The following is a 52,133-nucleotide window of genomic DNA, read 5'->3' on the forward strand; positions in this document are numbered from 1 at the left end:
TATAATCACTATATTGTTATTTTTATCAATATTTAATATATTATTTGTTTATTGGAATATTTTAAACAATAGAAAGAGAAGATATTTTATATATAATTTTTTAGGTATTAAAAAGAGACAGTTTTATAAAATGCTTTTATCAGAAGTTGTTATAATTTATATTTTATCATTTATTGCAGCATGCTTAATATTTGTATGTATTGATAGTATAATATTAAAAAACATTTTTAATTTATATAGATATTCATTAAAGATAGAATTTATAATATTTATATTTGTGTTGTTTTTAATTCTTTTAGTTATATTTACATATTTTGCAATTAGAAAATACTTTAATAAATCAGTTATAGAAATTTATAAGGAGAATGTATGATGATTGAGATAAAAAAAATAAATAAGTATTATAACAAAGGTAAGGAAAACGAATTACATGTTTTAAAAGATTTAGATTTTGAACTTGGATTAAATGAATATGTATCTATAATGGGAACTAGTGGAGTAGGAAAATCTACATTATTAAACATAATCGGCTGTTTAGAAACTTTTCAAAGTGGGAGTTATCTATTTAATGGAAGGGATGTATCTAAATTAAAATTAAAAGAAATTGAAGATATTAGAGGAAAAAAGATAAGTTATGTTTTTCAAGATTATATGTTAATTGAAGAAGATACGGTTATTGAAAATGTAAAAACTCCATTATATTTTAATAACAAAATTTCATTAAAAGAAATTAATAAAATGGCTCATTCAGCATTAAAAAAAGTTGGATTTGGTAAAGATTATTATAATAAAAAAGTATCGAAATTAAGTGGTGGACAAAAACAAAGAGTAAGTATTGCCAGGGCTTTAGTGAGTTCTCCAAAATTAATTTTAGCAGATGAGCCTACGGGAGCTTTGGATGAAGCAACATCAGAAGAAATTATGAAATTGTTTAGGAGTTTAATTTCTGAAAATATTTCAATAATTGTGGTAACACATGATATTAATGTAGCTAAAAAAACTGATAAGATATATGAAATTATAGATGGAAAGATATTTTTGAAAGAATAATATAATAAAAAACTTGCTTAGATAATCAAAGTAAAATTTGAAAATCTAAGCAAATTTTTTTAACTTACAAAATGGAATCCTTTACCAACTATTTGACTAGTATTTAATATTGTAATAAAGCAATTAGGGTCATGTTTTCTTGCAAAGTCTCTTAATAAAACTCCTTCATAATTACTTACTGCAACATTTATCATTGTTTTTTCCTTATTCATGTAAATTCCAACACCATTAAAACGAGTACCGCCTCTATGTAAATCATTTTTTATAAATTCTATGATTTCATCAGGATATTCTGTAACTATTGAAAATAATTTTACTCTATTTATGTTTTCTATAGTAATGTCAATTAAAAATGCTTTTGCAATCAAACCTAACATTGCAAGCAATCCTGTTAATGCCCCAAATATCTTAAATGATAAAGCGGTAATCAAAATATCACTTACAAGTAAGGCTCTACCAATATCCAATGATGTATACTTTTTTAATATCATTGCAACTATATCAGTACCACCTGATGAAGCTTTGCAATTAAACAATAAACCACCACCAACTCCCGGCAATAGAACTGCATAAATTAGCTCTAAAAGAGGTTGATTTGTAAATGGTTTAGTTATAGGGTAACAAATTGAGAAAAACTGAACTAACAATGAAATTACTATTGTTGCGTATGCTGTTTTAATACCGAAATTTTTACCGAAGAAAAATATACCTATTAATAATAAAATCATATTAAATATCAAGTTAAATGTAGCCGCATTCATACTAGGAAATACTGCGTGTAAAATAACAGATATTCCGGAAACTCCACCAATTGCAAAATGGTTTGGAAACTTAAAATAGTATACACCAATTGCTGTAAGTAAAATACCAATGTTCAATAATATAAACTCTTTTGTCTTAGACATTGGTTTATGTTCTTGACCTAATTTTGGTCGAAGAGATATTTTTTTCATTATAATTGCTCCTAATAAATTAATAATATTGATTATACCACTAAACAAAAATAAAGTGCAAACTTTCACGTCCTCGGACTAAGTTCTGCGGATTGTTCAAGTTTGCACTTTATTTTTGTAAGTTTATGTAAAAGTTTAGTAAGATAATGAAAAAGAAAGTTTCGGTTTTTGGACGATGTTTTGAGTCTTTTTAAACTACTACCCATGTCAAGGACATTATGTCATTTTTGACAGTTAATTTAATTCTCCAGGATTTATTCCGGTTTTTGAATAAGTATAGAATTCTTTTTGGGGGTAGCTTTTCTAGCCCCATTTGAAATCTATCGTTGTTGTAATAATCTATCCAATCATCAATTCTTGATTTAATTTCTTCAAAACATGTCCACTGTTGTGCATAAGGAGCCAATTCTTGTTTCAAATGTCCAAAAAAGCTTTCTTGAGGAGCATTATCCCAACAATTTCCTCTTCTAGACATTGATTGTCTAAGTTCATAACTGTTTAATAATTCTCTAAAAGATGTGCTAGTGTAGTGACTTCCTTGATTACTGTGTATCATTGCTTTTGAATTTATCTCAATCTCATGATTTTTGATTAAGTTTTCTACTGTTTCAAGAACAAAGTCAACTTCTTGGTTTTCACTTAATACATTATCCAGCCTTAGCAAATATTTTGGGATAACTTAATTTTGCTGACTCTAATTCTTTAATAAAAAATTTCTTGAAATCCAAAGTGAACTTTACAGTTATATTTGTAACTCTAAAAGTATATGGATTACTCAGTAATTCAGCTTTCTCTTCATCGGTATAATATCTTCTCTTTGACATGATAATTTTCCTTTCCTATAAATTTAATATATCACTAGAGAATTAATTAGTCTATAAAAAGGTATTACCAATAATTTCTTATAAAATTTATTACATATGACTGTATAATTTTTGGTATGGCCATTTAATATATATTGTCAAAATGTAATTTTATGTGACCAGCTTATAGGTAGTAGTTTAACATGTGTATTACATGTAAATTAAGAGTATTGATTATTTACAGGTAAAAAAGTTTTTGAAAGGTCATGTAAATTAATAATATTTGCTATTTACAGGTAAAAACTTTTTGGGAGTCAAGTATATTACATGTAAATTAATAATATTCGCTATTTACATGTAAATTTTTTAGGACAACTACCTGTAAATTTTAATAATGTAAGAATTACATGTATTCAAAACAGTGATTTGTAAAATTTTTCATGTAAATTATTAAAATATTTGTAATACATGATAATTTTTAATCTTTTTTACCTGTAATATAAAAAAATCATTGTAATACATGATTTTCAAAAGAATTTACCTGAAATATAAAAAAAATTCCATAATACATGATTATTAAAAAAGATTAACCTGTGTGGTATTAATTACATTAAATAAAATAAAAAATCCTTGCAAGCTATCTACATAAAGTTCGTAAAAGTTGTAGAGCAATCGGGTTGCAAGGATTTATATTTTTTGTGAATTTCTTTAGAAGTCTGGATTAGTGGCGTTAATGGTGGATTTATTTTTTAAAGTAATATTACATCATTTTCTTCACATTCTTTTATAACTTCTTCCGGCCATATGGAAACTTGTACTTCTCCGATATGTGCTTTTTGTAAGAAAAACATACAGATTCTTGATTGGCCGATACCACCACCAATTGTAAGAGGTAGTTTTCCTTCTATAAGATTTTTGTGGTATTCCTTATTTAATCTATCTAATGTATTAGTTTTTTCTAATTGGGATTTTAGGGATTTTGGTGTTACTCTAATTCCCATGCTGCTTAGTTCTAAGGCGTTTTCTAAAATTGGATTCCAGACAATTAGATCGCCATTTAATTCCCAGTCATCATAATCAGGAGATCTATCTCCATGTTTTACACCGGATTTTAATAATCCTCCAATTTGCATAACAAAGATTGCTCCATGTTTTTTAGCAAATTCTTTTTCTCTATCTTCCGGAGTTAGTGATGGATATAGGTCTTCTAAATCTTGAGATTTGATGAATGTAATTTTTTCGGGTAATAGCTTTTTATATCCGTCAATTTTTAATTGAAGATAACTTTCTAAATCTTTCATAGTTTGGAATATTGTATTGACTGTTTCTTGTAAATATTCAAAAGTTCTATCTGAACTATCTATTACTTTTTCCCAATCCCATTGATCAACATAAATAGAATGTGTATTATCAAATTCTTCAAATGATCTGATAGCATTCATATCTGCATAGATACCTTTGTGCATAGGAATTTTGTATCTTGCTAAAGCAGCCCTTTTCCATTTAGCTAAAGAGTGTACTATTTCTAATTTAGTTTCACCACCATTTTCTTTAATATTAAATGATACAGGTGATTCATGTCCGGATAAATTATCATTTACACCAGTTGCTGATCTGACAAATAATGGAGCTGATACTCTAAGTAAATCAAGATTTTTTGCTAAGGTTTGTTGGAAAAAATCCTTAATTTCTTTAATAAAATATTGTGTTTGAGCCAAGTTTAGGCTTGATTTATAATCTTTTGGTATATAAATTTTTGTCATAATTATCTCCGTTTCTCTTGATTTTATTATTTTAACATATCAAATTAATTAATTCTATCAAATTTTTAAAAATATAGGAAATTCACAGATTTTTAGTATGATAGCATAAAAATTTATTGTAAAACAATAAAGGATATGTTAATATATACATATAAAATTTAAGGAATAAACCGTTATTTATATTAAATAGACAATATTAAATATGTATAAGATATAACTATGAGTTAAGATTTATGTAGATTTGTGCAGCACTGCGGCTAATAGTTTATATTGTAGGACAAATATATGGAAAATAGAATATTATCAAAAATTTTTAGTAAAATTATTTTAATAGGAGAACATTCAGTTATTTATGGCAAACCTGCCATAGCAATTCCATTTCATGGGACAAGCCTTGAAGTTTCTATTAAAAAATGTAAAAAAAATCATTTAACTTGTAAATTTTTTGATGGAAATTTAGATGAAACCTCAGAAGATTTGTTCGGAGTTAAAACATTAATTGAAAAGTTTTTAAGTTTTTACAAAATTAAAGAAAAAATATGTGTTAAAATAGATTCGAACATTCCAAATGAAAGAGGGATGGGCTCAAGTGCGGCATCTTCTGTAGGTGTTGCAAGAGCTTTATTTAAATATTTTGAAATAAATCACAACAATAGTGATATAATGTATTGGGCGAATGTTTCAGAAAAAATTATACACGGAAATCCAAGCGGAATAGATGTAAATGTAGTTTTACATGATAAAAGTATTTATTATATTAAAGACCAAGAGATTCGGTTATTTCCAATTAATTTAGATGCGTATTTAATTATTGCTGACACAGGCATAAAGGGAAAAACTAAAGAAGCTTTATCCGATGTTAGAAAATTAGTTGAATCTGATAAAGTTTATGAAAAATATATTGCAAGACTGGGAGTTTTATCAGAAAAAGCTAAAGGTTTAATTGAAAATAATAATCCTAAAGAATTGGGAAAAGTAATGAATAAAGCACATCAATTATTATCAAAGTTGTCTGTTTCTGATGAGGAATTAGATAAAATGATAGATATTTCAAGGGCAAATGGTGCTTTGGGAGCTAAACTTACAGGTGGAGGAAGAGGTGGCTGTATGATTGCTCTTGCTGAAAATATAGAAATTGCTAATAAAATCAAATATAATTTAGAAAAAATTAAGAAAAATGTTTGGATTTCCAGTTTGAAAAATGAGGAATAAAAATGAAATTTAAATCAAAAGCACATGCTAACATAGCTTTAATAAAGTATTGGGGAAAAGAAGATGAAGAATTGATAATTCCTAAAAATAATTCACTTTCACTTACACTGGATGCTTTGTATACAGAAACAGAGGTAGAGTTTATAGATAGTAAAGATGATATATTTTATCTTGATGATGAATTACAAGATGAAAAACATACATTAAAGATTTCAAAATTTATTGATTTATTTAGAAAAAAATCAAATAACCATGATAGAGTTTTAGTTAAGAGCTATAATCATGTGCCTACTGCAGCCGGACTGGCATCATCAGCCTCCGGATTTTCAGCGTTAGCAGTAGCATTGAATAAATTATTTAGATTAAATTTAGATAAAACAGAGCTAACAAGATATGCGAGAAAAGGTTCAGGTTCTGCTTCTAGAAGTATTTTTGGTGGATTTGTTGAATGGGAAAAAGGCTATGATGATTACACATCTCATGCGAAAAAAATAGATGACGCTGATTGGGATATTGCAATGATAATTTTGGTTTTAAATGACAGCAAAAAAGATATTTCATCACGAGAAGCTATGAAAAAGACTATTGAAACTTCACCTTTATATAGGGGATTTACAGAAAGTTCAGCAGAAGATATTAAAAATATAAAAGAAGCTATAAAAAACAAAGATTTTAAGAAAATGGGAGAAATAGCAGAACACAATGCTATGAAGATGCATGCAACTATGCTTTCATCTAATCCTCCTATTATGTATTTTAAACCGGATAGTATAAGAGCAATTGAAAAAATAAAACAACTAAGAAAAGATGGATTTGAGGTTTATTATACAATGGATGCAGGACCAAATGTAAAGATACTTTGTAGAGATTCTCAAATTGAAAATATAGTTAAAAAATTGAAAAAAGATTTCGATTCAAAACAAATTATTATTTCTAAAGTTGGAAATGATGCGAATGTAAGGGAGATATAATGATAGAAGTTAAAGTTCCGGGGAAATTGTATATTGCAGGAGAATATGCAGTTGTATCACCCGGTCATAAAGCGATAGTAATGTCCGTAGATAAATTTATTACTATCAGATTAAAAAAATCAAATAATTCAGGGTCTATTAAATCATATTCAAATATAAAAATGATATGGTCTAGAGAAGGCGATGAAATTATTGTAGAACAAAAAAATGATAGATTTGAATATATTTTGTCAGCAATGAATATAACTGAAAGATTTTTACTTGAGAAAGGTTATATGCTTGATTTTTATGATATTGAAGTAATGAGTGATTTAGAATCTAAAGATGGCCTAAAATATGGACTTGGTTCAAGTGCTTCGATAGTAGTAGCTGTGATTAAAGCTTTGCTTGATTTTTATGGGGAAAATTACACAAAATTAGAATTATTTAAATTAGCTGTTTTATCAACACTTAGTTTAAATATAAGTGGATCATGTGGAGATTTAGCAGCAGTTGTATTTAATGGATTAATTAAATATACATCATTTGATAGAAAAGCTATTTTTGAAAGACTTAATAATGAAAAAATAAATAATATAGTTAATTCAGAATGGGAACTTTTAGATATAAAAAAAATTAAGTTAAATGACAAATTTAAATTTATTATTGGTTGGACTAAGTCTCCTGCATCAAGTTATAATTTAGTCAAACATTCAAGAAAAAACTTAAAAAAACACATGGATTTTTATAATTCATTCTTACTTGAAAGTGAAGAATGTGTAGAATTATTTGAAAAAGCATATATTGATTCCGATTTTAATAAAATTAGGGAAAGTATTGAAAAAAACAGAAAATTATTAAATTTATATGCTGAAAATTTTAATATAGAAATTGAAAAAAACAATCTATCAAGTTTAATAGAAATATCAAAGAGTTTAGGACTTGCTTCAAAATCATCAGGAGCAGGAGGAGGAGACTGTGGACTGGCAATTTGTGAATATAATTTTGATATTAATAAATTAAAGTTTGAATGGCAAATGAAAGATATAGATTTGCTAGATTTAAATGTTTATGAGGGGTTAGATGAATAGAAAAGACGAACACTTAAATCTAGCATTAGATTTTCATAAAGAAGAGAAACAATCAGATTTTGATAATATTGATTTTATTCATAATGTTTTTTCAGAAATAAATATGGATAGTGTTGATTTAAAAACAAATATTGCAGGATATGATTTAAGTCATCCATTTCATATTAATGGTATGACCGGTGGCTCTGAATTAACTAAAAAGTTTAATCAAAAGTTGGCTATATTAGCTAGAGAAACAAACACTCTTATGGGACTGGGTTCGTTGTCAATTGCTTTAAGGGATGAATCCACACAAGACTCATTTAAAATCGCAAGAAAAGAAAATCCTAATGGTATAATTTTTGCTAATCTGGGTGCGGATAAAACTTTAGAAGATGCAAAAAAAGCCTGTGAAATTATAGATGCTGATGGCATACAGATTCATGTAAATGTATGTCAAGAAATAGTTATGCCTGAGGGAGAAAGACAATTTTCAGGATGGCTGGATAATATTTCTAAAATCGTAGATGGATTAGGATTGCCGGTTTTAATTAAAGAAGTGGGATTCGGTATGTCAAAATCTGCAATCAAAAGTCTTAAAGAAATAGGAGTAACGACAATTGACGTGTCCGGAAAAGGCGGAACAAATTTCGCTAAGATAGAAAATTCAAGACGAACAAATTATAAATATAACTTCTTAGAAAATTATGGAAATTCAACAGTTGTCTCACTTTTAGAAGCTCAAGAATATGTTAAAAACACAGATATCATAGCATCTGGAGGAATTAGAAATAGCATGGATATTGTAAAATCGCTTTCTTTGGGCGCTAAATCTGTAGCTATGGCAGGTAGATTTTTAAGGCTTGTAAACGAATTAGAAATGGAAGCAGCTATAGAAGAAGTTAATAACTGGAAGTATCAAATTAAATCAATTATGACCCTTTTAGGAGCTAAAAACATATCAGAACTTCAAAATACTGATATTATACTTATAAATAACGTTAGAGAATGGGCAGAACTTAGAAATATTGATGTGAAAAAGTTAGCTAATAGAAAAAAGTGATAATAAGAAATTTTATTTATAGTGTAATAAAAATATTTATATTAATTTGATAACACACTTGCGTAGAATATAAAGTAGCATTAGTTTTACCTAATAATGATTACCATGGGTACAGACAAGATTCTGCTCTATTAGTAACATAAACCCGGTTCATCAAATGTTACAAAATTAGCCGCTTTAGGTAAGCTTATTATTAATTCTAGAACTACAAATAGGAATTATTCATTCTAACTATTATGATTTTGCAGGTTATTATTTTGTAAAGTATTGAAGAAATAGGGTACACAATATGAAAAAATCAATAATTATATTAATTTTTCCTTATTAATATTTTTTGTAGGTTGCAATAAAAAAATATACAAAAAATATGTATTAAATATTATTGACGAAAAAGGTGTTTATAATATAGATTGGAAAGATTTTGAACATATTCAACATAAAGATGTAGGTTTTGGAAGAATAGTTAGTGTTTATAATTTAGATGAAAATGTAAATTTAATTTTATCAGGAGTTAGTTATAATAAAAAAACATAAAATAACTATACAGAAAAACTATAAATATCTAAATATCAAATAAATATAGAAGTTAAAAAACTCAGATTTTAAAATCTGAGTTTTTTAATATTCTTTTTAAAATTATCTAATATAAACATCGATATGATTTCCGTATGTGCCACGGTCATATACCTTTCCTTTATATTAGAAAGGTGTATCTATTATGCTGGCTTTTACAGGTAAAAAAGTTTTTGAAAAGTTATGTAAATTAATAATATTTGCTATTTACAGGTAAAAACTTTTTGGGAGTCATGTATATTACATGTAAATTAAAAGTATTGATTATTTACAGGTAAAATTTAAAAAATAATTAAAAATTCACCTGTAAAATTTAAAAAATACAATATACTTGATTTTTCATAAAATATTTACTAGTAATTTTTTATTATTAATAATTTAATTTTTGTAGGGAATTTGTTTCTATTTTTTTGGGAAAAAATTATAAATTTATCATTAAAAATTATTAAAATAAAATTTATTAAAACTCATATTTATATTTTTTAACATGATAATAGTAAAGTTGTTAATGAGATATTAAAGAATAAAAATATTTTAAACAAATTAGAGGAAGATATTTAATTTTGTTAATTTTTTAAATCTTTTTTTTAGTAATTAATACTATTCTAAAGTGAAAGTATGATTTGTTGTCGGAAAATTTATAAAACCATTTTGTTTTTTATAAAACCATTCTATTTTTTATAAAAGAAAAAGTTTGCAAAAAATAAATTAAATGATAAAATAATTTTAATAAAATATTTAAATAACAATAAATATTTTAGAAATTTAATTAGGCTGTAAAAAATGAGGAGAAGTTGAGATAAAAATATTTATAATTTTTAATTAAATTCTTATGTTTTTGTAAGAAATATCGTAGAATTTTGAAATTTTAGAGTAGCATATAGCTGGAAGAGATAATTAAGATTATAATATAAATTTTACAGCCTATTTAAATTTACAAAGGAGAGTTTATAAATTATGAAATTTTTACATTTATTAACAAAAAAGAAATATATTTTTATATTAATGATAGCGTTTATTTTTTTAATATTTAAGGATTTTCTTAATACATTAGTATTTTTTGATATGAATTCACCGGATTTATCTAAATTTGCTCATAGTACACTTTTTAAAATGAAAAAAGAGATTATGTTATCTAACATTAATTTAACTGTTTTAAAATTTAATTTTATGTTTTATGCCTCGTTTATTATACCAATTTTTTTAGTTATAGTAAGTTATGATTACAGTAAGATAAGATCCAATAACCTTAGATTTAATATAGGAAAAAATAATAAATATAATGATTTACTTTTAAATTTGAAATTAAAATTAGCGGGATTTAATACCATTGTAATTTTTTCAGTTTTCTTTTTTGTAATTTTAATAGGGAAGATTTTAGGAGGAGCTGTTCCGGTATTAGATGAATTTGTTTTTGATAAAGGTAGCATATTATTAAATATTTTTAATGACGGATATAAATATTTGTTTTTTGTTGCATTTACTATTATGATAGCTGTATTTATTAACAGTATGTTTTTATTTACATTATTAGACTATACAAATTATATCTATGGAGTCTTATTGTATTTAGGCGTTATGTGGATTGGATCTCTTATTATTTATCCAATACTTCCTAAGTACATTGTACCTATGTCTACAATAATGATATCAGCTTATGGAAAACTTACATTCTTAAAAGTTATTTTACCTTATTCTTCAATTATTTTAATCTTAATGTATTTTGTTTTGTTTAAGAAATATGAGGTAAAATAGTGAAAAAGATTTTTTATAGTATTTTTAGAATTATTTTAATTTATTTATTACTAAATATGTTATTTAATATTTTGATTCATCAGGAAAATATGAAAATGAATATGTCGGAGTTTATAAATTATGGATTTAATTCAATATATGCTTTTGATATGTTTGGAAATCATAGATTAGATTTTATAAAATTTTTAATCAGTTTATCATTATTTATTTTAGTAGAATTTGATTTAATTGTATTTATTTCTGATTGTAGTCAAGGATTTAAGGAAATAATAAAATATCATTCAAAAAATAAATTTAACTATATATTGAAATTATTTTTGTTATTTAAGAGATATATATTGAATATATTAATTTATTGGATAATATTATTTGCTTTTTCAGTATTACTTATAAACAAAGTTGCTTTTTATAATTTTAATGATGTAATTAATTTAATTGTTTTTATATTTATTAATGTTTTTTTGAGTTACGTTTTTACAATTTATAGTAAAAATAGTTTGACTGCTATACTACTTTTTGTTTCTAAAATATTTATATTTAATATATTTTTTGGGAATATTATAATTTTAGGTTTGGTATTAGTTTTATTAATTTTTGCTTATTTATTTGTGGGCAGGATTGGAGAAAGTATATGAAAATTGAAGTAAAATCAGCAAAAAAATCTTTTGGTGAAAATGTTGTATTTGATAATGTAAACGTTGAATTTAGTACCGGCAATTTTTATTTAATTAAAGGGATAAATGGTTCGGGGAAAACCGTATTTTTAAAATGCTTATGTGGATATTTTGTTTTGGATTCAGGAGATATATTACAGGATAATATAAAAATAAGAGATAAAAATAATTTTATTCAAAACGCAGGGATAATAATTGAAACTCCAAGTTTTTTAGAGCATTTAACAGTTCTAGAAAATCTAAATTTACTGAAAAAAATGTCAAAAAAAATCACAGATGAAAAAATAGATTTATGGATTAGATTTTATAAAATAGAAAAATTTAAAAATACAAAATATAAAAATTGTTCTTTGGGAACTAAGCAAAAATTACTATTGATACAAGCGTTTATTCATGAACCTGAGCTATTGATTTTAGATGAACCCTTTAACTCTTTAGATATTGAAAGTGTAAATAAAACATTTGAATATTTATCTGATATAAAAAAAGATTCTATAATTATTCTAAGCACACATATAAATGATAATGTTAATTATATTTCAGATGAAGAATATTTGTTTGAAGATGGAGTTATGAAAAAAATTTAGCAAAATTTTATCTCATATTGTTTAATTAAAAAAGTTATTACAAAATTAACCGCCCCCAAAAAGTTGGTTTTTAAGTACAACTTTTTGGGGGCACCTTAATGATCTGTAATAACTTTATTATTTTTTAAAATTATCTAATATAAACATCAATATGATTTCCGTATGTGCCACGGTCATATACTTTTCCTTTATATCCGAAAGGTGTATCTATTATAGTGCCTCTTGGGGCATCATTTGCTAATACGATATATCCATCTTCATCTGCCACATAACCATCTTCATTTATATGTCTACCAGGTATGTATAATCCGCCTCCAGGCAATACGCTTTGTGAGTAATATGTGAATTTGTATCCGCCCCAATATATAACTCCGTTAAATTGGAATTGACCTAATGAGTATTGATAGGATGAGTTTGATACTGAAGGTCTTTCTTTGGTTCCATATTCAACAATTTCATTAGTTGGTTTTTCTAACTGTTTTGAACTAACTAACGTTTTATTTTTATTTTCATGTTTGTATGTGTTTTCGGATAGTCCATTTTTACCTTTTTGAACTACTCTTGTATCACCTTCATACATATCACTATTTGCTTTTTTTTCTGTCTTAAATTTTACTTTTTCTTTTAATACTTCTTTTGAACCTAATATAATCTTTTCTGTAATAGGTGAAAGTATTATAGATTCAGATTTTTTATTATTTGAAACTACTTTACCATTTATTGTAATTTTTGTATATTCGTTTTGCTTTATACCATCATTTCCTTTGATGCTTATTGTTTTTTCGCCATATTTTTTATTGAAATCATATGTAGTTTCCGTTTTGTGCTTAATGCTTTCTTTTTTATTGTAATTTAATACTTCTACTTCATCAAATGTTACGGTATCCCCATTTTTAATTGACGAAGTAACTTTTGGAATTACATTATCATCATTATCAGGTTTAATACCATATTCATCTAAGAAATCTGACACATTATTTTTAAATGTTGAAACTATCAAATCTTTACCTTTATTTTTGAAAGAAATAGATTTTTTATTATTTATAGTTATAACAGTTTTTTGATTAATAACTGACTTTAAATCATTTAAAATTTCTGTGTTTTTTGTAGCTATATTTTGTTCCTTTAGAACAGCTTCTACAGTCTTTGCAGAAGTGGTAATAGTTTTTCTGTTACCATCAATGTTTAACTCTATGTTTTTTGGTTTGGAAGCAATAGATATTTCTCCTAATCCTATAACAGTTACTAATGTTAATGCACTGAGTATAGCTTTTTTATTCTTTTTAAAAAAGTTCATAATACCTCCGTTGGAACCTTTTAATATGATATATTTATCGTAATAATTTGTCAAGTTTTTTGTAATAAATTTGTAATTTATTGTTAAATATTACAAAAAAGTAATAGGTTTATATTTATTTTAAAATAAAAATAGAGCTGATTTATCAGCTCTACTTATTGAAATTACTGGATTATAACTTTAGAATTTGATGTAAATGCCTCAATATCTAATGTATTATTATCCGAACTATTGTATAATTCAGTAGTTGCAACTATTTCATTGTTATTTTTGTTTATATTTGTAAATAAGGATGATAGCCCACTTGAATCCTTTCCGCTCATAATGGCTTTTACTGATCTTTCTAAATTTATATCTTCAATTCTGATTGAGCCATTGCTGGTTTTTGCCTTTATTTTTATTATATTATCCGAAAAATCTGAAATGGAAATTGAGCCATTTGATGATTTAGCATCAATTGTAGCACAATCTAAATCATTTATTTGTATTGAACCATTTGATGTTTTTGTGATTAGATCAGCTATACTTATATCGTCTAAAGTAATTCTAGCATTAGAAGTAGTAGCGACTAATTTATCTGCACTACACTCACAAATATTTATTCTTGCATTAGAAGTAGTTACATCAATTGTGTCTGACTCAATTTCTTCCAATGATATTGTTGCGTTTGAAGTCGTTGCAATTATTTCATCAGCATTTATTTCCTGTAAATATATTTTGGCATTACTTGTTTTTAAGTTAATATTTTTAGTATTTATTTCATTTATTTTAATTCCTGCATTTGAATTGATTACATTAATACTATTTGTGTAATCTTCAGGGATATAAACTTGAAAATTTACTGAATAATTTGATTGAGATGATTCATTTCTTAGGCCGAAGTAGTAATCATTGTTTTCTATTTTGGATTCAATAAATTCATATTTTTCATCTAAAATGTTTGAATCGTAAGAAATATTAGCTTTTATTTCTAAATTATCAGAATATGAATTGATAATTTCTACTGTACCATTTTTATTTTTAATAAATAGATTTATATCATTTTTTATATCATAAGAATAGTTTTTTACTGTTTTTGCATTAAAATTTTGAGAAGAAAAATTTATAAGTTCAAAATCCATATTTTCAATTTTTTTACTTGCAATATTTATTGCTTTTTCTACCCCGTTTATAATCTTAGAAACAAAATTACCTGTTGAAAATTCCGTGTTATCTTCCTTTTTATTTTTTTCGGTATTTTTATTACTTCCTATAGCATCTAAAAGCTTTAATGCCTCATCTTCACTAATTTTATTTTCTTTTAACATTTTTAATATTAATTTTTTTTCTTCAGACATGTATTCCTCCTATAGTTCTGATAACATTTTTGTTGCCTCTTCAGATGTAATTTCTCCATTATCAAGCATATTTAGTATTTCAATTTTGCTTGTATTTGTGTCTACTTTGTGTCCCAATGCAGAAATTACATCATCTAATTTATTTCTTACGGTGGGATAAGATATACCAAGTTCTTTTTCTATTTCTTTTATACTTCCTCGTTTAAGTACAAATATTTCTATAAAGTTTCTTTGTTCGTCGCTTAATTTTGAAAAAATGTTTTGCGTAAAGTTTCCCGTTATCTCAGTATTGCAATGCTTACATTTGTATTTTGTGATTATTAATTCATTATCGCAAATCGGACATTTTGATAAATTTTCTTTCATGATTAATCCTTTTTATTTTTATATTAACATATTTAATATTATTTTTAAAGTTTTTTAAAAAAATTAATTTGAATATTAAAAATTTTAATTTTAATCTAAATTTTATTTATCTATCAAATGTGATATTATATTAATGAATAAAATTTAAAGGATAATATATGGAAAATATAGTATTAGAGATAATTGATATAGACGATAGTGGCAGAGGTGTCGCTAAATTAGACAAAATGATATATTTTGTAGAAAATGCTAAATATGGTGAAACCATTGAAGCTTCGATAATAAAAGAAAAAAAGTCATTTATTATTGCTGAAAAAATTAAAACACTTGAAAAATCACCATTTATAGAAAATACAAAAATAAATAAAAATCAACTTTGTGGTGTTTATGATTTGTATGATATTGAATATTCAAAACAAGTAGAATTGAAAAAGAATAATATTATTAACACAATAAATAGAATTGCAGGAGAGTCATTAACTGATATTAAATTTATAGAAGCTGATAAAAGATATGGCTATAGAAATAAAATAGAGTTAAAAGTCTCGTTAGATGGGAAATTATCTTCATTTAATAGAAATAGCTACGACCTTATTAATATTGAAAATTGTGTAATGACTACAATAGAAATTAGTAATGTTATAGAAAAATTACAAGATTTAATATTTAAGCACAACTTAAAGGGATATGATTCATTAACCGGAGAGGGATTATTGAAAAATGTAATTATTCGTTCAACATCTTTAGGTGAAACGATGGGTATATTCGTATTGAATAAAGAATATAATCTGAGAAAATTCTATATTGCATTAGAATCCTCAAATATTTTAACAAGTTTCTATGTAAGTATGAATTCCCAAAAAAATAATTATAAAATTAAAGATGTAGTTCATGTATTTGGTAAAAAGAAGATTACAGAACAATTGGGAGATTATAGATTTAATATATCTCCAAAAGCATTCTTTCAAGTAAATAAAAATATGTCATATAAAATTTATTTACAATCACAAGAATATATAAAATCACTGAATCCTACAGTAATTATTGACTTATACAGTGGAGTTTCAACAACATCTATTATACTTGCTAAATATGCTAAAAAAATCGTTTCAGTTGAAATTAACAAAGATGCAGTAAAAGATGCAAAAGAAAATGCAAAACTGAATAATATTGAAAATATTGAATGGATGGATATTTCGGCAGAAAGAGCAATTGACAATATCGAATTAAATGGAGAAAATACGGTTGCTCTATTTGACCCGCCAAGAAAAGGCTTAGATCAAAATATAATTCAAAAAATTGGAGAATCCAAAATAAATAATCTAATCTATATATCATGTAATCCCTCAACATTAGCTAGAGATATAAAATTATTTAAGGAATACGGATTCAGATTAGTGGAAGTTACAGGTATAGACCAATTTGTAAATACTATTGAAAGTGAAGTTCTAACCTTACTCACAAGGGATTAAATTGTCAATATATTGTAAGTGAAATTAAGATTTATTCTAAATAGCTTTTTATTTGAAACATCAAAAAAACTGCATACTAAATTTCGAATACATCAATATAAGTATGAATATAAGATATTAAAAGAAATCTCACAAATAATAATTATTATGTTATAATTTTATTGAATAAATTAAATTGGAGGATATATGCAGCAAATATCTATGCTTTTAGGAGGGTTTGCCCTGTTCTTATTCGGTATGCATGAGATGGGGAAAGGGTTGGAGCTTCTTGCCGGCAATAAATTACAAGATATACTTGAAAAACTAACAAGTAATAAATATGTTGGTGTTCTTATAGGGGCTATCGTTACAGCGATTATACAGAGTTCATCTGCTACAACAGTTATGACTGTAGGATTTGTAAATTCGAAAATATTGTCACTAACACAGGCGATACATATTATCATGGGGGCAAATATTGGTACTACGGTAACTGGTCTTTTACTTACTTTAGATATTAAATTAGTAGCTCCTGTTATTACTTTTGTTGGTATGGCAATGATGTTGTTTGTAAAGAAGAGGAAATATAAATACGCAGGTACTATATTGTTTGGATTTGGTACTTTATTTATGGGCATGAATATAATGGGGGAAGCAGTTAAACCTTTAGCGAAAAATGTGGCTTTTACATCCCTGTTGGCAAGATCCAGTAATCCTGTGATTGGGATACTGGAAGGTGCATTATTTACAGCAATTATACAAAGTTCATCAGCTACAACAGGTATTTTAATAACATTTGCATCAACAGGGATTATTGAATTTTCATCAGCATTTTATTTAGTTTTAGGTACTAATATCGGGACATGTATTACATCCATATTATCAAGTTTCGGCACAAGCAAAAATGCTAAGAGAGTAGCAGTATCTCATGTTTTGTTTAATGTTTTCGGCACGATTATTTTTACTATATTTGCATTAGTGCTTCCTGTAATACCATGGATACAGTCTTGGACAACAAATGTAGCACAGCAAATTGCGTTTTTACATACTGCATTTAATATTGTGACAACTTTATTGATTTTACCTTTATCAAATGTATTAGTAGAAATATCAAAGAAAATAATTCAAGGTAAAGACCATAGAGATATTGGATTGAGTCTTATGTATTTAAATCCGGCGGCATATCATGATACTATTCCTACTATTGCGGGGATAAAACAAGAATCTTTAAGAATGCTTGATTATGCAAAAAGCAATCTTCAACTTTCAGTAAAGAATTTATTGAAACATGATGATGATAAGGCAGCTACGATAGAATTTAATGAAGAAGTTATTGACTACTTAAATAGAGAAATTACAAAAGTAACAGTAAAATCTATGACAAATGATTTGAATAAATACCAATATAAACATCTCTCATATTACTTAAAGAGTTGTGCTAATATTGAAAGATTAGGAGATTATGCATATAATATCAGCAATTTGGAAAACGCAATGTATAGTAAACAAATTAAATTTTCAAATGAAGCTAAAATGGAAATTATTGAAATTACATCAGAATTAGAAAAAATGTTTGATGTAGTTTATGAAAGTTTAAGAGATAATGAATTTGATATGAAAAAAATTTCTAAATTTTCATTTAAAATTTCAGAATTAGCAGATAGAAATAGAGAAAATTCTATTCAAAGATTAAAATCAGAAATTTCAAACGCAGAAGCGGGATTAATGTACGATAAATTATACACATATTTAATGAGAATAAGAGATCATTTATTAAACATATCAAGACAATATGAAACTATTTATCAATAATAATTGAAAACATTAATTTTTAGAGATAAAATATAAATATATAATAAATATATGGAGGTTATATGAAAATATCAGAAAAAAAATATGAAAGACTTTTAAAATTATCAAATGAAGATAAGGTAATTGCAGCTTTGGCGATAGATCAAAGGGGAGCTATGGAAAAAATGGTTCCGTCATTATCAGTAGAAGAAAGAACTTCATTTATTAAAAAATATAAAAGTTTAGTAGCAAAGGAATTGACAAAATATTCATCATCAATACTTTTGGATCCTATTTATGGAGTGGAAGCTATTAAAGACATAGATGAAAATGCTGGACTTTTAATGGCTTATGAAATTACAGGATATAGAGATGATAATAGACAATTAGAATTGACACCTAATCTTTCTGTTAGAAGAATTGCAGAATTAGGAGCAGACGCTGTAAAGATACTTTTATATTATAATGTTGATGATACAGATGAAAACAATGATCCTAAAAAAGCACAAATAGAAAGAATCGGAGCAGAATGTAAAGCCTTGGATATGCCATTTTTCTTAGAAATTATCACATATGATAATGAATACAAAGATGGTAATTCAAAAGAATTTGCAAAATTAAAACCAAGAAAAGTAAATGAAGCGATTAAAATATTTTCTGACGAAAGATATGGAGTAGATGTTTTGAAGTTGGAAGTTCCTGTAAATATGAAATTTGTTGAAGGTTTTGGTGAAGAAGCTGTTTACACAAAAGAAGAAGCAGCAAGATTTTTCAAAGAACAATCAGAAGCAACAGATTTACCATACATTTTCTTGAGTGCAGGAGTTAGTGCGGAGCTATTCCAAGAAACATTGAAATTTGCAAAAAATGCTGGAGCAGAATTCCACGGAGTATTATGTGGAAGAGCTACATGGAAAGGTGGAGTTGCTGAATTAGAAAAAGGCGAAGGACAATGTGTAGAATGGTTAAGAGCAGAAGGTAAAGAAAATATTGTTTCATTAAATGAAGTTCTTAAAGAGACATGCAAACCATGGACAAAAAGATTAGAAAAATAGAAAAAAGACCAGTAATCTGGTCTTTTTTTATAGATACATTTAATAAAAAATAAAACTTATTATACTGTTTCAAGTATAATTTAATTACTAGGAGTATTGATGGCGTTAAATAGTGTAAAAGTACACAATTACGAAAATAAAATTGATATATGGGTAAATCCGTATGGATATTCAACAAAAAGTAAATTAGATGATATGAATATTGATTTTGATGCAAACAGATTTGATGTAACTGTTGGATATGCAAGGGAAATAGTAAATGAACAATTTGAAGATATAAGTAGGTTGGCGGATACATTCACATATATGCATGAAATTAAGGGTGGATACGAGTCGCAAAACTATAATGATATTCCATATATAATTCCATATTTAGTGGAAAAGGCTGAACACACCGTGATTTCAATTTGCGGTGGTGGATTTGCATATAAAACGATAGATGGAAGTCCCAGTGGAGGTAAAAATATCGCAGAAAGGTTAAACAGTAGGGGGATAAATGTTTTTGTATTACACTATCGTTCAAATCCCTATAAATTTCCAATACCTATGCTTGATTTACAAAGAGCGATTAGATATATTAGATATAATGCGAAAAGATTTAATATTAATCCGGATAAAATATCTTTAATTGGATTTTCATCGGGAGGATATATCGCTTCAAGCTTTATAAATCAATATATGGGGCAAAACCATTTTTCAGATGAATATGCTTTAGATGAAATAGATGAGATTTCAGATAAAGTTTTATCAGCATCATTTATTTATCCGGCATTAAGTTTTGAATATAATATGCCTATGTTGACATCTGTGGTTAAATACGATGAGTTGATGGATGAATCGAAAAGAGAAAATTTATTAAACGAATTAGATATAAAAAATCATTTTTCATCATCTAATATACCACAATTTTTAGCCTACACAAATAAAGATGAAATAATTAATCAAGATAGTGTTGAAGACTATATTCGAGTGGCTAAAGAAAATAAAACAAGTGTTACAAGAATATTTGTACCAAATGAAAAACATGGGTTTTCAGATGACTTGTATGTTGATGAATTTGAAAAGTGGATTAAGGGGTTTTAAAAATTTAGCTTCATTAAAAATTCTATATTAGAAATGTAAACTTGCTGCAAAACAATTCAAAAGGGTTGTTTTGCAGCAGGTTATATCAGTTGAAATAAATTAAAATTAAATTATAAATCACATTTATTTTTATATTTAATTAAGTCACGCATAACTATAAAACCTAATCCTATGGTTAGATTTATATATGTAATGATGCCTATAAATATAAGTTGATTTTCTCGCAGCTCATTTAACCTTAAAAATTCTCCTGAAAATTTAAAAATAGCAATAGTAAATACTGGTAAAAAGATGAACAAAAGTATTTTAGTATAAAATGATAAATTATTTTCTTTTTTCATTTTACAACCTCCTAGTATAATAATGTTGTAGTAAAAATAATTGTGATTTTTAAAACGGAAAATGTTTACATAATTATATTATCATAATATAGATAATAAATCAAAAGTATTATGATAAGCTTGACTTATATATACCAACACTATTCAATTATAGAACATCTTAAAGGAAAAGGATGAATTTTTTAACTTGCAAAATAAGAGATTAATCGTTATAATCTTAACTAAGATGACGTTATCAAAAAAATATAAATATAAAAAGTAGATTATATGTCAAAAAAAATTAATAAATTATTCGCTATTGATTCTGATATTTATACTGAAAGATATGCGGTAAAATCTGGTTTTATTGACTGTATGAAAGGTGAATTAGTAGGAATGATTCCTGGAATGGACTTTTATCAATTATTAGAAAGTGGCGATGTTGCGGCTTACATTCAAGGCAGAGCATGGGGAAAAGTAGCAGAACTAATTGGAAAACAAATGTTAAGATTCGGTATAAAAGCTAATATTGGTACATTGATTGCAAGTTTAGCTTACTCAAGAGTAAAATGTACATTTTTGGGATAAATAATTATTAAAATCAAATTAATTAATGTTGTGATATTTAACAGGAGAAAAAATGGGAATATTATTTAATAAAAATGAAGAAGTAAGAACAGCTGTAAAAAATAATTTTAGTACAGATAAAGACTATTTAATAGTTTCAAAATATAATTCAACATCAAAATCTTTACTAAAAATGCTAATAAGTAATTTGTGGGGGATTTATAGTTCTAGTAGAACTTTTATTTTATATTTTAATGTTGATGGAATTTATATTAAAGAAATTAGCACATCAATGAAATCTAAATTTAATTATCATTCATGGTGTGATATTAAAAATTTTAAATCAGATGATAAAGGTAATAAAGCAATTATAAGTTTTAATTATTTACAAAAAGAGCACTCGTACGAAGTTCCTTTTGATAATACAAAATACTTAAAAGATAATAAAAAAAGGTATTATGAACTTAATGAAAAAGATTTTTACATGTAAAAAATATATAATTAGACTGTTAAGTAAGAAAATAATTTTTGATTTCATTGTTAAATACATACTTAAAGAGAGAATAAAAACGGTTATTTGCCAAATACCCATAGGGCACAAGTAGTGTTGGTGAAGAATTAAATTAACATATTTAGAGAATTAGAGAGTAAAATTTCTAATTCTCTTTTTTCAAGCTCCTAATAAAATTCAAAATATTTTCCTATTTTCTCCTATAAACCGCAAACCTATAATTCGGAGAATTATCAGATTCGATTTCTTCAGAAATGCTTTCTAATTTCCATTCTTTTTTATCAAATTTAGGGAAAAAGCTATCTGCCTCGACATTTATAGGCTCTTCAATTTCTGTAATATATAGCTTATAAGCATCATCAATAAATTGTTTATATATATTATCCCCACCAACTATAAAAATTTTCTCATCCGGGTTATTTCTTGCATATTCTAAAACTTCCTCTTTTGAATGCATGGAAATGGCTCCTTCGTAAGTATCATGTGAACGTGTAAGCACAATGTTTTTACGGTTTGGAAGAGGTCTTTTTGGAAAGGAAAAATAAGTTTTTCTCCCGCATACAATTACATTATTTGAAGTTGTTTGTTTGAAATATTTTAAATCTTCCTTTAGGTGATAAATCATATCACCATCTTTTCCGATAGCATGAGTATTTTTAGTGATTGCTGCCATCATATAGATATTTTTTAACATTTTAACTCCTTAAATAGCCATTTCAAATTTTAGATTTGGTTTATTTGGATTGTAATTTTCAAGTTTGAAATCATCAATTGTAAAACTGTAAAAATCATTTTTTTTCGGATTTAATACTAATCTGATATTTTCACTATCTTCTTGACCCGGTCTTGAGATTAACTCATTAACCTGTTCAAAATGTCTATCATAAATGTGGGCATTATTAACATAATGGCAAAACATCCCAGGCTCTAGACCAACGTGTCTTGCAATCATCATTTGTAAGGCAACATATTGAATTTTATTAATTGAATTTGCAACCGGAAGGTCAGAAGAACGTTGAATTAAAGTTAAATCAAGGTATTTTCCCCTTACACTCCATTGAGTTTCCATTGCACAAGGATGCAAGCCCTTAGTTTCATTTAAGTCATTTTCTTGGTAAAGATTTATGATATGCCTTCTTCCATAAGGATTTTCTTTAAGTCCATTTAATAGATTATTTATTAAATTATATCTTTTAACTGTTGCACCATATCTTTGACCAATTGTCCCATCTCCAATATTCCATTCATCCCACCAATGAATATTGTATTTTTCTTTAAGAATGCTTAAATCATTGCTTTGATCTTGATAAATCCACAAAATTTCTTTAATCCCCGATTTCCAAGGAATTTGTCTAATCGTCAAAATGGGAAATTCATTTTTTGATAAATCATATTTTTCAAAAACTTGTGTTGTAAAAATTGTATGAGATGGAGTGCCATCTGCGTATTTTGGTCTAACTTTTTCACCTTCGGTTGAGTATCCATTTGCTAAAATATCTTTACATAAATTAATAAAATTTTTATCTGCTAAATTCATAATTACTCCTTGTATCTAACTAAATCTTAATAAGTATTTTAACATATTTTTCTACTAGGTAAAAATCATTTATAAAAAAAATATATGATATTATGCGAGATGTTGATTATACCTATGAAAAAGGATTATAATATATTTATTAAAGATTTTAGGAGTGAAAATGTATAAATTATTTAATAAGTTAGAACCATATAATGAAGGGTATTTGAAAGTAGATGATATTCACGAAATTTATTATTCTGAAAGTGGAAACAAAGATGGTAAGCCGATAGTTTATGTACACGGCGGACCGGGAGGCGGATGTGGTACTTTAGGAAATAGATTTTTTGATCCTGAGTTTTATAGAATTATTACTATTGATCAAAGAGGGTGTGGCAAAAGCAAACCATTTTTAGAACTTAAAGATAATACTACAAAATATTTAAGTGATGATATGGAAAAAATCAGAGAGCATTTAAAAATAGACAAATGGGTTTTATTTGGCGGTTCATGGGGGACAACCCTTTCGCTTTATTATGCTATAAATCATCCTGATAGAGTTTTGGGTATAATTCTTAGAGGAGTATTTTTAGGGAGAAAAGAAGATTCTGATTGGTTGTATCAAAAGGGGAGTGATTCATTTTTTCCGGATTTATTTGAAAAATTTACAGCTAATTTCACAGAAAAAGAGAAAGAAAATTTAATTAATTCTTACTATGAAAAATTGACATCTGATGATAAAGAAATTCAAAAAAAATATGCAAAACAATTTGCGGATTTTGAAGGTTCTATTGTATCATTGTATCCTAGAGAATTATCTGAAGAAATTTCAGACTATGATTTAGCAATCGCAATTATGGAATGTCACTATTTCTATCATAATTTTTTCATGCCGGAAAATTATATTTTAGATAATGTAGAGCGTATTAAAAACATTCCTACTATAATTGTACATGGAAGATATGATGTAGACTGTAGGCCGATAGGGGCATATCTATTAGACAAAAAACTTAATAATTCCGAGTTGATATTTACAATAGCAGGTCACAGTTCAATAGAAGAAGAAAACACACATGAATTAATAAATGCTACAAATAAATTTAAAAAATTATTTAAATAATTGTGATATACTTTATAAGATTAGTAAAATAGGAGGAATATGAATCAATGGATTCGGATCAGATATATAGTATAATATTGTTTTTTATTTGTATTATACTATCAGCATTTTTTTCAGCTTCAGAGACGGCATTTACATCTTTGAGAGTTGCAAAATTAAAAACTAGATTAAAAGATGGGGATAAAAAGGTAAAGAAAACATTAGAAATTAATAAAAAATATGATGATTTACTTTCTGCAATATTGATAGGAAACAATATTGTAAATATTGCAAGCTCAGCGGTAGCTACACTATTTTTTATGAAAATTTTTCCGATATATGGAGCTGTAATTTCTACCATATCAACTACAATATTACTTCTGATTTTAGGAGAAATTACACCGAAGTTAATAGCAAAAATCATGCCGGAAAGTTTGGCTATAAAATTTACAAAACCACTTTCTTTTATGATGATTATTTTAAAACCTGTAATATGGACATTATCTCAATGGCAAAAATTAATTAGAAAATTTGTAAAAGTTAATATTGATCATTCAATAAGTGAAGAAGAGCTTTTGACATATATTGATGAGGCGAAAGTTGGAGGAAGCATTGAAGATGATGAACACGTACTTGTAAAAGCTGCTGTCGAATTTGATGACGTTAGCGTTTCAAGTATATTAATTCCAAGAGTTGACATCATAGGTGTAGAAATAAATGACACAGATGAAGAAATAGAAAAAATATTTGACGAATATTCATACTCCAGACTTATAGTATATGAAGAAACAGTAGACAAAGTACTAGGTATTATTTTAGAAAGAGATTTTCACAAATATTTAAGAAGAAAACAAAAAGGAGATCCGGATTTAACAATAAATTCCATAATTTCAGATATTTTATACATTCCTGGTATGCTTAAACTGTCAGAACTTTTAAAATTGATGCAAAAGGAAAAGAAACACATGGCGGCAATCATAGACGAACATGGCGGCCTTGAAGGTATTGTAACAATGGAAGACATTCTTGAAGAATTAGTTGGAGAAATTTGGGACGAATCTGATGAAATAGAATCAGAAATAAAAGTGTTAGAAAGAAATAAAATTTACGAAGTAAGCGGAAGATGTTCACTTGATAAAATCTTTGAATTTTTAAAAATTTCTGATGCAGAAGAATATAACTCAAATACAATAGCCGGATTTGTAGTTGAAATTCTTGACAAAATGCCACACTTCGGAGATTCATTCGTTTTTGAAAACTTTAGATTTACTGTAAAAGAGATTGAAGGAAATAGGATTGAGAAAGTGGTTATAAAAAAAATAAAATAAAGTAAAATAAAGCATTCCCACTGAAGGCACTAGTCCTCGGAGCAAAAACTCCTGCGGAGGTGCCTGCGTGGGATGCTTTATTTTTTTATCTCATTTTTTTATTTTTAATTATTGTGGGTACTATTTTTTATTGAAAAATTATCGCTTATTTTAATATTTTAATTTTGTGAGTAATTTTTTCGGTTTGATTTTTATCGCATTTTAGAAATTTTCTATTTTGAGATTATTTTCAATATGAAATTTTTCAATATTTTGACAAATTTTGTTATCTCAATTTTATGAATGTAATTTTTGAGATAATTTTACATTGAAATTTTGTTATCGCTTATTTTAAAATCGAATTTTTGCGGACATTTTTAGCAAAAATTTTATTATCTCTTTTTGAATTTTCTTTTAATTGAGATAATTCATACTCCTATACATAAAAAATAAAGAGTTCCACTTAGGCACCTCCGCAGGAGCGACAGTTGAACTGACCATGAAAAGTTGAAAATCAAAATCAACTTTAAGGAGGTCATTTCAAGCTCCGAGGACTAGTGCCGTAAGTGGAAACTCTTTATTTTTAATTAACTTTAATATAAAATATATAAAGAAAAAATAACAATAAAAGGATTAAATATGAATATAAAAAATTACATATCGAATAATAAAAAATCAGTATTTAAGATTGTTTTGTACACATTTTTGAGTATATTGTTTATTTCTTTAATCCCGATTTGCACTAAATTAGTAATTGATAATTATAAAAATTTGAATTTACAAACAGCGCTTGGATATGGGACATTGTACATATTTTCAATATTATTATTCTTACTTTTTGAATACAAGAAGAAAATAAGCATTGGATGGTTTGGAGCTAAGTATTCCATATATATTAAAGGAAAAGTTTTTGAATCCATTACCAAAATGAATGCGAAAAAGTTAAATCAAAAAACTACTGGAGATATTATAAATTCAATAATTAGAGATACTGAAACAATTTATGAAAATTACATTTATTGCTACATTTCCCTATATATTAGTATTATTTCATTTTTAGTTTACATAGCGTACATGTTTTATTTAAGTTGGATTTTAACAATTGCAATTATTATAAGCTCAGCAATTTCATTCTTCATTCCTAAAATCGTTGGGGAAAAGATGAAAGACAAGAGAAGGGCTGAAAGTGATAAAAATGCTGAATTTGTATCTATATTTGAAAATTTAATGGAAGGCAAGGAAATTTTTGACTATAACACAAGTGAAGAATTCGTGAAAAAATTTGATAAATATAATGTTGAACATGAAATGAGTGTGTATAATTTAGTGAAATATATTTCATTTACAAATATTTTTTCAGGTGGTTCGCTTTATTTTATCAACATAGTTACATTCATACTTGGTATTGTAATCGTATCAATGGGAATGATGGAAATAGGCTCATTCATAGCACTTATTGGATTTGTTGATTTAGTTGCAATTCCTATAAGAGATATGATTTATTTGATTATTACCATAAAATCATCTTCAAAAATCATCGATAAACTGGATTTTTATCTTGAAGACAAGAATGAAGATTTACTAAAAGAAAAAATTATCAATTTTGAAAAAATAGAATTGAGAAATTTAAGCTATTCAATCAATGATTTTAGTATGAATGGTATTAATATGACATTTTCAAAAGGAAAAAAATATGCAATTATCGGTGAAAATGGTAGTGGAAAATCTACTGTAATGAAGCTATTATCTAAAAAACTTAATAATAGTGACAATCAAATTTTTATAGATGGAATTGATATAAATACCATAAATACAAACGAAATTTTAATGTATGTATCAAATTTATTTGTATTAAATGATAGTGCTTTGGAAAATATTAAAATTTCAAACCCGAATAATGAACCTAATTTTGAAAGTTTACAAATCATTGAAAGTTTAAAATCTAAAGATATAAATGGATTGAGTATGGGAGAAAAAGATAGAGTGAATATTGCTAGAGCGATAAATTCCTATAAGCCAATAATAATTTTAGATGAATTTTTTGCAAATATTGATAAAAATAGTGAAATAGAATTGACGAAATTATTATTGAAAACTAATAAGACCATAATAATAGTTACTCATAATAATGATGAAGAATATTTAAGAATGTTTGATGAAGTGTATAAATTTAAGAAATAAAGGAATTCCACTAGCTGCACTAGTCCTCGGAGCAAAAGCTCCTGCGGAGGTGCCTGCGTGGGATCCATTTATTTTTAATTATTGAAAAATTTTAATGCCTAAATATGGTAATGATAATAAAATTAACATTCCTAAAATTACAAAAATCACAAATCCAATAATAATATTTAATAGTAAGAAAAATGGGTATTTTTCAGACGCTGTATGTATTTCTTGTTTGAAGATATATTTTATTAAAATTTTACGAGCTAATAGAGCTGATATAATAGCTAAAGCAATAATTATTATTGATATTACAATAGCCGATATATCTTTTTTATCTTTAATATTTACATTATTAAAAATTGAGACAATAACACCAATTAAAATAAATATCATACAAACACTAAAAACTCTGTTTATAATTTTATTATATTTTTTTATTGATTCGAGCAATTTAGTATTTTTAGTTTTTTCAGCTTTGTTATTTAGAAAATAAATAATTGTTTTTAATCCCACAAAAATGGCTGCAAATATTAGCGTTAAATCTCTATAATCTGATTTATACTTAAAATTTACCAATGTTAAAATTATTGAAGTAATAAGAAATATTATTTCAAATTTTATATCCTTCTTTAAATCATATTGTTTATTCATATCTTACTCCTTATTAAAAAATCCCATTTTAATCTCTACAGGATATCGTTATCCTTGTTTATATTCTAACATAATCTAATGGTTTTCGCAAAAAAATAAAGAGTTCCACTTAGGCACCTCCACAGGAGCGATAGTTGAACTGACCTTAAAAAGTTGAAAAATCAAAATCAATTTTATGGAGGTCAGCTTAAGCTCCGAGGACCAGTGCCGTAAGTGGAATCTCTTTATTTTTATTTTAATATTCTGAAGCTCCGGCTGTACCATCTGAATATGGATCATCTATGTTTACATATCCACCGGCTTTTAGTGTTAGAGTAAATTTGCTTTCAATGTTGTCTATATCTAATTTTTTAATTAGTTCTGCGTATTTCATAAATCTTAAAAGACAGTGTTCTAAGTAGTCAGATGTTTGTTCGTGGATAAGTGTGCCATCTTTATCAAATTTTTCTCTTACATTTGATAATAGAAATTCATTTCCCGGCATTACAAATGCATCAACTCCCGGAGAATCAAGGATTTGTCTTAGGTGTAGTTGAGCTCTGGAAGTTCCCTGTTCTGTATAAGATGCACCTAAAATCATAACCGGTTTATTTTTTAATGGGTGAACATTGAACGAAAACCACTCGATTACGCTCTTTAATACTGCGGGTATTGTGTAGTTATGTTCTGGGGTTACAATGATTACACCGTCAGATGATTCGATTTTATCTGATAATTCTTTGATTTTTGGGTAATCGTCTTGATTTAAATCTTGGTTAAATAATGGAATGTCATTTATATCTAAAATTTCAATTTCAACTACATCATTGAAGATGAATTTTGCATAATCTAAAAGCATTTTATTATACGATTTATCGGAAATTGATCCGGCAATTCCTACAAATTTCATTATTCTTCCTCCTTTATTGAATCCCATTTGAAATTATCAAAATCATGGATGTTGATTAAATTTTCAGCATTCGATTTATTTACAAAATTCACAAATGCTAAAAATTCATCAAAAATATTTTCCATTTCTCGAATTTTATCTCTACCTCTTAGATCTCCCATTTCGTCAAATGCCTTTTTGGAATAAGGCAAAAGATATTCAGAACTTAAAACATTAGCTTCAAGTTCCGGAGACTTTAATATTTGTCTTAGCATATATTGAGCTCTTGACGAACCCAAAGCACCATATGAAGCACCGACAATCATTACAGGCTTTTTATATAAAGGATGAATTTTATACGATAGCCATGACAATAGGTTTAGTAAAGATGCAGTTGGAGAATGGTCGTATTCCGGTGTTGCAATGATTACGCCATCAGATTTTTCAATTTTATTTGAAATATTCATAACTATTTCGGGGATTTCATCTCCCTTTATGGTGCCAATTAGGGGCACATCCTTAATTTCAATTAATTCTACATCAACTTTATAAAAAAATTGAGTTTGTATATATTCTAAAAGTTTTCTATTTGTTGAATTTTGGTTATTTGTACCAACTATTCCTACAAGTTTAATCATTATTTCCTCCATAAAATGTATTTATGTACGCCTTTGGTAAATTTAACCTCACCATTTTTATATTGAGCTATTGCATCTATGTGTTTTTCTGATAGACAGATTTTTTCTATTTCATCAAAGGATTTTCCAAAAAGTTTAGAAGACCATATTTCACAATCAACAGATTTCTTTGAAATGATTGAAAGACTGGTCATATCCGTTTCGATCGGATATCCTGTTTTCGAATCAAATATATGATGATAAGATTTGTCATTTATGATTAATTTTCTCTCATATATTCCTGATGTAACTATTGATAAATCATTTATTTCCAACATCATAATATGATTTCCACGTGTTAACTGAGCATCCTGTAACCCGATTTTCCAGTTTATATCAGGACTTTCCAAATTAAATCCATGAGTAAGAATGTTGCCACCAAGATTTATAATTGCAGACAATACATTTTCTGATTTTAAATATTCTAAAATTTTATCGGCAAAATATCCCTTAGCTACAGCCCCTAAATCAATTTCCATGCCCTTTTTGTTGAAAAATATAGTTTTGTTTTCCTCATCTAAAATTAAATCATTTGGATTTATAAGTTTTAACTTTTTGTCTATTTCTTTTTTTGAGGGCAATTTGGCATTATCAAAGCCGATATTCCATAATTTTACAATCGGACCAATGCAAACATTTAAATTACTATTTTCGTCTACGCTATGCATTTTACCTAATTTTATCAACTCAAATAAATCATTATTAACTTTTATAGGATGAATGTGAGCATTTGAGTTTACATACATCAGTTCTGAGTCATTGTTGTATATCGAGTATCTTCTATTATATTCGTCTAATAATTTGTTACATTTTTTTAATATTTTATCAGGACAATCATGTAAAACTTTAATATGAATTTTAGTCCCCATTAATGCCACAAATAATTCGCTATATTTCATATATCTTCTCCATAATTATTATAATACAAAAATCTTAAAAATATAATAAATATATATACTCTTAAATTTCGGTTTCATTCAAATGAATAATTTTTATAGAAAAATCCTTGTTAAACTTGATAAATAAACAATTTTACGGATTTTATTAAATGTAAATATTTTGTAAAATAATTGTAAAAAATAATTAATTTTTTTATTATGTTTTTACTATATCGAGGGTATGGTAAATTTATTAAAAAAATAAAAATTAATAATCATATGGAGGATTGTTTTATGATTAAGGGAAATAAAATAGAAAAAAAACCTAAATACGGTATGAGAAAATTGAGTTTAGGATTATGCTCAGGTATTTTGGCATTTGGAATGTTTTTTAGTTCTGTAGGAGCTTCGAGAGTTGCATTTGCAGAGAGTAGTGTTGTAGGTGATGGTTTAAAAATAAATATTTTTAGTAAAATATATGCTAAAGTTGACGGAAAAACAATTGTTGTGAATAATTTTGGAGATGGAGAAATTATAAGATATTGGTTAGAATGGGAAGATAAATCAGGGAGTGGAAATAGTAGTGGCGAGATTAAAAATAATAATAAAGAAATTAGTATTTTTAATTTTAGGAAACAAAAAACTAAAGATATAAAATTTAATTCTAATAAAGATGAAATAAATGTAAAATATAATAAAGAACAAAACAAATTAATTTTATCAGGTTTTGGGAGTGAATCACATGTAAAAAAAATAGAATTAAGATTTAAAGATGGAAGTAAAGAAAGTTTTGATAAATCGAAATTTGACACACCAAAGAAAGAAAAGCCTGAAGTAGAAAAACCAAAAGACACACCAAAGAAAGAAAAGCCTGAGGTAGAAAAACCAAAAGACACACCAAAGAAAGAAAAGCCTGAGAAAGTAGATGCTAGAGTAGAAGGAAATAGTATTGTTGTTACTAATTTGAAAGATAGAGATACTATAAAATATTCGTTCAATTGGGATGCTGGGCATATAAGTGGTTTTAATGTTGGAGACATATATATTGAAGGAGGTAAAATAAAAATAAAAGATTCTAGTAATTTAAATAACTCTGTAATTATATTTAATGGTGATAAAAAAATAAATGTAAATTATGAAAATAATAAATTAACATTATCAGAATTTGGAGTGACATCAATTGTTAAAGATATACAATTAACTTTGCCTGATGGTAAAACTACAATTAATTTTAATAAATCGCAATTTGATAAACAAAAAGAATCACCAAAGGTAGAAGCACCAAAGAAAGAAAAGCCTGAGGTAGAAAAACCAAAAGAAGAAAAACCAAAAGACACACCAAAGAAAGAAGAACCAAAAGTAGAAAAACCAAAAGTAGAAAAACCAAAAGAAGAAAAACCAAAAGACACACCAAAGAAAGAAGAAAAACCAAAAGACACACCAAATAAAGAAGATATTGAAGAAGAACAAAGAAGAAAAGAAAGAGAAAGAAAAGAAGACGAAACAGCAAGAGATAGAAGAAATAATAATAATCAAAAATATAAAAAAGGTTGGGAAGAAATAGGTAATAAATGGACTTATAGAGATGAAAAAGGTAATAAGGTTATTTCAAAGTGGATATATGATTTAAAATATAAATCATGGTATTACCTAAATGGTAATGGATATATGGTAGCAAATGAGTGGATAAAATATACAGATAATAATTGGTACTATTTATTAGGAAATGGTAAAATGGCAAAATCAGAATGGGTATATGACAAGACATATTCATCATGGTATTACTTCAACAATGGAGGAGATATGGCTGCAAATAAATGGATACAACATACAAATAATAGTTGGTACTATTTATTAGGAAATGGTAAAATGGCAAAATCAGAATGGGTATATGACAAAAAATATGTATCATGGTACTATTTCAACAATGGTGGAGATATGGCTGCAAATAAATGGATACAACATACAGATAATAACTGGTACTATTTATTAGGAAACGGCAAAATGGCTAAATCTACACGTATAAACGGTTGGTATGTTAACTCAAAAGGTATATGGGAAAAATAAAATCACAGATATTTTATAATAACAATTTAATTATAAAAATTTGTTTTAAAAATTGAGAGGTTATACTATGATAAATGAAAGAAAAAATAGAAAAAATTCAAAATCCGGAATAAGAAGCTTAGGATTAGGAATTTTCTCAGGAATGTTAGCTATAGGTGTATTTTTTAATTCTGTCGGGATTTCAGAGGCTGCTTTAGTAAATGAAAAAGATAAATCAAAAATTGTAAAATTAACTACTATCCCTAGAGAAAAATTAAAAGAAAACTTAATGGAAAGAGAATTGATGAAGAAACCCTATGAGAGAGCTATAATTAGGAGTGATAAAGAGCATAGGGAATATTTAGAATCTTTTAAAATTCATGCTAAAATTGTCAATAAAGCTATAGAAGTTACAAATTTAAGTGGAAGGACAATAATTTTAGATATTGCTTATAATGACTCTCATGGAGATTATAAAGGTATCAAAAAAGAAAAAATATGTATAGAGAATGGAAAAATAAAGCTAAATAATAAATCAGCTTCAGAGTTAACAGAAACTATAAAATATAATAATGATTTTAAAAATCCTATCACTGTAAAATATAATCATGATACAAAGGTTTTAAATTTATTAGGATTTGATACATTAGAAAATCTTAGATCTGTTCAAATAACCGGTCCCGAATATGTAGTAGCTACATTTTATAAATCTGATTTTAATAAACCGGTAGAAAGTGAAAAGAAAGAAGAAAAACCAAAAGCAGAAACTCCTAAAGAAGAAAAACCAAAAACAGAAACTCCTAAAAAAGATTCACCTAAGAAAGAAGAACCAAAGAAAGAAGATATTGAAGACGAAACAGAAGAGGAAAGACAGAGAAGAAAAGAAAGAGAAAGAAGAGAAGACGAAACAGCTAGAGATAGAAGAAATAACCAAAATCAAAAATATAAAAAAGGTTGGAACAAAGTATCTGAAAAATGGTATTACACAAATGACGGTGTAAAATTTGTTAGATCTTCTTGGATATACGACGAAGGATATTCATCATGGTATTACTTAAATGAATACGGCGAAATGACAAGTAATAAATGGGTGCAATATTCAGATGGTAGCTGGTATTATCTATTGGAAAATGGAAAGATGGCAGTTTCAAAATGGGTAAAACATACTGACAACAATTGGTATTATCTATTAGGTAATGGTAAAATGGCAGTTTCAGAATGGGTAAAACACACAAACAGATGGTACTACCTATTAAAAAATGGAAAGATGGCAAAATCAGAGTGGGTATATGACAAAAAATATGTATCATGGTACTACTTCAACAATGGCGGAGATATGGCTGTAAATAAATGGATACAACATACAGATAATAACTGGTACTATTTATTAGGAGATGGTAAAATGGCTAAATCTACAACAATTAATGGTTGGTATGTAGACGCAAACGGTATTTGGAAAAATAGATAAAAACTAAATACATTAAAAGGATAGACAATCAAGTTTATCCTTTTTTGCTATACATAATTTTTAGTTCGCCTTTATATAAAAATTTGATTAAAATAAATATAATATTTGACATAATAAAAAAATATTTAGTATACTTAGTAAGTAAGCATATAAGCATTGTATGTTTAGATATAAATTAATATTTTTGGAGGATTAGATATGTTTAAAAGAAATAATATCGAAAAAAAGCCTAAATATGGTATGAGAAAATTAAGTGCAGGATTGTGCTCAGGAATTTTAGCATTTTCAATTTTCTTTGGGGCTGTTGGAGCACAAAGTGTTTCATTTGCTGGGGAAGAAAAGAAGGAAGAAGTAAAGAAGGAAGAAAAGAAAGAAGATCATAAAAAATTAACAAAAGAACAAAGAAAAGCAGAAGCTGAAAAGAAATTGAAAGAAGCACAAAAAGCTTTTAGAGATGCTGAGAAAGCAAGAAAATTGAAAGAAGCACAAAAAGCTTTTAGAGATGCTGAGAAAGCAAGAAAATTGAAAGAAGCACAAAAAGCTTTTAGAGATGCTGAGAAAGCAAGAAAATTAAAAGAAGCACAAAAAGCTTTTAGAGATGCTGAGAAAGCAAGAAAATTAAAAGAAGCACAAGAAGCTTTTAAGAAAGCAGAAGCTGAAAGAAAACAAAAAGAAGAAGAAAGAAAAAAACAACAAGAACAATCGAAACCTGAAATTAAAAAAGGTTGGGAAAAGAAAGAAGAAAAATGGTACTTCACAAATGATAAAGGCGAATTAGTAAAATCAGATTGGATATATGACGAAGAATATTCATCATGGTACTATTTAAATGAAGATGGCGATATGGCTGTAAATAAATGGGTAAAATACAAAAATAACAAATGGTATTACCTATTAGGAAACGGTAAAATGGCAAAATCATATTGGCTATACGACGAAGAATATTCATCATGGTACTATTTAAATGAAAAAGGCGATATGGCTGCAAATAAATGGGTAAAATACAAAAATAACAAATGGTATTACCTATTAGGAAATGGAAAGATGGCAAAATCAGATTGGTTATATGATGAAGACTATTCATCATGGTACTATTTAAATGAAGATGGCGATATGGCTGTAAATAAATGGGTAGAGTACAAAGATGGAAACTGGTACTACCTATTAGAAAATGGAAAGATGGCAAAAAATAGATGGGTAAAACATACAGATAACAAATGGTACTACTTATTATCAGACGGTAAAATGGCTAAATCAACAACAATTAATGGTTGGGTTGTAGATGCCGACGGTGTATGGGTAGAGTAGAAATTATTAGATTATAAAACATATTGAGGGATTAAAAATATAGTTTTTAGTCCCTTTTTAATGCACATAATATAAAATGTTGATTTTATATATTATTAAAAAAATTTATGTTTTAGCTATTATATAGTATAGGAGATTAAATGAAAGAGTCATTATTTATAGAAAAAATTACCTATAACTGCAATAAAAAAATTGATTTAATTGAAAAAAGTATTGCAAGATACGCTTTAAGATCTATATTTGCAGGAGCTGCCCTTGCTATGACAACTCTAGCCGGCGTAGTTGCAGCTGATTATTTAAATACAATTCACCCAAACCTTGGAAAATTTATGTATGCATTTTTATTTTCTTGGGGACTTATTTACATATTATTTTTAAATGCAGAATTAGCGACATCAAACATGATGTATTTAACAGCAGGTACATATTTGAGAAAAATAAAATTTAGTAAGGCGGTAAAGATTTTACTAGTTTGCACATTTTTTAATTTAGTTGGAGCAGCTGCGATTGGGATATTGGTAAGCAACACATCTGTTTTACATTCGCTAAAAGATACAAGTATGCTTGTTAAAATCGTTGAGTGTAAACTAGCACATAGTAGTTCGGAAATTATGAGTGGCGGTATATTGGCAAATGTATTTGTAAATATTGCAATTATTGCATTCATGCTTGTAAAAGATGAAAATGCAAAAGTAGGCATTATTTTATCAGCAATATTTATGTTTGTATATCTAGGATTAGACCACGTAATTGCAAACTTTGGATCATTCTCACTAGTAGGTTTTTCACAATATGGTAAAAATGTAATAGGATTAAACATTGTAAATGTAATTAGGCAGTGGACATTTGCATTTCTAGGAAATCTTGTTGGAGGAGGATTAATCTTAGGATTCGGGTACGCATGGTTAAATAACAAAGATGTAGTTTACAAAGATTAATTAATTTAATAAAATGAACAGAGTTAGATTCTACAATGAACTGACCCCAAAAAGTTGGACCTAAAAAACCAATTTTGAGTAGGACAGTTCACAATCTAGCTTTTTTATTTGGAGTATTTATGAAAAAAGAGCAAACAACTTTAGAAAGAGAAATAATTAGTAAATCACATACAAAATTCAAACTTTGGATATACTGGATTACATTACTCTCAGGAATTATGAATGTATATGCTATAAAGACTTTTGGTGCAACAGTTACGCATCACACAGGAAATGGCAGCTGGATTGCACTTAGTAACTTTCAAGGAAACATCCCCGTTTATAGATTTATTGTATTGATAGTATTCTTTTTTTTAGGAGCAACTATTTCAGGCATTATTTTTCATAGAAAAATAAAACTTGCAAAGAAGAGATATGCATGGATTCTCATTTCAGGAGGAATAGTATTGATTTTTTTACAATATATCAATATAGGATTTAGAGCATTGTACCTGATAACATTTTGGATGGGATTACAAAATGGCTTATTTATTAGTTATAAAGGTGTAACTGTAAGGACAAGTCATATTACAGGATATATAACTGACGCCGGATTTTCTTTTGGTCAATATATAAAAGGAAATAAAAGACAATTAAGATATATGCTATTTTATATAAAATCCATATGTGCATTTATACTCGGAGGATTTTTAGGATACTATATAACCGAATTTTTAGAGTATGAATATATAATCTTCGGTTTATTGTACATATTGTGCGGAGCCTTTTTCCTATATCTAAGGAACGTCGAAATAAACGAATAATGAGAAGCTTTGAGATACATGAAATTGTGTGTGGGGGTGGTGTTACCGGGCTCAAAGCACCTGTAAATGAAAGAAAATTTTGTTATACATGAGCACCGCCCTGCCATTACCTGTAAATCGAAGAAATATATGAGATACATGAAATTTCGCCTCTGCCATTACCTGTAATATTGAAAAATAATTGCAGTACATGAATTGTCGAGGGCAGCGGGGCTCGCATTACCTGTAAATTGCAAAAATATATGAGATACATGAAATTGTGAGGGTGGCATTACCTGTAATATTGAAAAATAATTGCAGTACATGAATTGCCGAGTGCAGCCGAGCTCAGATTACCTGTAAATTGCAAAAATATATGAGATACATGAATTTATGGGGCAAGCATTACCTGTAAATGAAAGAAAATTTTGTTATACATGAGCACCGCCCTGCCATTACCTGTAAATCGAAGAAATATATGAGATACATGAAATTTCGCCTCCGCCATTACCTGTAAATCGAAGAAATATATGAGATACATGAAATTTCGCCTCCGCCATTACCTGTAATATTGAAAAATAATAGCAGTACATGAATTTCCGAGTGTTGCGGATCTCAGATTACCTGTAAATTGCAAAAATATATGAGATACATGAAATTGTGAGGATGGCATTACCTGTAATATTAAAAAATAATCGCAGTACATGAATTGCCGAGGGCAGCCGAGCTCGCATTACCTGTAAATTGTAAAAATATTTGAAATACATGAAATTGTGGGGGGTCATTACCTGTAATATTGAAAAATAATCGCAGTACATGAATTGCCGAGGGCTGCCGAGCTCACATTACCTGTAAATTGTAAAAATATTTGAAATACATGAAATTGTGAGGATGGCATTACCTGTAATATTAAAAAATAATCGCAGTACATGAATTGCCGAGTGTTGCCGAGCTCAGATTACCTGTAAATTGCAAAAATATATGAGATACATGAAATTGTGAGGGTGTCATTACCTGTAATATTAAAAAATAATCGCAGTACATGAATTGTCAAGGGCAGCCGATATCAGATTACCTGTAAATTTTAAAAATATATGAGATACATGAATTTATGGGACAGGCATTACCTGTAATATTGAAAAATAATAGCAGTACATGAATTGCCGAGTGTTGCCGATCTCAGATTACCTGTAAATCGAAGAAATATATGAGATACATGAAATTTCGCCTCTGCCTTTACCTGTAATATTAAAAAATAATCTCAATACATGAATTGCCGAGGGCTGCCGATCTCAGATTACCTGTAAATCGAAGGAATATTTGAGATACATGAAATTTCGCCTCCGCCATTACCTGTAAATTGTAAAAATATTTGAGATACATGAATTTATGGGACAGGAATTACCTGTAAATTGCAAAAATATTTGAGATACATGAAATTGCGGACATATCCATAATATGTGCCCTATAGGCTAATCTATCAATTATTGCACCTGTAAGCATAGGAACCTTAAATACTTCCTCCCATCTTTACAGTGTTAAATTAGTTGTTAATTACAATGTTAAATTATTTGTTAACATTATTTAACATTTATTATTTCTTGATGATAGTAAATTAAATAGTATTTCATAACCAACTTTATCAAATGAGATATATCCTAGTTCATCTAAAATCACTAAATCGTATTTTTCAAGTGTTCTTTTGTAATTTGTAATTTGTCAGTTGGGTTTTATTCGTCGATTCTTGTAACTAAATTATTAAATTTGAAACGGTTGTAAATAATATATTTTTATCTTAAACATATTATAATCCAAAATAAAGTTGTTAAAAAATCATAATCATATGAAGATAATTTAGAAGATTGTGTAATAAACGAGGCATCAGTATATTAATTACAACTAATAAACGAGGCATCAGTATATTAATTACAACTAATAAACGAGGCATCAGTATATTAATTACAACTAATAAACGAGGCATTAGCATATTAATTACATCCAATAATTTGCATTCATTTTTATTATTTTCAGTAGTATCGTTACGCATTTAATCTAGATCCTGAGGATTTTAATAAAATATATCAATTTATAAAAAGTAGTATCATTACACATTTTATCTAGATCCTAAGGATTTTGATAAAATATATCAATTTATAAAAAGTAGTATCATTACGCATTTTATCTAGATCCTGAGGATTTTGATGAAATTGATTAATATATAAAAAGTAGTATCATTACACATCTTATCTAAATCTAGTTGATGATATAATAAATTGACAAAAAGAGGTACAATATTAAAATTGTGTTGTGTTCTTGTGTTGTGCTCTGTTACATAAATGTATATGGTTTGTGGGTTATGGTTTTGACCTTTTAAGATATTATTAGATTGTATATGTCTGACAACAAAAAAGAGCTATAATTGATTGTGTAGGGTGCAGAGATATGCCATATATGTCTGACAGTTCAAGAATTAAATTTATAAAAAGTAGTTAAAAATATTGAAATGATAAAGTTACTATGTTATCATATTAGAAATAATTACAAAAAAGAATATTAAACTCATATAAGCCCTTAATATGGTGGGGCGTATCTACCTATAACCAAAAATTATAGTCTATGGGTTAGGATTGACATTTTAAAGATTTTCTAACTCAAAACGTGAGAAAGTCTTTTTTGTTTTTAAATATTTTTTGGAGGAATTATATGAAAGAACAATTTAATAGTAAGAATGAAGATGAGTTGATTTATTCTATCGATTCTAAGCCACCTGTGGGAGTAAGTATTATACTTGCATTGCAACATATTTTAGCAGCTTTTGCGGGGATAATTGCTGTGCCATTAGTTGTTTGTTCAGCATTAAAATTTGATGTTGCTACAACTTCGGTTATGGTATCAGCGACAATATTTGCATCAGGATTGACGACTATTTTGCAATCAAAAGGTGTATGGAAAATTGGGTCAAGAGTGCCGGGCATGATGGGTACAGACTTTACATTTGTAAATCCGTCTATAAGTGTTGGAGCTAAATTTGGCATAGCGGGAATTATAGGAGCTACAATTACAGGTTCATTTGTTGAAATTATTTTAAGTAGATTTATAAAGAAAATTATCAAATTTTTCCCACCATTGATTACCGGGACAGTTGTATCGCTTATCGGTATAACATTATTGCCGGTTAGTGTTGATTGGGCAGCAGGTGGAGTGGGAGCTTCAAATTATGGTTCATTACAAAATCTGGGAGTAGCATTTGTAATTATGCTATTTACAATATTCTTAAATCACTATGGAAAAGGAATTTGGTCATCGGCAGCAGTGTTTATAGGAATGGTATTTGGTTATTTGATTTGCCTACCATTAGGTATGGTAGACCTAAAGCCGGTTGCAGATGCATCATGGGTAGCAATTCCAAATATTTTAGGAAACGGAATAAAATTTGACTTATCATCAACATTATCATTTGTGCCGGCATTTGTTGTTTCGACGATTGGAACCACAGGTATTATGATGGCAATAGGGGAAGCTTCAAAAGTAAAACTTTCAAGTGACAGGGTTGCAAATGGGGTTTTAGCAGATGGTATAGGTTCAATGATTTCAGGATTGTTTGGAGCAGGTCCAAATACGTCATTTTCGCAAAATGTCGGATTAATCACGTTGACAAAAGTTGCAAGTAGATATGTTATGATTATTGCAGGTGTCATATTAACATTATTAGGTGTATTTCCAAAATTAAGTGCATTAATTTCAGTAATGCCACAGCCTGTTTTAGGAGGAGTAGGTATAATAATGTTTGGCCTTGTCGCAGCCCAAGGGGTAAAGACATTATCTGCGATAAAACTTGGTGATAGAGAACTGCTTATAATTTCAGTAGCATTCGCACTGGGAATCGGCGTAACAGTAAAACCGGAAATTCTAAATGGACTACCTGAAGCGTTGAAAATGATTTTATCGTCAGGTATTTCAACAGGTACACTTGTTGCACTTATATTAAATATTATATTAAAGGACAGAAAGAAGGCATAATAATGAAATTGTTAGAAGAAATGATTGTAAAACACGGAAGAGTTTTATCAGGAAATATCTTAAAAGTTGATAGTTTTTTAAATCATCAAGTAGATCCAAACTTATTTATGAAGATGGGAAAAGATTTTTACGAAAAGTTTAAAGATAAAAAAATTACAAAAGTTTTGACTCTTGAGGTTTCAGGAATAGGAATAGCACTTACAACAGCATTCTTTTTCAAGGTACCAATGGTATTTGCTAAAAAAATAGCTTCAAAAACATTAGTTGATGACGCTTGGAAAAGTACAGTTTACTCATTTACAAAAGATAGAGAATATGAGATAAGAGTTGAAAAAAAATATTTGACACAAGATGACAATGTTTTGATAATAGATGACTTTTTGGCAAACGGAAAAGCATTAGGTGGATTAATAGATTTATGTAATCAATCAGGAGCAAAGATTGAGGGAATTGGAATAGCTATAGAAAAATCATTTCAAGAAGGTGGTAGACTATATAGAGAAAAGGGGTATGAAGTTTATAGTCAAGCAATGATAAAAGAATTCAAAGATGGAAATGTAGTTTTTGAGAGATAGTAAATATATATTGAAGGAGCTGTTGCGAAATATTTTGTAGCAGTTCTTTTTATATTATAATTAACAATAATAGAGGGTTTATCAAGATTATATGATATAAATCGGTATAGTTGGTATCGCAAAAATAAGATTTTAAAAAATGAGATAATAAATAAATACCTATTATTTTTTACTCAATTGAACTTTAAGATTTTACAAAAAGAGAGAGAAATTTAATTTTCTCTCTCTTTGCTTTTATCTGTTAGTATTTTATTTTACTTACCTGTCAGAACCTTCACAGCTCTTCATCTTACTTATATTATTAATGTCAATAGCTCGGCAATCTATTTCTTTAAGAAAATTATTCCAAAGGTATTTCTACCACAATGTGAAGATATTGTACAACTTGCTTTGTTTACAATTATTTCTTCAAAATTTTTAAGAGATGAAATAGTATTTTTAGCTAATTCGATATCGGCTTCATCTGCTCCGGAATGTGTAAGATATATGCGTCTTAAATCAATTTCATCATTATCTTCGAGTTTGTCCTTGAAAAATTTTATAAATACCTTATTTATATTTCCTCTGTATTTATTTCCCACATCCATTTGTCCATTTTTTTGTGATGAAACAAATATGCTTGGCTTAATATTTAGTAAGTTAGCACCGAAAGCTTGTAAAGCAGTTAATCTACCGCCTTCTCTTAAATATGTTAGAGAATCAATAATAAAACTTACATCTAATTTTTCTCTCAATTCCTTCAATCTTTCAACTATTTCATCGGTCGACTTTCCTTCATTAATCATTTCATATGCCTCAACCAATAAAGCACCGGAACCGGTTGAAAGAGACTTTGAATCAATTACATATACATTATCCAACTCATTTGCTGCTAAAGTTGCGTTTTGATATGAAGCTGATATACCTGAGCCTATGCTTACGTGAATAATATCATAGTCTTCATTATTCCATTGTTCAAAGTGACCTAGATAGTCACCAATGCTTGGAGCAGCAGTTTTAGGTAAAATTTTGTTTTTGTCATAATAATCATATATAAAATCAGGTGTGATATTTATCATATCTTTATATTCTTTATCATCCAAATTAATGTATAATGGCAATGTATGAATCTTATATTTTTCTAACAAATCAGACGATAAATCACATGTCGAATCAGCACTTAAAATTATCTTTTTCATTAATCCTCCTTGTATCATTATAAATATTATAATGCATTGTATTATATAAATCAATTGTGGGGATTTAATGTGCATTATAAACTTAATTAAAAATATATGTTATTAAATAGAAAAATATATACTATTTCATAAAAATAAACTCAAGCAAAATAAGTGAAAAAATTGATTATTTTTCATTTATTAAAAATTATTAATAAAATTAGATTTTTACATACATAAAAACTCAATAGTATTGAAAAATTATTCTGTTTGTTATATATAATAATTATACAGTTGTATATAATAATTAAACACGTAAAGCTTATATACATTTGAATTGCAGAAAATATTGAGGAGGAGAAAATATGAAAGGAAAAAATAATCGAAATAGAATATTAAGATATTCTATAAGAAAATTATCTATAGGGGTAGTTTCTGTTGTAGTAGGGGCATTTACTATACTTGGAGTTTCCAATATCTATGGAGCTGATTTTTCCAATGGGGCAGTAGCTTATGCTCAGGATATTTGGAGAGAAGATGAACAAATAGATCCTGAAGTGTTTATTGCAAGACGAGATGTTATTAAGAAAATTAGAGAATTAAAAGAATTATCTAAAGAAGAACAAACAGAATTTATAAAAAAAATTGCTGAAGTTCAAGGAAGTAAAGATAAGCTTGAAGAATTTAAATCAAGTATAAATAAAATATCTGAAGAAGCTAAAAAAGAAAACACTGAAAGAAATGAATTATCAGAAAAAGTAGAAGAAAAATTAGAAGAATTAAGAGATTACGTTGATAGAGTAAGATCATCTTATATGACAAGTTCAAGATTTGGAGCTGAATATTTTGACGTAGTATCTAAATTAACAGAAAAGCTAAAGGATTTAGAAAGAGAAGTAGAAGCTAAACAAAGAGATATAAGAAATAGTCATGATTCATCTGAACAAAAGAAAAAGGAAAAAGAGCTTAATAAAGAATTGACTCAAAAGATAGAAAAAGCTGAATCAGAAATGCATAATATAGTTGAAGCAAATAACACAAAGTATCAAGTAAACAATAAAATTGATAAGTTGGAATATTTGAGTGAAAGAAAGAAAAATGACTATAAAGCAGTACTTACTGATGATAATGCGGAAAGCAACAAAGTAGTTTCTGAAATTGCAGAAGAAAGAAACAATAAAAATAAGGAAGCTTTTGATAAAATCAAATCCTTAAAATATTTAAGCAAAAAACAAAAAGATGATTATAAGGTTGTACTTATAGATTCAGATACTGATGACAGTTTAGATATTGCATTAGATATTGCAAAAGAAAAAAATGAATCAGAAAAGAAACGTATCAACGAAGAACTTTCAGGTCTATCAGATGCTTGGACTAAAACAGATAAAAAAGGCGAAAGAGAACAAAATAGACAAAGACTACTAAAAGAAGCTAAAGAAAGAGAAAAAGCACATAGACAAGCAGAAAGAGAAAGACTACTAAAAGAAGCTAAAGAAAAAGAAAAGAGAGCTAAAATAAATAAAGATTTAGAAGGTCTATCGGATGCTTGGAAGAAAGAAGATTTGGAAGGTAGAAAATCTCAATTAGATAAAATAAGACAACAAAAACCTGGCAATACAAAGATAAAACCACATCTATTAACTGAAGAATCAGTAAAATATGTAAAAGGTTCGATGAAAGATGTAGTAATCAAGACAGATGCAGAAATTTCATCATTTGTAGAAATTAGAGTTGGTGGAAAAGTATTAGATCCTTCAAATTACGAAGTGAAAGATGGAAGCACAATGGTTACATTGAAAAATTCCTACTTGGAAACATTGCCATTAGGAAAATATGTAGTAGAAGTGGTATCAAAAGAGACAGATAAATATTATTCTTCAATCTTAAAGACAACATTAACAGTTGTTGAAAATAAAGATTCAAATAATAAGCCAGAAATTAAACCACAACCACAACAAAAACCATCTGAAAATAAACAAAATCCTGAAACAGGAGATTTAGGTGTAATAACAAGTGTAGTGACTGCATTAGCAGCAGGAGCAGCATTAGTTGCAACAAGAAAAAAAGATGAATAATAAATAAAAAAATTCCGATTTATAAGTCGGAATTTTTTATTTTCTTTTTTATTTAATTTTAGGTTTTTTAAATTCAAAATCTTCATTTTTTATTGATTCGGTAACCATTTTTTGATATCCATTGCCCTTCATTGAGAAATTGTCCATAGTTTTTGTTTCAGTATTTAGACCATTTAATATAACCGGATTTACCTCTTCATATTCAAAATATGGGTCAAAACCTATATTCATCAGTGCTTTATTTGCATTGTATCTGACAAATACCTTAACGTCATGAGATAAGCCCACTTCGTCATATATACTTTCGATTAGCGTTAATTGATGACCATATAGTTTACTCATTAAATCCATTGCCCAAGAGTGTAATTTTTTTTGTAATTTTTCGTCAAATTCTCTATAAAGTTCTATTGCTATTTTCCCGATATAAACTCCATGTATGGATTCATCTCTTAAAATTAGGTTTATAATTTCTCCGGCTTGCATTAGTTTGCCTTGTCCGTAGAAGTATAGTGGATAGTAGAAGCCAGAATAGAACAAGTATGTTTCTAAAAATGTTGATGCAACGCAGGCTTTATATTGAGCAATCTTAAACTTTAACGGGTCTACTTTTTTAAATCCGTAATTTTTTTCATAAGTTAATTTGTCAAGATCTTTATATTGTCCTACGATTAAATTTAGAAATGCTTGTAATTCTTTGTTATTTTCACCCCATTTGAATAACTCGTCTATTTCACTACCGTTTAGATATGTCATAAAAATATTGGAATATGACTTTGCATGCACAGCATTTTCCATAGCTGCCATGAAGTTTATTATCGCTTTTCTTTGATGTTGGTCATCATCTAAAGAACGTGAAACTACAGGCATCCCTATATCACCTTGGTAAGTGTCTAAAAACGTCAAAACCTGTAAATTTCTAACATAAGCTTTTTTTACATGTTCCGGAAGAGTATTCCATACATTTAAGTCGGACTGTAGAGAAATATCTTCAGGTCTCCAAAATTGTGATAAATTTTGTTGATAAAATAATTGTGTAAATTCGTCGTCGTTGTTATTCCAGTTTGCACCTGTGTAAATATGTGTCATAATTATCTCCTTAAATTGAACAAGCTTCGCATTCAGTTACTTTAAGCTTTTGAGTTCTTGTGTAATAAAGTGTCTTAATTCCTTGATAATGAGCATATAGGTAAAATCTTTGTAAATCTCTTGTTGTCAAATCACTTGTTATGCACAATTCAAACGATATTGCCTGATCTACATGCTTTTGAGCTGTTGCAATCACATCTATTATCTTGTATTTATTCATTTCATAAGCCGTTGTATAGTAGTGTAATGACTTATCCAATGCAGGAGCCGGGAAGTAGGATTTAGAATTTCCGTAAGTTCTTTCTTCAATTAACTGCTTTATCGGTGTAATAGAAGGAGTTGCACTCATTACATATCCGGAGCTTCCGTTTGGAGCTACTGCAAGTCTGTTAGAATTGTATAGTCCATATTTCATTACATCTTCTTTTAGATTTTTCCAATCTTCATCAGTAGGAATGTAAATGCCTTCAAATAATTCTTTTACTTTTTCTGTATTTGGCAAAATTTCACCTCTGTTTTCAAAATACTTTCCGGAAGCATAGTCGCTTTCTTCAAATTTATCAAATTTTAACCCGGTTTCTTTTGCCTTATTCATAGAATGAACTAACGACCAGTAATTTACAATATTAAAGAATACATCTATTAGCTCTAAGTCCTCTTTTGAGCCAAAGTATATTTTCTTTTCAGCTATATATCCATGATGCCCCATGATACCGAATCCAACAGACCTCATTAAATTATTTCCTTTTGCAATACTTGGAATATATGATAAATTAGTTTTTTCACTTACTGAATTCATAATATCCATAGCAGCAAATACTGTTTCTTTTATTGATTTATTGTTCATCATATTTGCCATATGCCCACTTGCTAAATTACATGAGATATCTTGACCGATTTCGTCTAAATCTCTCTTATCATAGTCGGCATATGTTGAAACTACTGATGGCTGTAATATTTCTGTACATAAATTAGAGAATTTTACATCTCTATTTAGTGGATTTGAATTATTTACATTATCAGCATACATGATATATGGATATCCTGATTCGCCTTGCACTTGAGCAATCATTTCAAGTAATTTTCTTGGGTTTGCTTTTTTCTTTCTGATTCTTGGATTTTCTACCATTTCATCATAATATTTATCAATGTGAATTGCTAAGTCTCCAAACGGTATTTTATATTCATCATAAACAGTTTTTGGATAAAATAGATACATATCCTTATCTTCTTTAGCAAGTTCCAAAAATTTATCAGGTATCACAACTCCCAGTGAAAGAGTTTTAAGCCTTATATCATCATCAGCATTAAGTTTTTTTGTATAGATAAAATCTTCAATATCCGCATGAAAAATATTTAAATATGCGGCACCGGCACCTTGTCTTTGTCCCATTTGGTCAGCATATCTAAAAGCATTATCAAGCAATTTTGCTACTCCTACTACACCCTTTGCAGCATTTGGGTGACCTTTTATAGTTTCACCCTTTGCTCTTAGATTTGATAGATGCAGAGAAACTCCTCCACCAATTTTTGAAAGCTGCATTGCAAATTCAGAACCTCTTGCTATATCGTTTAGAGAATCATTTATTTCCAATAAAAAACAAGAAACAAATTCGCCTCTATGCTTTTTAGCTGTGTTTAACAATGTAGGTGTTGCAGGGGTAAAATCTTGTGCGATTAATCTTTTAATCAATTCCATTGCCTTTTCAATATTTCCATCTGCATGATAAAGTGCTATAAATGAAAGTCTATCTTCATATCTTTCTAAAATCTCTGCGTGATCTTTTGATTTTAATGCGTAGTCATTATAGAATTTAAATGCCCCCATATACGTTGGAAATCTAAATTTTTTAGCATAGGCATATTCAAAAACTTGCTTAATTTCTTCCATTGAATATTTTTCTAAAAATTCTTTTTCAATATATTCATTTTCTGTAAGATATTCAATTTTTTCTTCCAAAGAGTGAAAAAACCTTGTTTTTTTGTTTACCTCATTTAAAAAATAAGAACGTGCCGCTTCCTTATCTTTACTTAAATCTTTTATATTTCCTTCACCATCAATTACTTGATTATTAAGTAATATCCATGGTGAAATATTTGTATTTTCGTTAATCATTATGCTCCCTTTCATATTGTTCAATAAATTTTTTTACAATTTCAACTTCGTGAGGATAACCTGTACCTTCAAATTTTAATATACATTTAATATTGTATTGCTTTTCGATTAAATCTCCGGATATACCAAAATGTTTTCCCCAATTTCTATTACCTGAAACTGCAACACCTATGCACTGATCGTGATATTTATCTAAAAGAAGTTGTGTATTCATCGGAATTTCACCAAAATTTTGACATCTTGTAATTAGTAAAAACTTATCTCCTTCTTTTATATTTTTTCTATCCTTGACTTTCATGTATGTGTATCCTGTTTTAATTGCGAATTTTATTGAATTGCCGGTGATTGAATCTACTATTATATACATATATCCTCCAAATATTTATTTCTGATTATATACTATATAAAGTTATATTTCAAGATTTAAATACAATATATAGTGCTATTTTTATATTTAAACACGATATATAGTTTATATAGCAGGATAATTTAATATGCCTAAATGGTGAAAATATGGTATAATTCAATATAAAAGAAGGAGGGTTAAGGATTACCTTAATATAAAATTATGAAAAAAGTTTATAAAATATTATTAATTTATACATTTATCATGGCACTTGGTATTTTCGTATCAAAACATATTTATCATGTAGAATATAGTAATCCAAACTTTATCAAGATGATATTGCCATTTTTATCTGTTTTGACTATATTTTCTTTAATAATTTATAGCAAATATAGAGTAGATATTGATACCGACAAGTCAAATTGTATTATTGTTAATTGTCTATTTGCTGCGTTGCTATCTATAGGTATTTTTACAATTTATAAAAAATTTAGTTTTTCAACTTCATTTTTTGTACCTTTGATTGGAGCTATACTTGTAGGCATAAGTGAAGAACTTATATATAGGGGAGTTGTGTTTACTAATTTACATAAAGAAAAAGGGTTTACAAAAGCATTGATAATATCAGCATCAGCTTTTTCATTGTTGCATGCAGTTAATATATTGGGAGGACTTGCATTTAATCAAGTTTTATCACAATTAATTTCCACTTTTGTTGCAGGATTATTTTTTGCAACAGTTTATAAATACACTAAAAATATATTATTGATTGTAATTTATCATGCGACTTGGGATTATGTGCTTTTAAGTGGTATAAGTAAACAGCATCTAATTGTGCAAATATTATTTTTAATATTTGTTTTAGTGGAAATTATAATTACATTTGTTTTATTTAAGCGAATAAAAAAATAGAGTGTATAAATGTTTAATTTATTTTTACTATTATAAATTATAATGTGATTTAAATAGTTAAAAATAAAAATTTAATTAGAGAAGGAGTGTAGAATTTAATATAATTCTGATAAATTATAATGATTAAACCGAAAAAATTAAAAAGAGGCGATAAAATTGCTATTGTAAGTCTATCATTAGGAATTTTAGGTGAAGAGTTTACAAAGCATCAAAGAGATTTGGCTAAAAAAAGATTGGAAGAGCAATATGGTTTGGAAGTTGTTTATATGCCAAATTCTAAAAAGGGAATAAAATATTTGGATGAAAATCCACAAGCTAGAGCTGAAGACTTAAAGGCTGCATTTAAGGACGACTCCATTAAAGCCATTATGACTGCTATAGGTGGACTTGACACATATAGGACATATGAATTTTTATTAGAAGATGAAGAATTTATTAGATTAGTAAAGGAAAAACCTAAACTATTTACAGGTTTTTCCGATACGACTATGAATCATTTAATGTTTCAAAAATTAGGCTTAAATACATTTTATGGGCCTGCATACTTAGTAGACATTGCAGAGTTGGAAGATGATATTTTACCTTATACAAGAAAATATTTTGATTTATATTTTGAAGAAAATGACGGATTCGAAATAGAAAGTGCTGACATTTGGTATCTGGATCGAGATAGTTACGGACCGGATCAATTGGGTGTAAAAAGACCAAGAAGACAAGAAACACATGGATTTGAAGTCTTAAATAACTCCAAAGGTAAAGTAACCGGCAAATTATATGGTGGTTGTTTAGACACAATTGGAGATGCTCTGTTAGACTTTATAGGAAGAGGAGTTTCACAAGTAGTTGAAAAATATGCAGTTTTACCTACGCTTGAAGAATGGAAAGAAAAAGTTCTGTTTATAGAAACAAGTGGTGAAAAGATGCATCCGGAAAAATTAGAAAACATTCTTATAGAATTTAAAAATAGGGGAATTTTGGAAGCAGTTAAAGCTGTTATAGTTGGAAAACCCGTTGATGAAACATATTATGAGGAGTACAAGGAAATATATAATAAGGTATTTTCAAATCTAGATACACCAGTTTTATACAATGTAAACTTCGGACATTCATATCCTAGATGTATAATTCCTTTAGGCTGTGAAATAGAGATTGATTTTGACAATAAAAAATTAAAAGTCATAGAATCCATTTTTCAAAAAGAATAAACTTTAATGTATTTATGGTTAAAATATATTTAACTGGGATTAGGAGCCTTGTGATAAGATTAATATTGTCATGAATATATTTGACCTTTTTGGGTATAAAACAAGTATAAAAAAACAGAAAAGAGGTATATTTATGATTAAGATAGTATTTGAAAAAGATAAAAATAGATCAGCAGCATACGATTCAGATAAACTGGTTGGAGTTTGCACATATAATCATTTAAATGGCCAATGGATTGCAAATCACACAGCAGTCGAAAAAGAATATGGGGGAAGAGGAATCGGTTCAAAATTAGTCGAATGCCTTGTTGAAAATGCAAGAAAAGAAGGAGTGAAGATACATCCTATATGTTCTTTCGTGAAAACAGAATTTGATAAAAAAGAAGAGTATAGAGATTTATTAGCATAAAAGACAAATCCTTAGATTTTATTCGAACTATCAGAAGTTGGATAAATCTAAGGATTTTTTAATATAAACAGTAGTTAAAGACTGGCAGTGAGAATAGTATAGTTGGGGAAAATAGCATGGTTTGGCGGAATAGTGTGTTTGGTGGGGTATATGCATCATTTGGAAGTGGATAAATTACTGCATATGGTAATGGGGCAGATTGTTAATGGGAATATAGCGAATTTGTCCGTAAAACTAGGGTTAAGTTCGTCGACAATGCTTCAAAAAGCAGACGGAATTGCCGAAAACGGCAATTCC

48 protein-coding genes and 1 riboswitch are annotated in these 52,133 nt (G+C 27.5%); of the genes, 29 read left to right on the top strand and 19 right to left on the bottom strand.

All coding sequences use genetic code 11. From position 1 onward, the window contains the following. A partial coding sequence (locus ABGF45_RS06305) for an FtsX-like permease family protein (RefSeq protein ID WP_408112811.1) occupies nucleotides 1-373 on the top strand: 373 nt, incomplete at its 5' end. Next, nucleotides 370-1,050, top strand: a complete 681-nt coding sequence (locus ABGF45_RS06310; protein ID WP_245151219.1) for an ABC transporter ATP-binding protein — start codon at nucleotides 370-372, stop codon at nucleotides 1,048-1,050. The genes ABGF45_RS06305 and ABGF45_RS06310, both read left to right, overlap by 4 nt. Before the next feature lie 59 nt (nucleotides 1,051-1,109). On the opposite strand, the gene ABGF45_RS06315 is transcribed toward ABGF45_RS06310, so the two are convergent. The 4 genes from ABGF45_RS06315 to asnA all read right to left on the bottom strand — a co-directional run bounded on the left by ABGF45_RS06315 (nucleotide 1,110) and on the right by asnA (nucleotide 4,569). Beyond that, nucleotides 1,110-2,003, bottom strand: a complete 894-nt coding sequence (locus ABGF45_RS06315) for a YitT family protein (protein WP_134743871.1) — start codon at nucleotides 2,001-2,003, stop codon at nucleotides 1,110-1,112. 190 nt (nucleotides 2,004-2,193) lie between these two features. After that, on the bottom strand, nucleotides 2,194-2,667 hold the full coding sequence (locus ABGF45_RS06320; protein WP_134712043.1) for an IS3 family transposase: 474 nt from the start codon (nucleotides 2,665-2,667) through the stop codon (nucleotides 2,194-2,196). Further along, the gene (locus tag ABGF45_RS06325) at nucleotides 2,651-2,827 is read right to left on the bottom strand and encodes a hypothetical protein (protein ID WP_167554065.1); all 177 of its coding nucleotides are present in this window, start codon (nucleotides 2,825-2,827) and stop codon (nucleotides 2,651-2,653) included. The genes ABGF45_RS06320 and ABGF45_RS06325 overlap by 17 nt, the downstream gene beginning before the upstream one ends. A gap of 728 nt (nucleotides 2,828-3,555) precedes the next feature. Then, the gene (gene asnA / locus ABGF45_RS06330; RefSeq protein ID WP_134743872.1) at nucleotides 3,556-4,569 is read right to left on the bottom strand and encodes an aspartate--ammonia ligase; all 1,014 of its coding nucleotides are present in this window, start codon (nucleotides 4,567-4,569) and stop codon (nucleotides 3,556-3,558) included. 285 nt (nucleotides 4,570-4,854) lie between these two features. Here asnA and mvk point away from each other — a divergent pair, with 285 nt between their 5' ends. The 7 genes from mvk to ABGF45_RS06365 all read left to right on the top strand — a co-directional run bounded on the left by mvk (nucleotide 4,855) and on the right by ABGF45_RS06365 (nucleotide 12,453). Beyond that, nucleotides 4,855-5,781, top strand: a complete 927-nt coding sequence (gene mvk, locus ABGF45_RS06335; protein WP_134712041.1) for a mevalonate kinase — start codon at nucleotides 4,855-4,857, stop codon at nucleotides 5,779-5,781. A 2-nt stretch (nucleotides 5,782-5,783) separates the two neighbouring features. Continuing rightward, nucleotides 5,784-6,752, top strand: coding sequence for a diphosphomevalonate decarboxylase (gene mvaD, locus ABGF45_RS06340; RefSeq protein WP_134712040.1), 969 nt, complete (start codon nucleotides 5,784-5,786; stop codon nucleotides 6,750-6,752). Next, on the top strand, nucleotides 6,752-7,822 hold the full coding sequence (locus tag ABGF45_RS06345; RefSeq protein ID WP_134712039.1) for a phosphomevalonate kinase: 1,071 nt from the start codon (nucleotides 6,752-6,754) through the stop codon (nucleotides 7,820-7,822). The genes mvaD and ABGF45_RS06345 overlap by 1 nt, the downstream gene beginning before the upstream one ends. Beyond that, the gene (gene fni / locus ABGF45_RS06350; protein ID WP_134743874.1) at nucleotides 7,815-8,864 is read left to right on the top strand and encodes a type 2 isopentenyl-diphosphate Delta-isomerase; all 1,050 of its coding nucleotides are present in this window, start codon (nucleotides 7,815-7,817) and stop codon (nucleotides 8,862-8,864) included. Before ABGF45_RS06345 ends, fni begins: the two co-directional genes overlap by 8 nt. 1,530 nt (nucleotides 8,865-10,394) lie before the next feature. Further along, a complete protein-coding gene (locus tag ABGF45_RS06355) occupies nucleotides 10,395-11,192 on the top strand; it encodes a hypothetical protein (protein ID WP_134711857.1) in 798 nt (265 codons plus the stop codon). Continuing rightward, on the top strand, nucleotides 11,192-11,827 hold the full coding sequence (locus ABGF45_RS06360; protein WP_134744210.1) for a hypothetical protein: 636 nt from the start codon (nucleotides 11,192-11,194) through the stop codon (nucleotides 11,825-11,827). Before ABGF45_RS06355 ends, ABGF45_RS06360 begins: the two co-directional genes overlap by 1 nt. After that, complete coding sequence (locus ABGF45_RS06365; RefSeq protein ID WP_134744209.1) at nucleotides 11,824-12,453, top strand: ATP-binding cassette domain-containing protein; 630 nt, start codon at nucleotides 11,824-11,826, stop codon at nucleotides 12,451-12,453. Before ABGF45_RS06360 ends, ABGF45_RS06365 begins: the two co-directional genes overlap by 4 nt. 130 nt (nucleotides 12,454-12,583) lie before the next feature. On the opposite strand, the gene ABGF45_RS06370 is transcribed toward ABGF45_RS06365, so the two are convergent. The 3 genes from ABGF45_RS06370 to ABGF45_RS06380 all read right to left on the bottom strand — a co-directional run bounded on the left by ABGF45_RS06370 (nucleotide 12,584) and on the right by ABGF45_RS06380 (nucleotide 15,453). Continuing rightward, the gene (locus ABGF45_RS06370) at nucleotides 12,584-13,750 is read right to left on the bottom strand and encodes a G5 domain-containing protein (protein WP_134744208.1); all 1,167 of its coding nucleotides are present in this window, start codon (nucleotides 13,748-13,750) and stop codon (nucleotides 12,584-12,586) included. 164 nt (nucleotides 13,751-13,914) lie between these two features. Beyond that, nucleotides 13,915-15,087 carry a DUF4097 family beta strand repeat-containing protein gene (locus ABGF45_RS06375; RefSeq protein ID WP_134744207.1) on the bottom strand — a complete coding sequence of 391 codons (1,173 nt, stop codon included), beginning with the start codon at nucleotides 15,085-15,087 and terminating at the stop codon, nucleotides 13,915-13,917. A 9-nt stretch (nucleotides 15,088-15,096) separates the two neighbouring features. Beyond that, nucleotides 15,097-15,453 carry a DUF2089 domain-containing protein gene (locus ABGF45_RS06380; RefSeq protein ID WP_134711852.1) on the bottom strand — a complete coding sequence of 119 codons (357 nt, stop codon included), beginning with the start codon at nucleotides 15,451-15,453 and terminating at the stop codon, nucleotides 15,097-15,099. 158 nt (nucleotides 15,454-15,611) lie between these two features. On the opposite strand from ABGF45_RS06380, the gene rlmD reads away from it, so the two are divergent. From rlmD to ABGF45_RS06400, 4 genes are all read left to right on the top strand, one after another. Further along, the gene (gene rlmD, locus ABGF45_RS06385; protein WP_408112763.1) at nucleotides 15,612-16,925 is read left to right on the top strand and encodes a 23S rRNA (uracil(1939)-C(5))-methyltransferase RlmD; all 1,314 of its coding nucleotides are present in this window, start codon (nucleotides 15,612-15,614) and stop codon (nucleotides 16,923-16,925) included. 186 nt (nucleotides 16,926-17,111) lie between these two features. After that, the gene (locus ABGF45_RS06390; protein WP_134744205.1) at nucleotides 17,112-18,716 is read left to right on the top strand and encodes a Na/Pi cotransporter family protein; all 1,605 of its coding nucleotides are present in this window, start codon (nucleotides 17,112-17,114) and stop codon (nucleotides 18,714-18,716) included. A 62-nt stretch (nucleotides 18,717-18,778) separates the two neighbouring features. Beyond that, entirely contained in the window at nucleotides 18,779-19,750 is a 972-nt protein-coding gene (locus ABGF45_RS06395; RefSeq protein ID WP_408112762.1) for a tagatose 1,6-diphosphate aldolase, read from the top strand. 99 nt (nucleotides 19,751-19,849) lie between these two features. Then, a complete protein-coding gene (locus tag ABGF45_RS06400) occupies nucleotides 19,850-20,833 on the top strand; it encodes an alpha/beta hydrolase (protein ID WP_134744204.1) in 984 nt (327 codons plus the stop codon). A gap of 110 nt (nucleotides 20,834-20,943) precedes the next feature. Here the strand turns inward: ABGF45_RS06400 and ABGF45_RS06405 are convergent, their stop codons facing one another. Next, a complete protein-coding gene (locus ABGF45_RS06405) occupies nucleotides 20,944-21,174 on the bottom strand; it encodes a hypothetical protein (RefSeq protein WP_134744203.1) in 231 nt (76 codons plus the stop codon). Between the two features lie 267 nt (nucleotides 21,175-21,441). Between ABGF45_RS06405 and ABGF45_RS06410 the strand changes: the two genes are divergently transcribed. Both ABGF45_RS06410 and ABGF45_RS06415 read left to right on the top strand, forming a co-directional pair. Further along, nucleotides 21,442-21,741 carry a hypothetical protein gene (locus ABGF45_RS06410; RefSeq protein ID WP_408112517.1) on the top strand — a complete coding sequence of 100 codons (300 nt, stop codon included), beginning with the start codon at nucleotides 21,442-21,444 and terminating at the stop codon, nucleotides 21,739-21,741. A gap of 52 nt (nucleotides 21,742-21,793) precedes the next feature. Then, complete coding sequence (locus ABGF45_RS06415; RefSeq protein ID WP_408112761.1) at nucleotides 21,794-22,210, top strand: histidine kinase; 417 nt, start codon at nucleotides 21,794-21,796, stop codon at nucleotides 22,208-22,210. Nucleotides 22,211-22,421: 211 nt separating this feature from the next. Here ABGF45_RS06415 and ABGF45_RS06420 read toward each other — a convergent pair whose 3' ends face one another. Beyond that, a complete protein-coding gene (locus tag ABGF45_RS06420; protein WP_408112760.1) occupies nucleotides 22,422-22,925 on the bottom strand; it encodes a dihydrofolate reductase in 504 nt (167 codons plus the stop codon). Nucleotides 22,926-22,934: 9 nt separating this feature from the next. Then, a complete protein-coding gene (locus tag ABGF45_RS06425; protein WP_408112759.1) occupies nucleotides 22,935-23,768 on the bottom strand; it encodes a thymidylate synthase in 834 nt (277 codons plus the stop codon). A 160-nt stretch (nucleotides 23,769-23,928) separates the two neighbouring features. Between ABGF45_RS06425 and pip the strand changes: the two genes are divergently transcribed. The 3 genes from pip to ABGF45_RS06440 all read left to right on the top strand — a co-directional run bounded on the left by pip (nucleotide 23,929) and on the right by ABGF45_RS06440 (nucleotide 28,334). Then, complete coding sequence (pip, locus tag ABGF45_RS06430; RefSeq protein ID WP_408112758.1) at nucleotides 23,929-24,867, top strand: prolyl aminopeptidase; 939 nt, start codon at nucleotides 23,929-23,931, stop codon at nucleotides 24,865-24,867. 47 nt (nucleotides 24,868-24,914) lie between these two features. After that, the gene (locus ABGF45_RS06435) at nucleotides 24,915-26,174 is read left to right on the top strand and encodes a CNNM domain-containing protein (RefSeq protein ID WP_408112757.1); all 1,260 of its coding nucleotides are present in this window, start codon (nucleotides 24,915-24,917) and stop codon (nucleotides 26,172-26,174) included. A gap of 618 nt (nucleotides 26,175-26,792) precedes the next feature. Continuing rightward, complete coding sequence (locus ABGF45_RS06440; protein ID WP_134744196.1) at nucleotides 26,793-28,334, top strand: ABC transporter ATP-binding protein; 1,542 nt, start codon at nucleotides 26,793-26,795, stop codon at nucleotides 28,332-28,334. Between the two features lie 78 nt (nucleotides 28,335-28,412). Here ABGF45_RS06440 and ABGF45_RS06445 read toward each other — a convergent pair whose 3' ends face one another. The 4 genes from ABGF45_RS06445 to ABGF45_RS06460 all read right to left on the bottom strand — a co-directional run bounded on the left by ABGF45_RS06445 (nucleotide 28,413) and on the right by ABGF45_RS06460 (nucleotide 31,414). Continuing rightward, entirely contained in the window at nucleotides 28,413-28,970 is a 558-nt protein-coding gene (locus ABGF45_RS06445) for a hypothetical protein (RefSeq protein WP_134744195.1), read from the bottom strand. Nucleotides 28,971-29,205: 235 nt separating this feature from the next. Next, nucleotides 29,206-29,859 carry an NADPH-dependent FMN reductase gene (locus ABGF45_RS06450; protein WP_134711838.1) on the bottom strand — a complete coding sequence of 218 codons (654 nt, stop codon included), beginning with the start codon at nucleotides 29,857-29,859 and terminating at the stop codon, nucleotides 29,206-29,208. After that, entirely contained in the window at nucleotides 29,859-30,476 is a 618-nt protein-coding gene (locus ABGF45_RS06455; RefSeq protein WP_408112756.1) for an NADPH-dependent FMN reductase, read from the bottom strand. The genes ABGF45_RS06450 and ABGF45_RS06455 overlap by 1 nt, the downstream gene beginning before the upstream one ends. Further along, nucleotides 30,476-31,414 (bottom strand): FAD:protein FMN transferase, encoded by a 939-nt coding sequence (locus tag ABGF45_RS06460; RefSeq protein ID WP_408112755.1) that lies wholly within the window; start codon nucleotides 31,412-31,414, stop codon nucleotides 30,476-30,478. The genes ABGF45_RS06455 and ABGF45_RS06460 overlap by 1 nt, the downstream gene beginning before the upstream one ends. Before the next feature lie 273 nt (nucleotides 31,415-31,687). On the opposite strand from ABGF45_RS06460, the gene ABGF45_RS06465 reads away from it, so the two are divergent. From ABGF45_RS06465 to ABGF45_RS06485, 5 genes are all read left to right on the top strand, one after another. Next, complete coding sequence (locus ABGF45_RS06465; protein ID WP_408112754.1) at nucleotides 31,688-33,460, top strand: hypothetical protein; 1,773 nt, start codon at nucleotides 31,688-31,690, stop codon at nucleotides 33,458-33,460. A gap of 67 nt (nucleotides 33,461-33,527) precedes the next feature. Continuing rightward, nucleotides 33,528-34,907: a hypothetical protein gene (locus ABGF45_RS06470; protein WP_408112753.1), complete on the top strand. Its 1,380-nt coding sequence runs from the start codon at nucleotides 33,528-33,530 to the stop codon at nucleotides 34,905-34,907. A gap of 198 nt (nucleotides 34,908-35,105) precedes the next feature. Further along, complete coding sequence (locus tag ABGF45_RS06475) at nucleotides 35,106-36,215, top strand: YSIRK-type signal peptide-containing protein (RefSeq protein ID WP_408112752.1); 1,110 nt, start codon at nucleotides 35,106-35,108, stop codon at nucleotides 36,213-36,215. Between the two features lie 140 nt (nucleotides 36,216-36,355). Next, nucleotides 36,356-37,153, top strand: a complete 798-nt coding sequence (locus ABGF45_RS06480; RefSeq protein ID WP_134711833.1) for a formate/nitrite transporter family protein — start codon at nucleotides 36,356-36,358, stop codon at nucleotides 37,151-37,153. Between the two features lie 119 nt (nucleotides 37,154-37,272). Further along, complete coding sequence (locus ABGF45_RS06485) at nucleotides 37,273-37,956, top strand: YoaK family protein (protein WP_408112789.1); 684 nt, start codon at nucleotides 37,273-37,275, stop codon at nucleotides 37,954-37,956. Nucleotides 37,957-39,519: 1,563 nt separating this feature from the next. On the opposite strand, the gene ABGF45_RS06490 is transcribed toward ABGF45_RS06485, so the two are convergent. Continuing rightward, a complete protein-coding gene (locus ABGF45_RS06490) occupies nucleotides 39,520-39,651 on the bottom strand; it encodes an ATP-binding protein (RefSeq protein ID WP_369333460.1) in 132 nt (43 codons plus the stop codon). A gap of 823 nt (nucleotides 39,652-40,474) precedes the next feature. After that, nucleotides 40,475-40,572: riboswitch (purine riboswitch) on the top strand. Nucleotides 40,573-40,638: 66 nt separating this feature from the next. Here ABGF45_RS06490 and ABGF45_RS06495 point away from each other — a divergent pair. Together ABGF45_RS06495 and ABGF45_RS06500 are read left to right on the top strand one after the other, a co-directional pair. Next, complete coding sequence (locus ABGF45_RS06495; protein ID WP_134711831.1) at nucleotides 40,639-41,955, top strand: uracil-xanthine permease family protein; 1,317 nt, start codon at nucleotides 40,639-40,641, stop codon at nucleotides 41,953-41,955. A 2-nt stretch (nucleotides 41,956-41,957) separates the two neighbouring features. Next, a complete protein-coding gene (locus tag ABGF45_RS06500) occupies nucleotides 41,958-42,530 on the top strand; it encodes a xanthine phosphoribosyltransferase (protein WP_134711830.1) in 573 nt (190 codons plus the stop codon). 323 nt (nucleotides 42,531-42,853) lie between these two features. On the opposite strand, the gene ABGF45_RS06505 is transcribed toward ABGF45_RS06500, so the two are convergent. Further along, nucleotides 42,854-43,708, bottom strand: a complete 855-nt coding sequence (locus ABGF45_RS06505; protein ID WP_408112790.1) for a DegV family protein — start codon at nucleotides 43,706-43,708, stop codon at nucleotides 42,854-42,856. A gap of 344 nt (nucleotides 43,709-44,052) precedes the next feature. On the opposite strand from ABGF45_RS06505, the gene ABGF45_RS06510 reads away from it, so the two are divergent. Then, nucleotides 44,053-45,762: a YSIRK-type signal peptide-containing protein gene (locus tag ABGF45_RS06510; RefSeq protein WP_408112791.1), complete on the top strand. Its 1,710-nt coding sequence runs from the start codon at nucleotides 44,053-44,055 to the stop codon at nucleotides 45,760-45,762. Nucleotides 45,763-45,810: 48 nt separating this feature from the next. Here ABGF45_RS06510 and nrdF read toward each other — a convergent pair whose 3' ends face one another. The 3 genes from nrdF to nrdI are packed head-to-tail and all read right to left on the bottom strand — an operon-like array spanning nucleotide 45,811 to nucleotide 49,331. Continuing rightward, nucleotides 45,811-46,848 (bottom strand): class 1b ribonucleoside-diphosphate reductase subunit beta, encoded by a 1,038-nt coding sequence (gene nrdF, locus ABGF45_RS06515; protein WP_134711825.1) that lies wholly within the window; start codon nucleotides 46,846-46,848, stop codon nucleotides 45,811-45,813. A 10-nt stretch (nucleotides 46,849-46,858) separates the two neighbouring features. Beyond that, complete coding sequence (nrdE, locus tag ABGF45_RS06520) at nucleotides 46,859-48,964, bottom strand: class 1b ribonucleoside-diphosphate reductase subunit alpha (protein ID WP_408112792.1); 2,106 nt, start codon at nucleotides 48,962-48,964, stop codon at nucleotides 46,859-46,861. After that, nucleotides 48,957-49,331 (bottom strand): class Ib ribonucleoside-diphosphate reductase assembly flavoprotein NrdI, encoded by a 375-nt coding sequence (gene nrdI, locus ABGF45_RS06525; RefSeq protein ID WP_134711823.1) that lies wholly within the window; start codon nucleotides 49,329-49,331, stop codon nucleotides 48,957-48,959. The genes nrdE and nrdI overlap by 8 nt, the downstream gene beginning before the upstream one ends. A gap of 201 nt (nucleotides 49,332-49,532) precedes the next feature. Here nrdI and ABGF45_RS06530 point away from each other — a divergent pair, with 201 nt between their 5' ends. From ABGF45_RS06530 to ABGF45_RS06540, 3 genes are all read left to right on the top strand, one after another. Then, complete coding sequence (locus ABGF45_RS06530) at nucleotides 49,533-50,222, top strand: lysostaphin resistance A-like protein (protein ID WP_408112793.1); 690 nt, start codon at nucleotides 49,533-49,535, stop codon at nucleotides 50,220-50,222. Nucleotides 50,223-50,341: 119 nt separating this feature from the next. Continuing rightward, nucleotides 50,342-51,427 carry a S66 peptidase family protein gene (locus ABGF45_RS06535; protein ID WP_408112794.1) on the top strand — a complete coding sequence of 362 codons (1,086 nt, stop codon included), beginning with the start codon at nucleotides 50,342-50,344 and terminating at the stop codon, nucleotides 51,425-51,427. Nucleotides 51,428-51,560: 133 nt separating this feature from the next. Next, nucleotides 51,561-51,836 carry a GNAT family N-acetyltransferase gene (locus tag ABGF45_RS06540; RefSeq protein WP_408112795.1) on the top strand — a complete coding sequence of 92 codons (276 nt, stop codon included), beginning with the start codon at nucleotides 51,561-51,563 and terminating at the stop codon, nucleotides 51,834-51,836. The last annotated feature ends 297 nt before the right edge of the window (nucleotides 51,837-52,133 follow it).

It is taken from the genome of Helcococcus sp. KG196, assembly GCF_046035495.1.
GTDB classification, from domain to species: Bacteria; Bacillota; Clostridia; order Tissierellales; family Peptoniphilaceae; genus Helcococcus; species Helcococcus ovis.

Excerpts from the sequence above, each read along its gene's own strand:
- ABGF45_RS06310 (WP_245151219.1), top strand. The coding sequence starts at position 370 with ATGATGATTGAGATAAAAAAAATAAATAAGTATTATAACAAAGGTAAG.
- ABGF45_RS06315 (WP_134743871.1), bottom strand. The coding sequence starts at position 2,003 with ATGAAAAAAATATCTCTTCGACCAAAATTAGGTCAAGAACATAAACCA.
- ABGF45_RS06325 (WP_167554065.1), bottom strand. The coding sequence starts at position 2,827 with ATGTCAAAGAGAAGATATTATACCGATGAAGAGAAAGCTGAATTACTG.
- asnA (WP_134743872.1), bottom strand. The coding sequence starts at position 4,569 with ATGACAAAAATTTATATACCAAAAGATTATAAATCAAGCCTAAACTTG.
- mvk (WP_134712041.1), top strand. The coding sequence starts at position 4,855 with ATGGAAAATAGAATATTATCAAAAATTTTTAGTAAAATTATTTTAATA.
- mvaD (WP_134712040.1), top strand. The coding sequence starts at position 5,784 with ATGAAATTTAAATCAAAAGCACATGCTAACATAGCTTTAATAAAGTAT.
- ABGF45_RS06345 (WP_134712039.1), top strand. The coding sequence starts at position 6,752 with ATGATAGAAGTTAAAGTTCCGGGGAAATTGTATATTGCAGGAGAATAT.
- fni (WP_134743874.1), top strand. The coding sequence starts at position 7,815 with ATGAATAGAAAAGACGAACACTTAAATCTAGCATTAGATTTTCATAAA.
- ABGF45_RS06355 (WP_134711857.1), top strand. The coding sequence starts at position 10,395 with ATGAAATTTTTACATTTATTAACAAAAAAGAAATATATTTTTATATTA.
- ABGF45_RS06365 (WP_134744209.1), top strand. The coding sequence starts at position 11,824 with ATGAAAATTGAAGTAAAATCAGCAAAAAAATCTTTTGGTGAAAATGTT.
- ABGF45_RS06370 (WP_134744208.1), bottom strand. The coding sequence starts at position 13,750 with ATGAACTTTTTTAAAAAGAATAAAAAAGCTATACTCAGTGCATTAACA.
- ABGF45_RS06375 (WP_134744207.1), bottom strand. The coding sequence starts at position 15,087 with ATGTCTGAAGAAAAAAAATTAATATTAAAAATGTTAAAAGAAAATAAA.
- ABGF45_RS06380 (WP_134711852.1), bottom strand. The coding sequence starts at position 15,453 with ATGAAAGAAAATTTATCAAAATGTCCGATTTGCGATAATGAATTAATA.
- rlmD (WP_408112763.1), top strand. The coding sequence starts at position 15,612 with ATGGAAAATATAGTATTAGAGATAATTGATATAGACGATAGTGGCAGA.
- ABGF45_RS06390 (WP_134744205.1), top strand. The coding sequence starts at position 17,112 with ATGCAGCAAATATCTATGCTTTTAGGAGGGTTTGCCCTGTTCTTATTC.
- ABGF45_RS06395 (WP_408112762.1), top strand. The coding sequence starts at position 18,779 with ATGAAAATATCAGAAAAAAAATATGAAAGACTTTTAAAATTATCAAAT.
- ABGF45_RS06400 (WP_134744204.1), top strand. The coding sequence starts at position 19,850 with ATGGCGTTAAATAGTGTAAAAGTACACAATTACGAAAATAAAATTGAT.
- ABGF45_RS06405 (WP_134744203.1), bottom strand. The coding sequence starts at position 21,174 with ATGAAAAAAGAAAATAATTTATCATTTTATACTAAAATACTTTTGTTC.
- ABGF45_RS06410 (WP_408112517.1), top strand. The coding sequence starts at position 21,442 with ATGTCAAAAAAAATTAATAAATTATTCGCTATTGATTCTGATATTTAT.
- ABGF45_RS06415 (WP_408112761.1), top strand. The coding sequence starts at position 21,794 with ATGGGAATATTATTTAATAAAAATGAAGAAGTAAGAACAGCTGTAAAA.
- ABGF45_RS06420 (WP_408112760.1), bottom strand. The coding sequence starts at position 22,925 with ATGTTAAAAAATATCTATATGATGGCAGCAATCACTAAAAATACTCAT.
- ABGF45_RS06425 (WP_408112759.1), bottom strand. The coding sequence starts at position 23,768 with ATGAATTTAGCAGATAAAAATTTTATTAATTTATGTAAAGATATTTTA.
- pip (WP_408112758.1), top strand. The coding sequence starts at position 23,929 with ATGTATAAATTATTTAATAAGTTAGAACCATATAATGAAGGGTATTTG.
- ABGF45_RS06435 (WP_408112757.1), top strand. The coding sequence starts at position 24,915 with ATGGATTCGGATCAGATATATAGTATAATATTGTTTTTTATTTGTATT.
- ABGF45_RS06440 (WP_134744196.1), top strand. The coding sequence starts at position 26,793 with ATGAATATAAAAAATTACATATCGAATAATAAAAAATCAGTATTTAAG.
- ABGF45_RS06445 (WP_134744195.1), bottom strand. The coding sequence starts at position 28,970 with ATGAATAAACAATATGATTTAAAGAAGGATATAAAATTTGAAATAATA.
- ABGF45_RS06450 (WP_134711838.1), bottom strand. The coding sequence starts at position 29,859 with ATGAAATTTGTAGGAATTGCCGGATCAATTTCCGATAAATCGTATAAT.
- ABGF45_RS06455 (WP_408112756.1), bottom strand. The coding sequence starts at position 30,476 with ATGATTAAACTTGTAGGAATAGTTGGTACAAATAACCAAAATTCAACA.
- ABGF45_RS06460 (WP_408112755.1), bottom strand. The coding sequence starts at position 31,414 with ATGAAATATAGCGAATTATTTGTGGCATTAATGGGGACTAAAATTCAT.
- ABGF45_RS06465 (WP_408112754.1), top strand. The coding sequence starts at position 31,688 with ATGATTAAGGGAAATAAAATAGAAAAAAAACCTAAATACGGTATGAGA.
- ABGF45_RS06470 (WP_408112753.1), top strand. The coding sequence starts at position 33,528 with ATGATAAATGAAAGAAAAAATAGAAAAAATTCAAAATCCGGAATAAGA.
- ABGF45_RS06475 (WP_408112752.1), top strand. The coding sequence starts at position 35,106 with ATGTTTAAAAGAAATAATATCGAAAAAAAGCCTAAATATGGTATGAGA.
- ABGF45_RS06480 (WP_134711833.1), top strand. The coding sequence starts at position 36,356 with ATGAAAGAGTCATTATTTATAGAAAAAATTACCTATAACTGCAATAAA.
- ABGF45_RS06485 (WP_408112789.1), top strand. The coding sequence starts at position 37,273 with ATGAAAAAAGAGCAAACAACTTTAGAAAGAGAAATAATTAGTAAATCA.
- ABGF45_RS06495 (WP_134711831.1), top strand. The coding sequence starts at position 40,639 with ATGAAAGAACAATTTAATAGTAAGAATGAAGATGAGTTGATTTATTCT.
- ABGF45_RS06500 (WP_134711830.1), top strand. The coding sequence starts at position 41,958 with ATGAAATTGTTAGAAGAAATGATTGTAAAACACGGAAGAGTTTTATCA.
- ABGF45_RS06505 (WP_408112790.1), bottom strand. The coding sequence starts at position 43,708 with ATGAAAAAGATAATTTTAAGTGCTGATTCGACATGTGATTTATCGTCT.
- ABGF45_RS06510 (WP_408112791.1), top strand. The coding sequence starts at position 44,053 with ATGAAAGGAAAAAATAATCGAAATAGAATATTAAGATATTCTATAAGA.
- nrdF (WP_134711825.1), bottom strand. The coding sequence starts at position 46,848 with ATGACACATATTTACACAGGTGCAAACTGGAATAACAACGACGACGAA.
- nrdE (WP_408112792.1), bottom strand. The coding sequence starts at position 48,964 with ATGATTAACGAAAATACAAATATTTCACCATGGATATTACTTAATAAT.
- nrdI (WP_134711823.1), bottom strand. The coding sequence starts at position 49,331 with ATGTATATAATAGTAGATTCAATCACCGGCAATTCAATAAAATTCGCA.
- ABGF45_RS06530 (WP_408112793.1), top strand. The coding sequence starts at position 49,533 with ATGAAAAAAGTTTATAAAATATTATTAATTTATACATTTATCATGGCA.
- ABGF45_RS06535 (WP_408112794.1), top strand. The coding sequence starts at position 50,342 with ATGATTAAACCGAAAAAATTAAAAAGAGGCGATAAAATTGCTATTGTA.
- ABGF45_RS06540 (WP_408112795.1), top strand. The coding sequence starts at position 51,561 with ATGATTAAGATAGTATTTGAAAAAGATAAAAATAGATCAGCAGCATAC.